The organism is Shewanella violacea DSS12, from assembly GCF_000091325.1.
GTDB lineage: Bacteria > Pseudomonadota > Gammaproteobacteria > Enterobacterales > Shewanellaceae > Shewanella > Shewanella violacea.
Genome location: NC_014012.1, coordinates 4037007 through 4094677, shown reverse-complemented (window position 1 = coordinate 4094677; position 57671 = coordinate 4037007). Strand labels below are relative to the sequence as shown.

Here is a 57671-nt window from a genome sequence, read left to right as displayed (position 1 = left end):
TTTTTCATTAAGCCTCTCACCAATTATGCTCGAAAGCTAAACTTAGCCTCCAAGCACCCCATCCAATACCAAATGATCTTAAAATAAAGTGTGATCAGCTTCGCTGCAAAGCTAGGTTATATGCTTAATTGCTGGATTTGTGTTGAGCAAGATCAAAATAAACGATAAAAGTATGTGTTTAGCTGTTAATGGTCTTTGAGAGAAGGCTAATATTTTGTTAGTCTCACGACTTATAGCGTAATAAACCATATAGATTAGGCGTCACATGAAAAAAACATTACTAGCATCGGCTTTATCTGCCGTCATATTTGCCCCTTCAGTAGCGGCCATCGAAATTTATAAAGATGACAAGAACGCAGTGGAGATTGGTGGATTCGTTGATGCTCGTGTCATCAACACCCAAGGAGCGACAGAAGTCGTGAACGGAGCTTCACGCATTAACTTTGGTTTCACTCGCGAAATGAGTGATGGTTGGAAAGCATTCACTAAGCTGGAGTGGGGTGTTAATCCATTCGGTAACAGTGAGATTGTGTATAGCAGTGAAAGTAATTTCGAGTCTAAGAGCGGAGACTTTTTAAATAATCGTCTTGGTTATGTCGGTATTGGTCACGACAAATACGGTACATTAAGCATAGGTAAACAGTGGGGCGCTTGGTATGACGTCGTTTATAACACCAACTATGGCTTCGTCTGGGATGGTAACGCCGCAGGTGTCTATACCTATAACAAGGCCGATGGTGCAGTAAATGGTACGGGTCGTGGCGATAAAGTCGTTCAATACCGTAATAGTTTTGGTGATGTGAGTTTCGCAATTCAAGCTCAACTTAAGCATGACACCTTCTATACCTGTGAGCCAGCAATGGGCCTGGGCACAGATTGTGAAGCACGTTGGAATGCTAGTGAAGAGTCCCAAGAGGTGAATTATGATTACACCTACGGTGGTTCTATCACATATCAGGCAACAGATATGCTTACATTAACCGCAGGTATTAATCGCGGTGAGTTTGACGTGAGTTTTCATACCGGTGATAAAATTACTGCAACCGATCTTATTTATGGGGTTGGTGCTACCTGGGGCGGCTTCGATACTGAAGGTTTCTATGCCGCTGCCAACTTCAATAAGAATGAAAACCACGATACAGATAACTTAGGCCGTCTTATCAAGGACTCTTACGGTATCGAGTCTTTGTTCTCATATAAATATGATAACGGTCTACGTACATTCATCTCTTATAACGTCTTAGATGCGGGTAGCGATTATGTTATTCAGCCAAATAGCGCAGATCCTAAGGATGTATTTAAGCGTCAGTTCGTTGTAGTTGGCCTGCACTATGTTTGGGATTCGAGCACGGTTCTGTATGTCGAAGCACGTAAAGATTACAGCAACTTTACCAGTGCAGATAAGGAACAAGAGGCTAGAATGTCTATTTCAGAAGATGATGGCGTAGCCATAGGTATCAGATACACTCTGTAGATACGTATCTTGTGAATCCACAAGTTAACCTGGGCTTGTAAGCCTATCAAAAATGCCGAAAATGTTTGTCACATTTTCGGCATTTTTATATCTGTAGAATATCTATAAAGGGCTTGGAATTAGTTGCTTGGAATTAGTTGCTTGAAATTCGATTCTTCTTTTTTGGCCGGCCTTGTTGCCATAGGTATATGCCTGATATCGCCATGATGATCAACGACAGGGCCACCAGATCCATAAACCAAGGCCCCAGTGAGCCGAAGAAGCGCCCGCTGTGTACATCTAGCAGGACACGTTCCCAGGTGAGATGACTAGAGCGTGCCAGTAAGGAGATAGCAGCCGCTTCAGTTTGAGCTGTATCAGTCTGAAGGGGGACAGCCCAGGGAATCGGGGAAAATGGCATGGCCTTGGTCCACTCGATAAGCTGGTCATCTGCCATAAAATAGCCGTCTTGGGCTTTTAACCAGATTTGACCGTCGTAACCAATTTCCTGTATGTCTCTGGGTAAGCCCATGGAGGCATCTTGCTTCTCCATAAGATCGCCATCTTGGGACAAGATATAGAGATGGCCTGTGTCTACGGCTATAAGCATATTGTCTAAGGCGAGCATACCCTTAATTTCAGAGTCGGCTTCCACAGCCTGCTTATGTTGGACCCAGACTAAGTTATCTGAACTGGCAAGGCTGAGTGGCTGGGTTTGGTAGATGGCAAGTTTGCTCGGTGGAGTGATGCCATAATAGTCCAGTAGCCAAGCTTGCTGAACGGGGGCAGAATCTATAGATAGATGATTGCTATGATTGATCACAACTCCGGTAATGGCCATCAGCATGATGAACAGGGCGCAGAATATACCGAGTCGGCGGTGCCAAGGCCGAAGCTGTTTGGCTAACTTTTTTCCTAGCCCTTGGCTGCGGATTTTATGTGGTGAATAGGTTCGCGTGTTGTGATGCTTTTGAGTCATTCTTATTGTCTTAATCGTTTGTCCTGCCTCCAGCACCACAGTTAAGTGTCAGGCTTAACTTTTCGTGACGTGGGCATCTAACCATAATGCTATGCGGGATAATTTAGTTAACGCTCTGACCGACAGGGTTGCACCTGTGATGCCATCTATATGCTGATCTAGCTTTAGATCGTTCTTTAGTTTGGCCGATTTAAACTGATCAGTAAAGAAATCATGCCTGACTTCATCGCCTCGGCTCTCTCTATAAACCAGCACCTTAGTTTGGGCAATGGCCTGATCTTTAATATGAATGGCGACGGTTATGGGAGACTCTTTACCTATTTCTTCTAAAATCCAAATAGTTTCAGACTCTTGCTGCCAATACCTTAAGCGCATCTTCTTGAATCTATGGGATAAGATCTCTTCGATGACAGCTTGTGCCTCATCGTCAATCCAGAAAACTTTAGCCTTGGGAGCCGGAGCATTGAAGGCCTGGCTGATGAAGTCTTGAGGTTCTTGATAAACCCCACGAGCTAGAGTCGATTGACTGAAGGCTAAGTTAAAAATGAATGTGCAAGCTAAGATGCAAAGAGGGGTCAACTTCATAATAGACTCGGATGCGCAAAGAGGTGGAATGGCGAGTTGGCTAGTTAAATATAGATGAGTGCCCGATAAAGGGCACTCATTATTGTGCTCATTGACTAATGAGTGCTTAGCTTAGTGCTAATTAGAACTGGTAGCCAACACCTAGGTTGAAGCCATCAGAATCTTTAGCGCCGCCAACTTTCTCGTAGTCAGCCTTGAATACGACGTTTTCGTGTAACCAGTAGTTCACACCGACATTAGTCTGAGTGATCTCAGTGTCGTTGCTGTTACCAGCTTCGTTGTCATACTCGTTGTAACGGGCGAAGATGCCGAAGCTTTCGTTGAAGCGGTAGCCTGGCTCTATGTACCAACCATTTTGCTCATCACGACCTAACATTTCAGCTTCATTACCGTCGATATCCCACTGAGCATACAGGGCTTTAACAGTAAAGTTTTGAATGCTGTAGATAACATGGGCTGTAAGTAGGGTTGCTGAAGCAGTGTCAACACTGCCAGCGCCTTGAGTCAAGTCAGCCTGATATTGGGCTGTAGCCGCTAGCTCTAGACCAGGAACAGCTGTGTATTTTACGCGTGCTGTGTAGGCTAGATCGGAAGCATTTGCCTTAGATACTTTTTGGCGACCGCTGCGAATGTTGTAGGCTTTGCTGCCTTCAGTTGCAACTTCAAGACCACTAGTTATAGTACCGTCGAATGCTAGGCCTGGAGCGGCTTTAACATTAAGTGCAGCACCAGCTTCCCACCAAGTTGCAGGGATGATGTTCTTCTCAACAGGGTTACGCTCAACACCGTAGAAGCTTGTTGGCTCGTGAGTCTCGTTGATGATACCCACTGGCATTAGGAATAGACCCGCTTTACCGGTTAGCATCTCGTTGAAATCATGCTCGATGTAAGCCTGCTCTAGTTCTACTTCACCTTTCTTGCCGTCACCGGAAATAGAGTGTTCAACTTCAAGCTCTGAGAAGAAGCGTGTGCTTTCGCTGAACTCATGGCCGACGAAAAGCACGAAACGGTGGAAGTCGACAGTCTGCTTATCTTTACCAGTAGCGTTATTAGTGATGTTGTTATAGTGAAGTTCACCATAACCACCAAGAGTAGTTGCACTCTTAGACTCGGCTGTCGCTTCTACTACGTCAGCTGTCTTTTCGACGCGCTTCTCTGTGGCATCGAGACGCTTTTCAAGATCTTTTAGTACTTTCTGTTGTTGTTCAATGACTTTACGTAGCTCTTGAGTCTCATCAGATGCAAATGCAGTCTGAGAGGCTAAAATGCCGAACAAAGCGCTAGCTATTATGGTTTTTTTCATCATCATTCTCTTCCCTATGTTATTCAAGGGTTATTAAGTTTGGGTGGATTCTATTTAACTGGTTTCAATAATGCAAATTATTATCATTTGCTTTTCAATGTGCATCAGTAGATGTAACAAGTTAATAGCTGGTGTTTGCAGGGGGAGAATTTTCTATGGAGTATATTTGTCTTTAAAATTAGTCTGATAAAAATAATAGAGGCAGGAAAGGTGAGCCAATGGCTCACCTTTTTTTTAAGTGTAAATTTTTATCGATTTCGGCATTGAATATCGATATTCACACAATTATCGTATATATACGAATCGTGTCTAATATATATCCATTATAAATCATATGGATATAGACCAATCAATGTGATTAAAATTTGTAGGAGTAACCGATTGTGACTGTCATCGGCTTACCCGCAAAGTTTGAACCGTGGATCTTGGTGGTCACATACTCAGTGTCGAATAGGTTTTCTGCGGTTAGGTACACCTCTTGTACATCAGAGATGAAATAACGTCCCGATAGGTCGACTATGGTTCTGGCTTCGATAAGGTTTTCTTGCGCTATCTCGTCTTGGCCGGCGACGGTTCTTACCTCATCGGTATAACGTGCCGCCAATGTCAGCTGCCAGCTGTCGGCTTTGACGCCAGCCGATGCAAATAACATGTTTTCAGGCAGGTATGGTAGTTTGTCACCTTTAACAACATCCCCCCATGGCTTGAAATCCGATTCGAAATTATTAGCAAATTCGGCGCTGGTGTAGGTGTAGGCGAGTTTCACTGGAAAGTGGATGTCACCATCTTTGTTGAAGTTATAGGCCAAGCTAAATTCTAGCCCTTTAACATCGACTTCACCGCCGTTGTATTGATCACCTATGTTATCGTCGTCACAGCCTTGTGCTGCTGTGCAGTTACCGTGCATGTTACTGTAATCACTATAGAAGAAGATGGCTTCAGAAGTTAGTGCACCAAGGTTATAGCGAGCACCCGCTTCATAGTTCCAGCTTTCTTCCTCCTGGCGATCGGCGTTGCCCGGTGCGGCAGGTGCAAAGCCTTTCTGCACCCCGGCTAAGACTAACCATTCGCTGTTAGCTGGTAGGTTGCAGACAGAGATGGCAACCAGGCCGAGAAGCTGTTACTGATATCTTTGTTTGGTTCACCATCTCGGCCAGTATTTGATTTACCCCAGTCGATACGTCTGGTTGTGACGTCTTCATAACGCAGGCCCGCAGTGATGTTGAAGTCGCCGAATTGAATCTTATCTTGAACGTATAGGGCTAAGGCTTTGGCGCTATCGACGCGGTTGGAGTCGGTACCAGGTACGCCAGCTTGGGTCAAAATCATGACCTGATCTGAACCCATAGAATAGGTATCTAGCCACTGGTATCTATCCATCTCGTCTTCATGGTAGCGGGCACCGAAAGACAAGTCATGGTTATCTAAGTACCAGTTCAGTTCTGTTTGAACTCCTTGAGAGATGTAGGCACGGTTATTGGCCTTAACGTCGACTTCAAGATCGCCTGATGTTGGATCCTTGTCGAAATCTGCCGCTTTTTGAGTCCCTTCACTACTGATGCTTTTGCCATCGACCTTACTGGTCTTATACCAGTTACGCTTAAAGTCGTTATGGTAAACCGTAGTTCCTAAGGTCAGGTTATCGCTGAAGTCTATGATGTGATTAATCTGGATCTGGGTGTGCTCAGTGTCCATCACATCTTTTTGTGATGCCGAGTAACGGCTATATGGGTTAGCCGCAAAATCTGCATCTGTGAGTCCCATATAGGTCTCATTTGAGGTTTCATCTGCATGTTTAAGCTTAACTTCCACTACTTGGTCAAATTTTGCATCTTCAGCCGAGCGAATACTGATCTTAGCCATGGCATCATTTTTCTTAAACCCGCTATCACCACTGACACCATTGATATCTCTGAAGCCATCGGCCTGATAGCGATAGATATCTATAACACCACCGACACGCTCACCTTGACCGCCTGCATAGGCATGCAGCTTACCGAAACCATCTTGGCCGGCGGCCATATCCAGTTTACCGGCTAAATTCTCTTCGGGGATCTGACGTGAAATCAGGTTGATCACGCCGCCTGTGGTGCGCGGCCCATATTTAACTGTCGAGCTGCCTTTAAGGATCTCGATAGATTCCATTCTGCCAGAAGTTGGGAAGTAGTAAGCGGCAGGAGAGGCGTAGGGGGCTGGAGCTGCAAGCACACCATCTTCCATTATGGTGATCTTCTCACTGCGGTTTTGACCCGTGCCGCGCATACCTATATTTGGTCTTAAACCGTAGCCGTCTTCCTCCTGTATATACACGCCAGGAACGCTAGCGAGTGTGCGCATGATGTCTGAATACTTGAAGGCATCTAATTGGGCCTCGTCGATGAGATGGGCGCTACCCGGCACAGTATTGAGTGGGTTATTCTTACCGAAGATGCTGATCTGCTCTATAGGAGTTATAGTCGAAATCTCTTTGGCTTCTTGTGCAAAAGCCGGAGCGGATAGGGCGGTAAGTAAAGCGGTCGAAATTAGACTCAAAGACAAGGTTTTAGGCTGCAGCATAAATACTCCATTGCGCAATACAGAATAAAGCCACCGATTAACTGGTATTAGTAATCTAAGTGGGAGTTATTCTCATTTATACGAGCATCCTAATACTTGTTCATTAAAATTAACTTAAAGGTGAAGGTGTTTACATTAGTTGGCAGGATTCAAACTACCGCCAAACAAGTTCATCACCGATATTGAATCTGTGTAACCTGATCATAAGTTGATTTAAGTCATCGGTTGAGTGTTTTTCCAGATCTGATATAAAATGTAGCGCTATTTTGTATATCAACTGATTTATAGAGTGAATATGTTCTTAACACCTTATTTTAAAAAAGAAAATCAAACCATTACAGTACTTGCCGAGCAGGCCAGTGATTTCGCCAAAGGCGTGGCTCAGGACTTTAATCCTATCCACAGCGTGGGGGCTAAGCGTTTCTGTGTGCCGGGGGATCTTCTTTTTTCATTGGTGTTAGTTGAGTATGGCTTGAGCCAGAGGATGACGTTTACCTTTGCTGGCATGGTCGGAGCCGGCGTTAAACTGCAATTTCCCGAAACAGCAGCAGAGCAGCTTGAGATCCGTGATGATAAGGACAAGTTGTACCTGAAAGTTGAACGTCAGGGAGATGTGAGAGATTGTCAGACTCAGATAGAGTCCTTTATTCGCAGTTATGTTGCTTTCTCTGGCCACAACTTTACTCATGTTCTAGTGCCTATGATGGAACAGCATCAGATGATGATTAATCCGGCGCGCCCTTTAGTTATCTATGAGAGCATGTCTTTCGATTTGACGACCCTAGATTTCGAACAGGTGACCCTGTCATTAGTTGGCCAAGAGCTAAAGGTTGACGGTAAGCGTGGAGATGTGACCCTTAAGTTTGAATTGCACTCAGGTGAGCAGCTTGTTGGTACCGGCATTAAGACCTTAGTGATGAGCGGCCTACGTCCCTATGATGCTGAGCTAGTCAAAGGCATGGTCGGCAATTACGAAAGCTACCGTACTGACTTTGAACAAGCTTAATCTTTAGTTATAACTAGTTTAGCTATCACTTTTTAAGTCATAATATTCGAGTGCGGGTATCCAGTATCCGCACTTTTTATTCAATAAGCTTTCAATTCAATAATCCTGAGTTTAATAAGATTTCTATTGGATAAACCTGCTGTGCAATAGTCTTCTATTTTATAACCCATGAGTTCAATAAGTCATCATGGCTTGCTAACTTGAGAACTAAAGAGCTTGGTTCAACTTGTGGATGATAAAAGTGTGATCAGCCTGCTTGTTTGCTTTATGCCATTAATGCATGCTGTGCCACCGCTGAAATAGCCGATGATAAAATCGCTATTTTGGCAATCCGTTCGGATGAAGGTAGCAGGAGAGTGGGGAATCGCCCCCACACCGACGAGGCAAGTTTAGCTTATTGAAAAATAGCTGAACCACTCTTTCAGGTGCCAATTATGATTGGCGTGGACTGTTACTGGACGAGCCTCTGGAGAGATCGCAACTCGCTTAGATTTTATCGAGTCATTATGCGGCGCCGAAGACGAAAGTGCCTAAGTGAGCTATTCACTTAGGCGCGAAACGCTCAGGCAAAAAGGACAGAGGAGAGGATGACTGCACAGCCAGATCGTTTTTCTCTATATAGGTTTAATCAGTTAATCGCCGATTACATTCCTATATTGCGTTTTCCTGCGGCGAGTTACAGCCATTTCTTGTTCACTTCCGTTTATCCGTTTTTTATGATAATCGAGAACTGTAATGAACTTTGAATCACTTCTAGTTGAAATTAATGCCCTGGTTTGGGGGCCTATTACCTTATGTTTATTGGTTGGTACCGGTTTATACCTCACCATCAGACTGAAACTTATTCAGGTTTTCCATCTACCTCTTGCCTTGAAACTTCTGTTTAAGCCTGCCAGTGGCAAGGGAGATCTCTCCTCATTCGCAGCACTTTGTACCGCGTTATCAGCCACTATCGGTACTGGCAATATTGTTGGTGTGGCAACAGCGATTAAGATTGGTGGCCCTGGAGCCTTGTTTTGGATGTGGCTAGCGGCATTTTTTGGAATGGCAACCAAGTATGCCGAATGTATGTTAGCGGTTAAATACCGCATCACAGATGCAAGAGGCCAGATTGCTGGCGGACCTATGTACTACATAGAGCGGGGACTCGGTTTAGGTTGGATGGCGAAACTATTTGCCATATTTGGTGTGGGAGTCGCTTTTCTAGGTATAGGGACCTTTGCTCAAGTTAATGCCATTTGCGATGCCATGACCATAGCCTTTCAAGTGCCAACTTGGCTAACTGCACTTGTACTGACATTCTTGGTGGCTGCGGTCACTTTAGGTGGTGTTAAGCGTATAGCGAGTGTCGCTCAAAAATTAGTCCCTAGCATGGCTTTAGCCTATGTGATTGCTTGTATTTGGATTTTATCTCGCTTTAGTGAGCAGATATTTCCTGCGTTGCATTTAATTATTGAGTCAGCCTTTACGCCTGTTTCAGCTGCTGGTGGTTTCCTGGGGGCTACGGTTGCACAAGCTTTGCAGATAGGCCTTTCCCGTGGTGTGTTTTCGAATGAAGCGGGTCTAGGCAGTGCGCCCATCGCCGCCGCTGCAGCTAAGACAAATGAGCCCGTAGAGCAGGGACTAGTCAGTATGACCGGGACCTTTTTTGATACTATCATCATCTGTACTATGACGGGGTTAGTATTGATTATTACCGGTGTTTGGAGTGGTGACAGTGCCGGTGCTGCAATGACAAGTGCTGCATTTTCCAGTGGTGGCTCGGATATTTTAGGTCTGTATGTGGTGACGATAGCGCTAGTGTGTTTTGCGTTTACGACTATCTTGGGCTGGCACTATTATGGTGAGCGTTGTTGGTATTACCTTGTGGGGGAGAAAGGCCATAGAGCCTATCAGGGGATCTTCTTAAGTTTGATAGCCCTAGGGGCATTTATTAAGCTGGATGTTATCTGGCTGCTTGCGGATACTGTTAACGGCTTAATGGTGATACCTAACTTGATAGCCATTATTGGGCTTAGGCATATAGTCTATGGTGAGACCATGAGTTATTTTGCTAAGCGAGATGCTCAGTCTCTTGTCTAGTTGAAGCCAAGGTTTTGGCAGTAAAGCTAAGATGATGCTTGGCTGTCAGACCTTAGGTCTTCCCTGGTTATTTTTAAAGATTAATTGCGTTTTACTTAGGCTTTTTTTGCCACAAACTAGCGTATGATCCCGCTTCTAAATACTGGCACGGTTTTCGGGAGCCTCTTGGATTGCCAAGCATGCCAGTTTGCTTTATTTTAGACTCTCAAAAATTGAAACTTAATAGATTAGATTAGCCAGTTTATACCCAATACAAACGGGTTTTGTGGTGATCTGTTGCCGTGATTAGCGGCAATGTTTGGATAAGGAAAAAGATGTCAAGCTTGAATCGAATTGTGCTGATAAATACGCACCTACCTGGCGTAGTTGAACTCGTCCTCGATGGACACACCAATATTTGTGGTACCAATGCCTCGGGCAAGACCACGTTACAGCGTTTAGTGCCTGTTTTTTATGGTGAGTATCCGAGTCGCGTCGTACCTTCTACACGAGACAGCTTTGAGCGTTGGTATCTGCCCCATGACACTAGCTTCATTATCTACGAGTATAAGCGCCCCGACGGCCAGCTCAATCAAGCAGTATTAGCATCGGCCGGCGACGGCAAAGGGGTCAACTATCGTTTTATCGCCAAGGGATTTGAGCTCGAAGATTATGTTAAGTCTAGAGACGGCGACAGTGTGATATGTCATACCATGGCCGAACTCGGCCGTGAGATGAAGCGTGCCGGCGTAGCTACCACTAATTTGCTTAATACCCGAGAGTTTCGCGCGATAATCCAAAATGATCGAGGCCTTCAGAGCACAGGCAGTAATCGCACTGAGCTAAGAAACTATGCGCGCCAATTCTCTCTATGTGAGTCAGAATATTCCCTGCGTCATATCGAAAAGCTCGCCAAGGCGGTTCATTCGAAAGAGGGCAAGATGGAGACGATCAAATCTATGATCGCCGCTATTTTGGAAGAAGATGGTGTCAATCCGCCCAGTTCAGGCTTGAACCCCCAAAGGGTTGAAACTTGGATCCGTGACAGTCAGTTGATCCAAGGATTCGAGCAGATCCGTCCGGAATTCGAGAAGTTGGAACAGGAGTTTAACCAGTTACTCAGTGCTGAGCAGAGGCTGGCAAGTCTTAAGCGTGGCTATAGTAAAGATGAAACTGTTGAAGTTGAACGCCAAGAACATCATCAAGATCAATCTAAGGCCATCAACGCCGATCTTAGAAAACTCGATGAAGAGTGGAAAGAGCAAAGAGATGAGCTTAATTTAGATCTCTCGGCGGCGAAAGGTGATGTGGCTAAGTGCGAATATGAGCTAGATGCCATAGAAGATCAGCATGGTGGCTTCTTAGATGCGGATATCGAACAGGCAAAACTAGATCTCGAGCAGTTACCGAATTGGCGAGGCAGCTTAGAAAACCTGACCGAGCGCCATAAACTTCAGACTGAGAAACATCAGGATATTGAAGCCGCCTATAATGCTCGCCGTAGTAAGATTGGCGAAGGCTTAAATAGAGAACTTGAAAATCTCCACCAAGATCAAGATAAGCAACGTGAAGCCAGAGATACTCAGAAGGAGAAGGCTCGAGGTGATCTCGAGGCGCTTGGAGGACTGTGGCGTGAACAGATGGAGTCTGGACGAGCTAAGTTCAGCGAGCAAGAGTATCAGCTTAAACTGTCGACTGCAGAGCTAAAGGTTCGTGTCGATAGCGTGACCTATAACGATGAGGAAAAGCTGTCACTGGCTATCTTCGACGAGCGTATCAGCCTGGTGAACGAAGACCAGGAGCTTTGTAATGCTAAGGTCGACAGGTTCACGATTGAAGAGCGTAAATTACGTGCTAAGCGAGATCAGGCTAATGATAGTCTGAGAATGGCGGGAATTCGAGTCACAGAGCGCCAAACCGAGCTCGATGAATTGCATCATATCCTGTTCCCTCAATCTCATACCTTACTGGAGTTTTTACGTAAGGAAGTGGGCGATTGGGAAAATACCTTAGGTAAGGTGATAGCACCTGAATTGCTGCATCGTAGCGATCTTCATCCCTCAAAATTAGCCGATAACCTGGCATCACTCTATGGCATAGCACTGGATCTTAAAGCCATAGAAACGCCTGAATATGCCGCGTCTGAGCAAGAACTCCGCAGTAAACATGCCAAGGCTGAGAATAGCCTATTAAGAGCAAAGGAGCTGCAGGGGGAAGCGGAAGATCAGCTAGTCGCCATCAACGGTGAGCTTGATAGCTTAAATCGAGAACTCACCTTTGCTCGTACAGCCTATAAGAATAGTCGTGACGATTTGCGACGCTTATTCGATGAGAAGCGTAGCGAGCAGGACAAGATCAACAAGGCGCTATCGGATCGCAAGTCGGATTCTCTGAAGCAGTTGAGCCGTTTAGATAGTGAGTTAAAGCAGCTTAAACACCAACATCAAGAGTGGCTGGAAGAGCAGAAAGAGCAAGCACTCGAAGATAGAATGGAGAAGAATGCCTATTGGCAGGAAGTTGTCGGTGCCTTAGATAATCAGCTGAACCAGATAAAGATCAATATTCAGCACAGAAGGGATCACGCCAAGAGTGAGCAGAAAGCCTGCGAGCAGTGGTATAAGAATGAACTTAAGTCTCGTGGTGTCGACGAAGATAAGATACTCGCCCTCAAGCAAGAGATTAGAGGCTTAGAGTCGAGCATAAGCAAGGCAGAACAGCATCGTAGTGAGGTACTCAGATACGATGACTGGTATCAACATACCTGGCTTAAACGTAAGCCTAAGTTGCAGACTGAACTGAGCACAGTGAAGCATGCAACATCGGAACTTGAGCAGCAACTTAAGTCTAAATCCAATGAGATCAAGACTAGAAGACAAGAGTTGGACGGTCAGCGTAAGCAGTCCGATGCCATTCAGGTGGAAGCCTCTGAGAACTTGACTAAGCTGCGCAGCGTTATGCGTAAACTCAGTGAGTTAAAGTTGCCAAACAATAAGGACGATGCTCAGGGAGGCTTGACCGAGCGTTTACGTCAGGGCGAAGAGCTACTGCTCAAACGCGACAACCTGCTGGGTTCGGTGAAGCAGTATGTGGAGCATTTCGATTCGGTTATCGCCAGTAAGTCAGGTTCCAGCCTGTCCGAGACCTGGGAGCGAGCTCGTGAAGAGTCTAGTTTCCTCAATGATAAAGGCATACGCCTGATTGATTATCGTAAGCTGGTGCCTCAACTCGAGCAGTTGCTTAATGTGATGGTACCTCAGTCGATCACAGCACTCAGGGAGCAGGGGCGTATCTTCGGTGTCGATCTGACTGCCTATTATGACGTGCTTGCCGATATCGATCGCCGCATTGCATCCCAGAGTGCGCGGATTACCCGTGAAGTTGGTGAAGAGCTATTCCTCGATGGTGTCTCTGAATCTGCGGTTAAGATACGTTCAAGGATCAGCGAACTAGAGTTTTGGCCTGAGCTTGAGATGTTTGTTCAGGCATTCCGTAAATGGAAGGCTGACGGTTTCAGTGAGCTCCCCGATGAGCATTACACTAACAGTATGCGTCGTGCGTTAGATATTATCGGTCGTTCGGCTCTCTCTGGTGGGATATCTAAACTACTGGAAATTGAGTTAACCCTGAAAGAGGGCAATAGTGATCTGATTATTCGCACCGATCGTCAACTCAATGAATCGTCGAGTCATGGTATGGCTTACCTTATTCTGTGTAAGTTCCTGTTGGCCTTTACTCGCCTATTACGTGGGCGCGCAGATGTCACCATACATTGGCCTATAGATGAGTTGGGCACCTTACATCACGGCAACGTGAAGAAGATTTTTGATGCCTGTGAGAACAATAATATCTCGGTATTGGGCGCATTCCCGAACCCTGAGTCTGAAGTATTGAACTTGTTTGCCAATCGCTACATCATCAATAAACAGACCAAGAAGCTCCAAGTGGTGAAACCTCAGGTCAACCCTATTGCCGATAAGCTGAGACAACGTAATGCCAGTATAAGGGAGGCCGTGTAATGAACGATAATACTGAAACTGCAATTGTGGGTACTGGCGCCATCATAGAACGCCTGTTAAAAGGTGAGTTTATCTGTCGAACTACAGATGAAGATGGTTGGCGAGCCTTGAAGAGTGCCGACACTAGAGAGCGGGTGGAAGATTATCTCAATCAGATTAATCGTACTATAGGTTCGGCTGGTGAAGGAGAAGTCTTCTTCTGTGGTTATCTGCAATTAGGCGAGGTCGAACGCAAGGTTATTTCTTCTCAGTTTAAAGATATCTGTAATGCGCTAGTCCCTTTAGTGGAGTGGCTGGTCTTAGTGCAAGAGGCCAGTGGTCAGGATGCTCCTCTGTCTGAAGGGGCGGCGGTACGTTTAAATGAGTTGATGATACGCATTGAAGACACGCCGGCTTTTCGTGAACAGCTAGCCAAGATAAGCCACTATCGTCTGTTTGGTTCCACTAGTAGTAACGTGGATGCCCAGATTAAACTGGTGTTTAAGCGTTTGGTGGATTTGGGCTACCTGGCTCGTCCCAATAAAGAGAAGCAGATATTCATTGCCACAGGTAAGCTGGATTATCTTTATGAGGTGATTCGTTTTATCGACGAGACCGAAGGTTTGAGCTTAGAGGCACAAGCCGAAACAGCAACCCAGAGGGATCTTGTCTGATGAACAATAGAAGCCCAGACAGAACGACTCTGAGGGACGTGGTTTAATATGAGCAATAACTTACATCAGTCTGGGGTTAGGCTGCTCAAGCAGCTGAGCCGTCATGCCGATCTCATCATGGATGTATATCTGTCGGGATCTGTGCGTGAGGACGAGGACAACTCCGCCGCGATTGAGAAGCTCAGTCAAAGCGAGATCTTGTGGCGTCCGGAGCCAGATCAAGAACTGCGTTTAAAGCGCTCGGTGCGAGCCCTGCTCGAAGAGGCGCTCAGTGACGAGCGTAATCGTCAGATCGATGCCAATGTAGGCTCCTCACTGGCAACGATTAAGACCTTGGCTGAGCACTATAAAGAAGCCCGCCAGAATGCGAATTACAGTGCCACAGAAGCTTATTTGGCAGACCTTAGCGAGCATGTATACAGCTTCGCCGAGGGACTCAAATATTCCATACGTGTACTCTGGGGTCGAATTAATAATGAATTTGGCTATGTGGGTACCATTAATGCCAAAATTCGCGAAAATGAGTTGGCACAGAGCCAAGTGACTGAGCTGTTGAACGGACTGGAGATGTTCCAGTTTAGTGAATTAGGTGAGATTGCCGGCGACATTCGTGAGTTGAGAAAACTCTTAGTCACCACGCTACAAGAGACCCTGAGTAGTTGTACTCAGGAGCTGAGTGTGGTGCAGGGACGTTTACTCGAGTTACTCGGGCGTTTCCGTCAGATTAGAGGCCGTACTCGTCTGCTTAAAGGCTGGTTACTCTATACCGATCTTCATCCGGATTATCGACCGGACGATCATGTCAGCCACAAACAACTGCCAAGCTTATTTAATCGCGCCGAAGCAATATTGGCCCCGGCCGCAGTGGATGTGAATAATACCGGCTATGAACCTGAGCTGTTAGATATAGTATCTCGCTTGAAGGCCATCACCAGACTTCCAACAGATACTAGTCATCTGAGTCATGACGTTTCTATGTCTCTGGTCGAGGCTGAAGATTTTGATATCCCGGATAACCCGTTGAAGTTGGCCGTGGATCAGTATTTCTGTAGCATTATCGATACGGGACGCAGTCAGTCGGCACTTGAGTATCTTGACGAGCATGGCCTAACTTGGGATAGAGAAAGCTGGTTGTATCAGGTGATATGTGGTTATGAAGGTTTACCTGAAGAGCATAGAGCTTACTTTGAGCTAGATCCTATAGGTGAGCCAGACCCTACTTATACTGGTAACTTCGTCATCCGCGACGTCGAGCTAGGTTTCGCATAGTCATCGTCATAGGCATGGTTAGGATTTAGTGCTGCGGGACATTAGTGCTAATCGACTTAGCTGGATATAGGTGAACCTGATCCTGATACTGGATACCAGTAATTTAGTCATCAGCGACGTCGAGCTAGGTTTTGCATAAACTTCTAGCCTGAAAAAATATCATTAGCGAATATTAGCCGTTATAGCAGATGCTTTAACGGCTTTTCTTTGAGCTAAATTTGGATGTTTACCTAGTACACTAAAGTAATCAGTCTTTATCTCTGTTTTGATTTTCTTTTTTAGTTTTAAAATCGATCATCTAGTTCCGGATCGGTTTTTCCTACTGTCACAGTGTGGGTGTTATTTTGTTTTGTGTTACCCGTTTGATAATGATGTAGATATTGGCATCTTAGTGCCCACCTCGTTCTCCTTTTAAACTCAACAATAATGACCCAAGCTCACTTATTGCTGCATTGCGGTTTCAATTGTGATCATAAATCTGATTGAAATTGTGTCCGCCATGATTCACTATCGGTTTTCACAAGCGGGATACAATCCCTGAGTATAAGCATCGACCTAGGTGCAAACTAATAAAAGCATACATAAAAGATATGCTAAATCGAAGGCAGGTATATGACTAAATCACTTTCATCACGGATCTTTATCGGTCTGTTTACCGGATTAGTTTTCGGTTCCATCATTCAATATTTACTCGGGGATATTAGTTTCTTCTCCGGCACTGTGGTCGAGATATCTTCTGGCGTGGGCACCATGTTCGTCAATATGATCATGATGCTCGTCGTCCCTTTGGTGTTCGTCAGCATAGTATGCGGTGTGCTAGAACTTAAGGACCTGAAAAGTTTCGGCCGTCTGGGCGGTAAAACATTCGCTTTCTATATTATCAATACCTTGGTTGCTATTTTTGCCGCTTTAGCCGTAGCACTCTTGATCCAACCCGGTCTAGGTGTCGACATGTCCGGTGGCACAGGTGCAACAATAACCGCCACTGAATTGCCAAACTTAGTCCAATTGGTGGTCAATATTGTCCCTAATAACCCGGTTGCCGCATTTAGTTCGGGCAACATGTTGCAAGTGATCTTTATTGCCTTGCTGGTGGGGGGGGTGCTGAAATCTTTAGGTAATGGAGTTCCCTTGCTGGTTCAGGGATTTCAGGAAGGTAACAAGCTGATGATGAAGCTGATCACTGTGGTGATGCAGCTAGCTCCAATTGGTGTTTTTGCCTTAATGCTTAAACTCGGTGCAAGCTTAGAGGCAGAAATTTTTCTCAGTGTTGCCGAGTATTTGGTCGTCATCTTAGGCTTATTATTGCTATGGATTTTTGTGGTTTATCCTATGGCCGTTGGTGCATTCACCTCGGTTTCGGCGAAAGAATTCCGTGCTAAGACCCAAGAGCAGATCTTGTTCTCACTGTCTACGGCGAGTTCAAATGCAACCATTCCTGTGACTATGCGCACATTGACTGAGAAGTTAGGTGTTAAACGATCCATCGCTGGTTTTGGTGTGCCCCTAGGCGCCACCATGAACATGGGCGGCGTGTCTATCTATATCACCATAGCGATCTTCTTCGTGGCTAACGCATTCGGTGCGCCAATTGCTATGGAGCAACTGCCTGCACTCTTATTCAGTATCTTTCTTCTTTCTGTGGGTGCTGGCGGCGTTCCAGGTGGCGGTATGGTGATGATAGGTGTGCTAATCCACCAGATGGGCTTGCCAGTTGAAGCCTTTGCCATTGTCGCCGCGTTAGACCGCTTAATCGATATGGTGCTAACATCGTGTAACGTTGTGGGTGATGCGGCTGTATTGACCATAGTCGATGCGACCGAGAAGGGCGATGAAACAGTCGAGCAAGCCTCGGAAGCTATAACGAAACAGAGCTAGTCTTAGGCCTCTGTCACGGTCTAAAAACAGATGATTTTATTAAAGCCAGTAGCTAACTTCTACTGGCTTTTTTATTAGCCTAAATTTGTCCAAGAGCGGCAGGAAATGAGTCTGCCCGTGAACACACGAGTCATAAGATACGTGATACCCGTGAGTATACTGGCTAAGCCAATAGCCTTACCTATAGGTAGAGGTATTAGATTTAGCTAAATCTAATCTCGTAAACAAGATGATAAAAATAGCCCATAAAAAAAGCCGCTTATAGCGACTTTTTTTATATTATTTCGATGCTCGATGCTCGATGCTCGATGCTCGATGCTCGATGCTAGGTCTAAACCTCAGGCTCTTCGCTGTAATCGATATCATGATACTCAAGACAAGTATCAACTTCGTTGGCCGAACCTAAGATAACGGCTACGCGTTGATGAATTTCACTTGGCTCGATATCCATGATGGTTTCATAACCAGTAGAAGCCTTGCCGCCAGCTTGTTCGACTAAGAATGCCATAGGGTTAGCTTCATACATCAATCTAAGCTTGTATGGCTTCTCTGGGTTCTTGTTGTCGGTAGGGTAAGTGAAGATGCCACCGCGTGACAGTACGCGATGCACGTCGCCGACCATGGCTGCTATCCAGCGCATGTTGAAGGCTTTCTCTCTCGGCCCTATGGTGCCAAGTAAAAGATCGGCAATATAGGTTTGCATAGGTGCTTCCCAGAAACGCTGGTTAGACATGTTGATGGCAAACTCAGCCGTGTCTTTACTGATAGACATAGCTTCTGTAGTTAACAGGTATTCGTTAGTTTCTGGGTTTAAGGTAAATAACTGAACACCTTGACCTGTGGTGAGAGCCAACATAGTCGAAGGACCATATAAGACATAACCGGCAGCGACTTGCTTGCGGCCCGCTTGCAGGAAGCTTTGCTCTGTTAGTTCACCTTCTGGGGCGGGTAGAATCGAGAAGATAGTACCCACTAGCGAGTTAATGTCGATATTAGATGAGCCATCCAATGGATCGAAACAAACCAGATAGTCACCCTTAGCACCAACTTCAACGATAAAGTCTTCCTCTTCTGATGCCAGGCCACGGACTGTATTGTCCTTATCCAGCGCATCTTTGAGCATATCGTTGGTAATAACATCCAGCTTCTTCTGGGTTTCACCCTGAACATTTTCCTGCTCTGTGGTGCCGAGTACACCGGCAAGAGCGCCGTGACGAACGGCATGGCTTATCTCTTTAGAGGTGTTCGCTAAGGTGTGAATAAGCTGAGTCAGAGAGGCATTGATGCCTTGTGATGTCAGATTTTGGGCCAAGGTCTGCATGTTATTTCCTATACAAGTTCGAGCTGAGCTCGAGTTTGAGGTCGGGTCAAAAGTGAGTTTTCTTATTGGCGCGATCATACCTGAGATTGAACTTTTTTTCAGCGTCCTATGGTGGCAAATTATAACTTCGGCGGCGTGTTTTAGTTTTTGCTGACTTTAGTGCACAATGTCAGCGATATTTATGTCGTTTGTTAATGATATCAATCTCATTAGCCGACATGCAGTAATTACCTTCAGATCCAGGACATAATAATGACAATAAAATGGATGACATCAGCTCTATTGGCGGTTCCTATGATTTTATCAAATACAGGCTGTTCGACTGCAGCAAATACCCTTACTAGTACAGACTTGAATACAGCCAAAGCCGCTGTAACAGGCGGTACCATGCCACTGAGTATTGAAAGGCTCTACGCTTCACCTGCATTGGCAGGCACCAGTCCCAGGGGACTTAAGCTTTCTCCAGACGGTAAAAGAGTGACCTATCTCGCCGGGCGTAAAGACGATCAGTATTTCTATGATTTATGGCAGATGGATGTGGCCAGCGGTAAACAATCCATTCTGCTGAATGCGGATAAACTCACCATAGGCGAGCTTTCTGATGAAGAGAAAGCCAGACGTGAGCGTCAACGCATTTATGGTAAGGGGATCATGGAATACTTCTGGTCTGACGATAGCCAGGCCTTACTCATTCCTGCTTCTGGTGTGCTGTATTATTTCTCCCTTGATGATGGCAGCGTCAACTTGTTACCTACGGGAGAAGGCTTTGTCACCGACGCTCGTTTATCTCCAAAGGGGAATTATGTCTCTTTTGTACGAGAGCAAAATCTATTCGTATTAGATCTTAAAACCAGCAAGCTAACTGCCATGACTACAGATGGCGGCGGGGCGATAAAAAATGCCATGGCCGAGTTTGTTGCTCAGGAAGAGATGGGCCGCATGACTGGCTATTGGTGGTCTCCCGATGAGACGGCCATCGCCTATACTCGTATCGATGAGTCTGGCGTTGAGTTGGTGACCCGCAATGAGATCTATGCCGATGGCATCAAGTTAACCGAGCAAAGATACCCCTATGCAGGCAAGAATAATGTCACGATTAAATTAGCCGTGGTGACTCTCGCCGACCAGAAAAAAAGCTGGATTGACCTTGGTAAAGAACAAGACATTTATCTACCGAGAGTTAGCTGGTTACCCGACAGCAAGCGCTTGTCTTATCAATGGCAGAGCCGAGATCAGCAAAGCTTAGATCTCAGAGTGGTATCCCTTGCCCAAATAGATAAGTCGATAACCTTGGTAGAAGAGCGCAGCGATGCCTGGGTGAATCTCAATAATGATCTGCATTTCTTAAAGCAGCAAGAGAGCTTCATTTGGGCCTCGGAGCGTGATGGCTTCAACCACCTGTACTTGATTGGACTGGATGGCAAGGTGAAGAAACAGCTGACATCGGGAGACTGGACCGTGGATGAAGTCGAGCTGGTGGATGAGAAAACCGGTTGGATCTACTTTAGCGGCCGCAAGACTCTAGTGACGGAGAAACATCTTTACCGCGTGCCTTTAAACGGTGGCGAAGTCGAGAGTATTAGTCAGCGGAGCGGGATGCATTCTCCTGTATTTGCCGAGAATGAAGCCGTCTATCTGGACTACTTTAGCAGCTTGTCCCAACCGCCTCAGATTAGCCTACATGGTGATAAGGGCCAACGATTAGCTTGGGTCGAGCAGAACGAGGTGGATAAGACTCACCCTCTATATCCTTTCTTCGGATTGTGGCAGTTACCTGAGTTTGGTCAGGTCAAAGCGGAAGATGGCCAAGCGCTGCAGTATCGTTTGTTTAAACCGACAAATTTTAGCGCCGACAAGAAATATCCTGTGGTCGTTCGAGTCTACGGTGGCCCCCACGCTCAGTTGGTGGTTAACAGTTGGAGCGATCAAGATTACTTTACTCAGTATTTACTCCAGCAAGGTTATATCGTGTTCCAGCTCGATAACCGGGGCTCGGCTCACCGTGGCACTCAATTTGAGCATGTGATCTATCAGCACTTAGGTGAAGCGGAAGTTAATGACCAGAAAGCTGGTGTCGATTACCTGCGTACACTTGCCTATGTTGATAGCGCTAACATAGCCTTGTATGGCCATAGCTACGGCGGTTATATGGCTCTGATGGGCATATTTAAGGCGCCAGATTACTTTAAGGCTGCCATCTCTGGCGCCCCTGTGACAGATTGGGCCCTATATGACACCCATTACACCGAACGTTATCTGGGTCATCCACAACAGAACGCCGAAGGCTATGAGGCCAGCAGCGTACTGCCATATGTGAAAGGCTATCAATCTGGCTTGCTGATGTATCACGGTATGGCCGATGACAATGTGTTGTTTGAGAACAGTACTAAGGTGTATAAGGCGTTGCAGGATGAAGGTAAGCTATTTCAGATGATAGATTATCCAGGTTCTAAGCATTCGATGCGCGGCGAAAAAGTCAGAACGCATTTGTATCGCTCATTGGCCGATTTTCTTGAGAGAGAATTGAAATAAACCACGAGTCTGCGAGTGGTAAGCGATAAGTTTTAAGCGATAAGCGATAAGCGATAAGTGGTGAGTTTTAAGTGATAAGTTGTAAGTAAGAGCAGAGGCTTGAAGGATTCCAGCGCTGGGTCTTTAGTCTTGAGGGCTTACAGCTTAAAACTCGAAGCTTTCTTAGCCCTGTCTTGGGGCTTACAGCTTAAAACTCGAAGCTTTCTTAGCCCTGTGTTGGGTCTTACAGCTTAAAACTCGAAGCTTTCTTAGCTTCTAAAAACTTTCTTCGCCTTTAGAAGCTTCCCAGCCTTATTCCAGACACAAACCCCCTCTTTGGCCATCCGTGGCCACCGGGGATAACTACATCCATGTACAAAAAAACCAGCCTAGGCTGGTTTTTTTATTTGAATCGGCTTAGATTTAAGCTTCTTCTAAGCTACCGCAGAAACGATAACCTTCACCGTGAATCGTGGCGATGATTTCAGGCGTATCAGGCAAGCTTTCGAAGTGCTTACGGATACGACGAATCGTTACGTCAACGGTACGGTCATGTGGCTTAAGCTCGCGGCCTGTCATCTTCATTAGAAGGTCGGCACGACTAAGGATCTTACCTGGGTTCTCAACAAAGTGCAGCATAGCGCGGAATTCACTACGTGGCAGCTTGTATGGCTCACCTTGTGGGCTAACCAAAGAACGGCTGTTGATTTCAAGGCTCCAACCGTTGAAACGGTAGAACTCAACACTGCTCTTATCTTCGGCTTCAGCACCTGTGCTATTAACGCGAGTCAATAGGTTGCGAGCACGAATAGTTAGTTCACGTGGGTTGAATGGCTTAGTGATGTAGTCATCAGCACCAATTTCAAGTCCCAAAATCTTATCAACTTCGTTATCACGGCCCGTAAGGAAGATTAGACCAATATTGTTTATTTCACGAAGTTCACGTGCTAATAAAAGACCGTTTTTGCCTGGAAGATTGATATCCATAACGACCAAATTTATTTTATTTTCCTGCATGGCTTTATGCATTTCTGCGCCATCATTGGCTTCAGTTACCACATATCCTTCAGCTTCAAAAATACTTCTTAGCGTGTTACGGGTAACGGCTTCATCTTCAACAATCAGAATGTGCGGGTTTTGCATAATAATTTACCTAATTTGTTCAAATCGGTTCTAACTATGAGAGCGTGTCATTAGTGCTAAATACGCTCGAACTTGTCATGTTGACTCTGTACTGATCTACGGTAGGTGCTTTCAAATTGGCTGAAACAGCAACACACTTCCTTGATGAGTAAAGTATGCGAATCTCAATAAATGGGAACGCGAACTGTAATCACTTCGATTATTAACAGTAGAGTTAGTTCCCTCTATTAATAAATATTCATGAAGTTAAAACGAGAAATTAAGCGCCGGTCGAATTTATACAGAAACCTGCTTGGCTATAAGTTCTCTGTCAGTTCCACTTGTAACGAAATGCATCCTATAAAATAGAAGATGCTGAACCTACCGATTGAGTCTATTGTACTCGTTTTAGGCATTTGTTAACAAATGAAATGTTAACAAAATTACTCGTGGATTTGACCTTGGTCACACTTATCCTTATAACTCATTGAAAAATAAGGAAGTTGAAAAAGTGCCATTTAGTGATCTTGATCATGCCTTTATGAAGATATACTAAATTTGCTATAATAATTTCAATTAAATTGAAAGGAACTGGTCTAGATGATTGACTCGAACAAGCGACTCTTGAACAAGAAACTGTGGCAGCACTACCAAGAGACTAAGTTTCTATTTACCCAAACCTTATCTTCTCAGTTATCTTTTGCCATTATTACGGCCCACAATCCCCAGGGGCAGATCCTTACCTCTTGCCAAAACCGCCTGTTAGATCGACAACTTTTACTGGCTATAGAGCAATTTAACAGACCCTATCGTGCAGTTGTGGGGGCATCTAAAGATGGCACCCATATGGAAAAAAGTTGGGCGGTCGCCATAGATAAGCTGAGCGCAGCACATCTGGGATTGAAATTTAAGCAGAACGCCATCTACTTCGTTGATAATAACCAGTTAGCCTTAGTTCCTTGCTTGTTCTCTAAAGCCGAGTATCGAAAAGAGATCATTATCGGTAACTTCTCTGAGCGGGTTAACTTGGTGAGTGAGTTACCAGATTAAGGTTATTAGCTTAAATCTTCTGTATTAGTTGAGATTCTCCATTGCTTGGTTAGCCAAAATTTGATAGCTTTGCCCTTCCTTGTTCTTTTTTTATTCATGCTGACTGAGAGCAAGGTACAGAAGAGGAGCGCTAACTAGGTAGTAAGTCTGAAGAGTCCAAGCTCTGATGATGACTTATGAGGGAGATTTGCGCCGAGATATTTGAGTATTTGGAATTACTCTATGTCGGTCTAATGGGCTGAATCCCTTAGGTTGTCACCTGTTTATTGGTGGAGAGCTTCTGGTGGTGATCTCTGTTTCCCGTCTCTGGGGTGCGTAATCTTTGCACCAGGCTCTTCGAACTAAATCAGTTCGGAGTCTAATCATGTTTGTTTTATATTCTTATTTATTTTCAAATGAATCTTATCTGTGTCTGCATTTCGTGGAGGCAGTGTAATGTCCCTTATTGTCGCTAAGTTTGGCGGAACCTCACTTGCGGATTATGCCGCCATGAGTCGTTGTGCCGATATCATTCTCGCTAACCCTGATACCCGTGTTGTGGTGGTGAGTGCTTCCAGTGGTGTCACCAATCTGTTAGTCGAACTGACCCACAAAAATATAGCTGAAGAGCGAAGAATACAGCTCATTAAGCAGATAGCTCACATTCAATTTAAAATCTTAGATTCCTTGGGTAACCCACAAGAGGTTGCCGCTAGACTGGATTCTGTATTGAGCCGTATCTCTGTACTGAGTGAAGAGCTGGGTCAAAATAGAAATAAGCCAAGTATGGATGAGCTGCTTGCTCAAGGTGAACAATGTTCATCGGCCTTGTTTGCCGCTGTCTTGAGAGAGAAAGGGGAGGCTGCCAGTGCATTCGATGTGCGTCAGGTGATGCGAACTGATAGTCACTTTGGTCGCGCCGAACCACAAATTGAGACTATTTCTCAGTTAACTGCAGAATTTCTAGTTCCACTCCTATCTTCCCAGCGCATCGTGACTCAGGGATTTATAGGTGCAGATGATACAGGAGCAACCACGACTCTGGGCCGTGGAGGCAGCGATTATTCAGCGGCCTTATTGGCCGAGGCTTTAAAGGCGACTGCAGTTGAGATCTGGACCGATGTGGCCGGCATCTATACTACAGACCCTCGCATTGCGCCTAAAGCTAGCCCTATCGCTGAGATTAGCTTCAATGAAGCCGCCGAGATGGCGACATTTGGTGCAAAGGTGTTGCATCCTGCCACTATTCTTCCTGCCGTTAGACAAAAAATTCAAGTCTTTGTCGGTTCTAGCCGTGAGCCTGAGCTAGGTGGCACCTGGATCCGCCACCAAGTTGAAGATACTCCAGTTTATCGGGCGGTGACTGTGCGCCGGGATCAAACTTTGCTCAATCTGCACAGTCTGCAGATGCTCCACGCTCAAGGTTTTCTGGCCGAGACCTTTGCGACTTTAGCCAGACACAAGATCAGTGTCGACTTGATCACGACTTCCGAGGTGAATGTGTCACTGACCTTAGATAAGACGGGATCTGACTCTGGCGGAAATGGCTTACTCAGTGAGTCTCTGTTGCAGGAGTTATCACAGCACTGCCATGTACGAGTCGAAGAAGGTCTGGCACTGGTGGCGATAGTCGGCAATAAGATTGCATCGACTCCAGGTGTGTGTCGCCGAGTTTTTGAAGTGCTTGAACCCCATAATGTGCGCATGATTTGTCAGGGAGCTAGCCCCCATAACCTGTGCGTTTTAGTCGCCGAATCAGAAGCTGCCTTGGTGGTTAGGGCGCTGCATCAGAATTTATTTGAGTAATCAAAAACCTAGCTTGTCGGTTTTAGCATCGAGAGGCTAGGAAGTGAAGGATACAATATGAGTTTTACCCAATCATCATTGAAGATAGGTGAGTTAGCCACAGGCCAAGATCTCACCATCCCCATATTTAGCCATGAGTGCGAAAGCGCTACGGCTCCCAGCGTCTATATCCAAGCGAATGTACATGGCGCCGAGGTGCAGGGCAATGCGGTCATCTATCAGTTGATGAAATTACTGGAGCAATACACCCTATGTGGCGATATCACCCTGGTGCCTCTGGCTAATCCTCTGGGGATTAATCAAAAAAGCGGTGAGTTCACCTTAGGTCGCTTCGACCCTATTACTGGTGTGAATTGGAATAGGGAATATCTAGAGCATAATGTCGATGTGGCGGCTTGGTATAAGGCGAATGACTCTCTGAGTGATGCTGACTTGATTACTCAATACAAGGCCGTGTTGGTTGAAGCTTGCTATACACGTTTAGACAGTGAGTGGGGCATAACAACCGGGCACCAGCAGGCGATTAACTTGCAAGTAATGGCGCATCAAGCTGATATTGTGCTAGATCTCCACACTGGGCCTAAGTCTTGTAAGCATCTTTATTGTCCCGAGTATGATGCTCAGGCGGCATCCTTCTTCTCCATCCCTTATACCTTGTTGATTCCCAATGATTTTGGCGGAGCCATGGACGAGTCTGTTTTCTGCCCTTGGTGGAAACTCGCCGAGCATATGAAATCAGTGGGAAGGGATTTGCAGGTACCAGTCTCTGCCTTTACCTTAGAGCTAGGATCTCAAGAGAAGATTAATCTCGAAGATGCTCTAATCGATGCTAAAGGTATTTTGGCTTATCTGAGCGAGCGCGGTGTTATCGAGCAGAAGCTTGTTCCGGCCACGATGAAAAGATACGCCTGTTATTTGAAAGACTATAAGAAGTACCATTCGCCTCTAGGTGGCATGGTCGAGTATCTGGCTGAGGTTGGCCAACCATTGGCAGCCACAGAGCCATTAGCAAATATTCTGCGACTCGATCTTTATGGGACAGATAGGGCCTTAACTCCACTCAATCTTAATCAAGCTTGTGTACCTATCCTGCACTTCGCCTCGGCATCTGTTTATCAAGGCACTGAGCTTTATAAGGTGATGACCAAGGTGTTTGAGATATAGATATTTTAGAGATAGTGGATTGAGAGACTAGCGACTTTTAGAAGTGGAATAACGGATGAAAAGAAGGGAGCCTATTTGGCTCCCTTATTATTTACAGCTTATTAAACTAAGGTATTAACGCTTACGACGACGTAGGCCTGCAAATGGAAGCAGCAGCATAGTTAACCAACCTAATGAACCACCAGAGTTATCAGGTGCATTCGATACAGTTAAAGTTACTTCACCAGCTTTACTATCAATAACGCCATCACTTGCAACGACTTCGAAGGTGTAAGTGCCAGATGTTGCAGCGGTCACTTTAATGTTCTCGTCTGTGCTATTGAAAGAGACTGTGTCACCTGAAGTTTGTGTCCAAGTAAATGTGAGATCGTCCCCATCAACATCTTTAGCGTTTGATGCTATCGTTATTGGAGTATTAACAATAGAGCTTGCTGCTGATGGTGATACTGTCGGTGCATCATTGATGTTGTTTACCGTGACAGTGACTTTTGCTGGTGTGGAAGTATTTCCGGCAGCATCTTCCGATGAGTAAGTGAAACTATCTTCACCGAAGAAGTCTTTATTCGGTGTGTAGACTGCTGCACCATCTTCTGCAAGTGTAACTTTACCATTCTCAGGTTCAGTCACTAGCATGACTTTCCCTAAAGCCCCATCGGCAGATACATGAATAAGACGTTGAGCATTTGCCGTTATACCGTCACCTGTGATAGATACTCTGGCCACTTTTTTCTCTGGCACAGTGTCGTTATCCAGAACATTAAGTTCGACATCTTTTTCTTCGTCTGTTTTAACTGTGTCCATCTGGCCATAGTTAAAGCTTGTCGCTTTTACCATGTAGTCGACTTTGACACTACCTGGTGCGGTTGATTGAAGCATAACTGCATCACCGCTAGTGACAGATTCTCCTTGGCTGTTGTGGTGGAATGTTGTACCTACTGAACCACCAATATTCTCGGCTCCAATAGTGACAGCCGCAGGCATATTCGGTATATCTAAATAGTTAAATATAACTTGTTCTTCTTCACCTGCTTTAATCCAGATACTGAAGCTGTATTTTGTATTGGTGTCATCAGCGTACAATTGTGCATCTTTCCACTCTAATGCTAACCAAACTGTATCATTTGCCCCGTTAAATACTCCCATAGCCATTTGTCCACCACCAGTATCGGTACCGGATGTATCGGCGAGATCAAAATCAGACCAGAAGGGGGCTAAGATATTATTTGGATTAGCACTGTCTGGTAGCTCTTTATTAGCATAAGTTCCAGATGTTGAACCGCCTCCAACAATGGCTATACCATTATCACCCATGGTGATGCTGTCATAGCTAACGCCATTATATTTAAAGCTAGGCAGTGAAGAGAAGGTGATTGCTGTTTCATCACAACCTGCTTCACAAATTTCAGGGGTTACGCCTAAGTCAGCGATAAGACTTGGAAATCCACCAACATCTTTTGTTGAAGACATCTGAGGAAGATCTAGAGTACCAACCCAAGTGATGCGACCAAGATCCAAATTAACATCGAAACCATTTTGTTGAGCACCAGTTAAATTAGGCGTTATGTCGGTCGATGTGATCTTTGTTCCTTGCGGAGCATAGGCTGTGATGGTCACAGTTTTTTCAAAAATAGAGTTATTAACGATAGCTTTTATAGGAAATTCATCACTAGCCTTAATATCTGCTTTGGTTGTAATCGCTGAAATCAATGAAGAGTCACTAGACTCTCTGGCCATGATTGCCACAGGTAAGTGAGCATCTTGCTTACCTTGATCACTTTTTATCATTACATTACCGAAGATCCAAGAACCATACTCGGTGAAAGTAGAATCAACCGTAACAGTGAACTCAGCAGAAGCTCCGGCTTCTAGTTCAAGAGTCGATGGAGAAACACTAATTCCTGCACTATCGGCCGATGCTGAAAGTGTCCAAGATGTTGCTTCATCGCTCTTGTTATATACAGTTCGAGTGAAGGTACATGGGCCCACACATGAGTCTGAGGCTACTGATGGCTTATCAAATGTCAAAACAGCCTTAGCTGCTGCATCGAGATCCATACGACCTGCGCCCATAACAAATGGCGATGCCTGGGTTTCAGCATCATCATCAAGTATGTCGCTCATATGCGCGGTAGATGTCAGAGCTGTTTTAATATCATTAGCACTCCACTCTGGATGCAGTTGTTTCATAAGAGCTGCTGCTCCAGCAACATGGGGGCTAGCCATACTTGTTCCTGTCATAGTGGCAAAGTCAGTGCCATCTTCGTCAGGTGATGTAGCCGAGAGAATATCTGTACCAGGAGCTGCGAGATCTGGTTTTAGGATATTTTGATTACCATTAGGGCCACGTGAGCTAGACGCATTAATCAAGTCAGCAAGTGCATTGCTCGTTATACGCTTAACTTTTGCACCTATGGTTCCAGTAGTATTATCACCAAGGCCTTCCAGTACTGCGGCACCATCAGCGTTGGAGATCATCACACCAGGTAAAGTCGCATCAGGCATATACATGCTGATAGGCGCACCAGGTTTGTTGTTATAAACCACTATAGCTTTTGCACCAGCAGCTTCTGCGTTAGCGGCTTTAACCGAAAACGCACATGCACCACGAGAAATGAGTGCAATACTATCTTTAAAAGAATCTGCTGGGAATGCAGAACAAGCTTCGGTATTTTCAGCATCGATATTAACCGCTGCGATAACGGGTAAAGTAATATCCTCAGTTTGTATTTCATTATTAGCTTCAATAGCAAGCAGCTCATTGCCACCGGCTGTAAAACCATTGGCGAAGAATCGGCCTGTAGTACTGTTCGCGACAGTGATGCCAGATTCTATACAGCCTGGACAACCTATGGTTTGTGCGCCATTGCCATCGTTACCAGCTGCAGTGACGACTACAACGCCAGCGGCTTCAGCAGCTTCAAACATGGTTTTGTATGGGCTGTTAGCTGGGTCGCCGCCTGCACCACCACCCCAAGAGTTATTGATGACGTCTGCGCCATCATTAACCGCATGCTCTAAGGCCTCCATCAGCATTATGTTTGAACCGCTGCCACCAGAACAATCGTCTTTGGTGAACAGTGCCTTATAGACCATTAGATAGGCTGCAGGTGCGACACCTGATAATTCAACTTCGATGTCTTTAAATGTAGTGGTGATCTTATTACCGACAGAGGTTCCAGCGACGTGAGAACCATGGCCCCCATAACCTAGAGGGCTCAAATGTTCATCGGCACAAACTTTGAAAGTGGGTTGTGACCAACGTGCAACAATTAGCTTATCATTACAAAAAGTGGTATCGACACTTGAACAGTAATCATTGGTTGGCATATTAGCGGTAGGCTTAGTAAAGCCTTCACCGGAAAACATCGGATTTTCAGGACGAATACCTGTATCAATAATAGCTACTCGAACATCTTTACCCGCATTCTCTATTCCTGAAACCGCTTCCCACATGGCGACACTATTGATGACCTCGTGGGATGCATCCATGTTGATTTCATACATGGTCTCAGGATAAACAGATTTAACACCTGGCATCGCTGTTAATTGCTCAAGGGTTAGGCCTTGACCAACTAGAGTTACCCCGTTAAATAGTGTCTTGAAATTACGCTCAACTTTAGCATTAGGGGCAATTTTTGACAGAGAGGATTTAAAGGCTTGTTGCTGACTCTGTAGATGATTGGCGTAACTTATAGCTGGTGCCGATTGAGTATCAACACGTTGACCTTTTTTTGATGCTGTTGCAGTAAGATTTTTGACACCGCCTTGGTATTTAGCGATTGCCGGTGATTCTAGTTCAACAATAAATCGTTGTGGCGATGAAATAGCTGAATGAGAAAATTGGGATTTTTTATAATGATCAACAGAGGTGATTTCTGGAGAAAATTGATTAGCAGTAAATTCACTACTTGCCATGGCGGCACTTGAGATCAGTGCTGCCGTAATTGCTATCGATAGTTTTGTTTTCACGACTTCTTCCTGTCAATTTAAGGCACAATGCTTGCGTACTGTGCAAATTTTATAATTATACTTTTATTGTTTTGTTGCCTACTTGTTGAGGCTATGTATCTTTTAACACAAAAGTACTACATTATTAATCCTGACAGGGAAAAAAGTCGTAATTTTCATTTTATTTGGACGTAAACTAGTCGAAATAACTTATTTATATTAGTTCTATGGTTTAACCGCCCTAGTTATGGGGTTTTGTAAGCTGATTAATGTTTCGGTAGATTGGATTTCATCGATAGATTGAATACGATTTATGAGTACATGTTGCAAACCGTCGATAGATTGGCACATAACCTTTACAAATACACTGTAGTTGCCTGTGGTGTAATAGGCTTCAACCACTTCTTCTAGTTCATTGAGCTTAGATATTGCAGCTGGGTAATCGCCGGCACTCTTTAGATTAATTCCAATAAAGCAGCAAACATCATAGCCCAGGGCCTTGGGATTTACAGTTATCTGAGCACCTGTGATGATCCCTGCTTGCTTCATTTTTTCGACGCGAACGTGAATGGTACCTGCGCTGACGTTGAAACGTTTAGCGAGTTCTGCAAATGGCGTTCTGGCCTCTTTCATCAATGCAGATAATATTTGGTTATCTAGGGCATCTCTTTGGAATGATGTTTCCATAGTGAAATTCTTAAAGTCATAAGTAATGATAAGTAACTTACCCTTAATTATGATGAAATTCTATAAATAAGCAGAAATGGATATCAGATCAGTAAGGTGATTTTCTGGTGTGATTACCAAGCATGCATGGTAATTAAGTTAAATAAGCCATTTACCACTGAAATGCGTAGGATAAAAGTCATAGCTAGGGGGGAACCCCCTATAAAAGTGCTTCAAATATCTAACGGCTATTGATCGTTTTCAGCAGACATGAAAGGAACTTCGGAGCTAAAAGTGAGTTCTTTACCTGAATATGGTTGCTTGATAGTGAGCTTATGGGCGTGGAGTAATAAGCGGCTGGCTAAACGTTTAGCTAGAGGGTCTGCATAGAAATTATCACCGAGTATAGGATGACCTATGGCCATCATATGGACTCTTAGTTGATGAGACCGGCCCGTAATTGGGGTGAGTTTAACTAATGTAGAGCGTTTAGCTTTACTAATCACTTCGAAATGAGTCAAGGAGGATTTACCTACTTCATGGTCTACTTTCTGCTTAGGTCGATTGGGCCAGTCACAGATTAAGGGCAGATCTACACTACCTGTATGTTCTTTTATATACCCGGCAACTCGCGCGTAATATGTCTTCTTGGTTTCTCTATCTCTGAACTGCCTTTTTAACTCTTTTTCAGCATTTCTCCTAAGCGCGACAACGATGACACCCGATGTAGCCATATCCAATCTGTGAACTATTTGGGCATTTGGATGCTCAGCTAAGACACGACTATAAACACTATCTCTATGTTCAGGCGCTCTGCCAGGTACAGAAAGTAGTCCAGAAGGTTTATTTATCACCAAAATATCTTTATCTTGATAGATAATTTCAAGCCAAGGATCGGTTGGTGGAGAGTAGATAAAGTCTGACATTGGAAGCGCCTAGGTGAGAAAACCTGGCAAAGATAACTGTTAGCGGATGGGCTATACAAGGGAAAAGTTTAGATTGAAAGAATTTCTTTCAATTCTCCTTATGCAAGCATTGTTTGATTTATGTTGATTTCGCTTATTTATGTTACGCTAGTTAATCGAATGCTAATATAAGTATGTTGTTAAAATAATTGATTAATTTACTGGTACTTAATGATAACTCAACCTAAATATCGTTTAGCTGATAGGGTAATTGATCCTAGTCAATGCACGATTATAAAAGATGGCTGCTTGCTCAAAGTTGAGCTCAGAGCCATGCAGGTACTGCTGTGTTTAACTAAGCATGCTGGTGAGCCTGTTAGCAGGGATATGTTGCTTGAAGAAGTATGGTCTGGAGGAGAAGTCTCAGACAATGCAATCAATAGGATTATAGGCCTGCTACGAAATCAGCTAGGAGATAATGCCAAGTCTCCCAGTTTCATTAAGACGTTACCCAAAGTGGGTTATGTACTCATTGCCGAAATCACATTAGTTAAAGAAGTCACAAAAGAGGAAAAATTTACAGAAGAAGTGATTGCTGGCAGTCATATAGATGAGAGAGATACTAAAACGGTTAAAAGAAAACTGTTCTCCATTCTTTATGAACACTCAGGTAAGTTTGTTTTACTCTTTATTAGTTTAGTTTCATTATCCTCTTGGTCTGCATATCAATACCTATCTAGTGACATGCTTGATATTTCTCATTCACAAAATACTGAATTAAAACGCTTAACTTTTTTGGATGGACAAGAGTTTAGTCCTGTCCTGTCACCAGACGGCAAGTATTTAGCCTTTTCCCAGCGTGATTTAGGTGAGAAGAATTGGCGTATTGGAATGATGGAGATCGAGAGTCGTTTGGTTGTGTACTTAGAAGACCCCATGGACAGCCAAGGTTATCCAGCTTTTAGCCCTGATGGTTCTCGAATTGCGTACTTGTCATATAATAATGATGGTGGTTGCAAAATAAATGTTGTAGATAAACATAGTAGAACATTTGGAAAGATACAGAAGATCACTGATTGTAAAAGAAAATTGCAGTCTACTAGTATTGCTTGGAATCCTTCAGGACAAAGCTTGTTCTATATAGACGAAGATCAGCAACATGACTACCATACGGAAAAGAAAGTCTTCTCTGTTAGTTTAAATGGCAACAATAAGCAGCAGATCACTCAGCCTTATTCAATTGGCAGGGGAGACTACTCCATTAGCCTCTCTCCAGATGGCAAATATTTAGCAATGGTAAGAAATGTTCGCTGGTATCAGACTCAGGTTATTTTACTTTCATTAGAGACTGGTATCTGGCAGGACCTTTTCACGGTAGATCTTCTTTTACATACAGTAGCTTGGGCTAGAGATAGTCGCTCTTTGATTTATCGTTCAATGACAGGAAATTTGGCTAGATATGATCTAGAGAGCAGCTCACACACTCAACTGACTAATATAATGCAATCGATAGTATCTCCTATTTCAAATCAAAATGGTGAAATTGTCGCTGTGTTAGGGGAGTTTTTCAAGACTGAGATATGGCGTTTTGAAAGTAATTTTGAGAATGAATCTAAAAAAATAAAAGGAAAAGATAAAAAAAATCTCGAAAATAAGGTCAATAAAGTAACCAAATATATATTTTCTAACGGAATGAACTATACCGCTTCTACTAACTTAGATGGCTCAAAAGTAGCATTCGTTTCAAACCGGACAGGTGTTCCTGAACTTTGGTTGAAAAGTGGTGATGAAGATGGAATAGAAGTAAAGCTAACAAGCTTCGATGAGATTATTAGTATCAAGGATATTAGTTTCTCTACTAGTGGTAGATATATATTGGGTCGGTTGAATGATAGCCCATTTATTTATGACATCACTAATAAAAAAATAGAGCATATTGATTTGAAGGTTAATGACAATATATATAACGTTTCTTGGGGGCCCAGTAGTAGCTCGATTGTGGTGACTCTAGATACATTAGGTTTGTCTTCACTAGAGCTTATCGATATCAATACTGGCGAACTTATTCAATCATTAGCAGAGGGCGGAGAGTATGGGAAATATTCTAGTAATGGAATGTTTTTCTTTACTAAACGTTCAGGGGGTGGGTTGTGGACATTAATTGGCGGTGAGGAATCGCTATTTCTAGAAGATTTTACCATCACAAGCAACCTATCTTGGACAATTGTTGATAAGTATATATATAACTTAATCGCTACTGGAGGGGAGTATAAATTAGTACGTATTAACATTGGAACTGGTGAGAGAGTCTATATGGATATCTATATGGAAAACCTGAGCGGATACTCTATATCGGTTGATAAATTTGGAGCGATTTTCATGCTTGTGTCCGATCCTCAAAATGTTGATGTTATTAAACTTGATTATGATTAGTTTTCTGTAAGCTATTGATTATTATGCGGGTCACTTTTTCATCATCTTATTATTATGGTCTTACCCCTATCAAAAGAAGTAGTTTTGTTGTCAGGCAGGTTAATCCAGTAAATATTTAGTTAACTCGATTTTTGATTAAACTTTACCCTGGGTTTCATCTTGAAAATAATCTATCGGAATATTTTTATTAGTACACTTTAGCCATAACCTGAGTATCTGGTCCATACGTGGGTTATAAAAAGGGGTTAGAGAACTGGTAATATATTATATTCGGTTGTGATGATTGTTTAGGTTGGCTATATGCACTGGTATTAACCTGCCTACTATTATTGTTTTATCAAATTAAGTGGTGTTCTGTTTTTGTTGGTAGCCATTTGTTTGTTACTTTTTAAAATAACTGAAATTTAAATTAACGTTGTATTTTTGCATCTAGTATATCGTCATAGGGATTATTTAAAATGAAGAGTAAATTCATAATATCAAATTTAATTAATGCAGCTTTGCTCTGTGTTGTTTGTGGGTCGGTATATGCTACGCAACACAAGATTGATGAAGGGTCCACTGTAATTAATGGGCCTAAAGTTGATGTTTTAGAACAAAAGGTCAACTCGAAAAAAGGTAATGACGATGTCATTGTAGTGCCTATGGGGCAATGTGAACCTATGCCATTCTGCCAACAACAAAATAAATAGTTAAGGTTGTAGTTAATTAATTTGAAGTGAAGTTTTGTCGATTTGATGCGATAAAGTCATATTTTTAATTAGTGGTTCTAAAAATACGCATGATACCGATAACATAACTACGTATGTTTGCGTAATTATAAGAGTCACTAGTTATTGATATAGTCATCTCCCCCTTTTAGACATAGGTGTTTTCATTTTGATTACACCTTTTTTTTCGTTTTTATAAGGGGGCTTCTCAGATAGTACAAAATTACAAAGAGTACAAGGGAGTAAAAACAAAAAAGTTAATGTAATCATCTCCTCTTTAAGAGAAACTGTTGCCGTTAACGTGCATTAATGAAAACGTCCAAATCACAAATGAAAGTAGTGAGTGAATCAAGGCGTATACGGCTTGGTCTAAACGTTCCATTCCCCTAGCTTGCCATATCAAGTGTCCGTGAACTAATACAACCATGGGAAACAATACTAATACAGGATAGAAGCTGACCGCGTGACTGAGTGAGAAATGCGTATCACTGTATAGAAGTTGGCTCAAGAGAGCCCACAATACCATGAGCCCGGTGAGCATGGGCGGAACAATATGCCGAGACTGTTCTGAGTTAAGTACCATATTCTATCTTCCTTGTAATATTGAGCCTATTTTTCAGATTTATTTACTGACTCAACTTCAATTCTAGATTAGCAACTGGGTTTGCGGGCGATTAACTGAGCCTTGTAACTCAGGTTTAAACCATTCATGACTTCTCCCTCAAAATAATGTAGCACAGACCATTTTTCAAATTCACTTTTAAGTTCATTGGATTTTAAGAGAAATTTTGGGTTTTTCGGTCGACCAATTTGAGCTTGCTTTTGAATGAATGTCTCATAAATAATCAAGCCACCAGGTTTTACTGCGGCTGCAATCTGTGAGAAAAGAGGGCGGTGCAGGTAATTGAACACTAAGACTAGGTCATACTTGTTTGACTCTAGCTCTGGCGCCGATCCATCTTCCAAATCCCATGTCAGATAGGTGTGATCTGTTGGCTTAGAGTCGGAGTGAGGTTCTGAAGGTACATTTAGATTCGCCATGGACTTATCTATAAAGGTGACTTTATGGCCCTTATCGGCAAACCAGAGACCATTACGGCCACTTCCACAGGCAAGATCTAATACTTCACCCATGTCTAGCTGGTCGATCACTTGGTTTTCGGTGATTAATCTAGACGCAGCCTCTAGCTTTAGCTTCTTTTCTTGCATCGATTCTTGGTCCATATATTTTTGATAAATGCCTTAAACCTGTCGGCAATATGAGGCGACACAGAGGGCATTTTTGATTAGCTGTCTAGGCTAGCCGTTAACGAAAGAAATGAAAAGGGCTTCAAGTCCTCATTTTTACTGGGTTAATAAGCTTTGTAATAAGCTATTTATAATAGGCTTTATAATCGGTTTTCATCATAGGATAAGTCTGCGCCAACCCCTGATTATTTAGCGATAACATCAGCAGAGTAACGGGTGTTAAGGCCATGGCATTGATCATAAATTATTTGCCGAAGATGCAGAAGAATACTATTTCCTGTACCTGTACCTGTACCTGTACCTGTACCTGTACCTGTACCTGTACCTGTACCTGTACCTGTACCTGTACCTGTACCTGTACCTGTACCTGTACCTGTACCTGTACCTGTACCTGTACCAGCTTCCTACTGAAGGACCACAAGTTTATCAGTAAGTGTAGGCTGTGAAGCCAGGCAACATGGGGGGATTCTATGATTGCTTTACTCTATCAGGGCGTCGAAGTTAGCCGATTTAAAAACTTACACAGCTAAATGAAACCAGATGTACCTTAATGTTAAAACAAGAGGTAAACTTTCATTATTGAATTTTTTAGGCAAATAAAATGAAGATAGGTTTTTTTAGTGCCAAGCACTATGACATGGAGTACTTCGATAAGACCAATGAGGCTTTTGGTGCTTGCATCGAGTATTTTGATTATCGACTGTGTATGAAGTCAGTTAAGTTGGCCCATGGTTTCGAGGCTATCTGTGCATTTGTAAATGACTCTCTGTGTGAGGAGGTGTTAGTCGAGCTGGCTAAGAATGGCACTAAGATAATCGTCATGCGCTGTGCAGGTTTCAATAATGTGGACCTAATTGCGGCAAAGAGATTAGGCCTTAAAGTGGTTAATGTGCCAGCTTATTCTCCTGAGTCAGTGGCAGAGCACACCATAGCCTTGATGTTGACACTTAACCGTAAGGTGCATAAGGCTTATCAGCGAACTCGAGATGCCAATTTTTCTTTAGAGGGATTAGTTGGCTTCAACATGCATGGTCGAACTGTTGGTGTGATAGGCACTGGCAAGATAGGCTTAGCGACAATTAATGTCTTGCTTGGATTTGGCTGTAAAGTCATAGCTTATGACCCATACCCAAATCAGTCTGTGCTAGACCTAGGTGTAGACTATGTGTCTCTCGATGAGATGTATCCTGTCTGTGACATCATAACGCTGCATTGTCCTCTCACCGATGATAATCATCACCTATTATGTAAATCTAGTTTCAATAAGATGAAAGCGGGTGTCATGGTGATCAATACCAGTCGAGGTGGCTTGCTCGATGCCTGCGATGCCATGGAAGCGTTAAAGAAAGGGCAGATTGGTGCTCTAGGCTTAGATGTATATGAAAATGAGAAGGAGCTATTTTTTGAAGATAAATCCAATGAGATCATTCAGGACGATATCTTCAGGAGATTATCGGCTTGTCATAATGTCATCTTCACCGGGCATCAGGCTTTCCTAACCGCCGAAGCTCTGGGAGCTATCGCCTTGACCAGTCTCACCAATGTGCGTCAGTTACTCGATGGGGAACCTTGTCCCAACGAACTATTTTAAGTCCGGATAACTATTTTTAGTCCAGATAACCATTTTAAGCTTCAATAGTATTAATGGCACATGACAGCCATGTTTATTGGCTGGTCAATTGAGCAAATGATAGCAAGAGGAAACTAACACCATGATGGTCAAACAAGAAGTTCATGATATTCCAACCAGTACAGGTTTGATGCGAACTTATCTTTATCGCCCGAAAGAGGATGGGGTGTTTGCTACTATTATTTTTTATTCAGAAATTTTTCAGCAAACGGCCCCTATAGCCAGAGCCGCGACTATCTTGGCTGGCCATGGCTTCGTGGTACTAGTGCCTGAGGTTTTTCATGAGCTGAATCCTATCGGTACAGTTCTAGCTTATGATGATGCAGGTAAAGATAAAGGTAATGAAGATAAGTTTGCTAAGCCGCTAGAGTCCCATGACTCAGATGTTGAAGCTCTGGTTCGTTTTGCCAGAAGTCAGGAGTTTTGTACCAGTCAGGTTGGCAGCATGGGGGTCTGTATCGGCGGGCATCTAGCCTACCGCGCCGCACTTAACCCGGATGTCTCGGCGGCATTCTGTCTCTATGCAACAGATATCCACTCCAACACGCTTCCTTGCCAGCCTGGCAATGACTCCCTGAGCCGTACCCAAGGTATTCAAGGTGAACTGGTTATGGTGTGGGGCAAGCAAGATCCCCATGTATCCGGCGAAGGACGTAAGCTTATCTACGCTAAACTGGAAGCCACGAAGAGAAGTTTCACCTGGCTGGAAGTCAATGCCGAACACGCCTTCATGCGCGATGGTGCAGATAGATATGATCCAGCACTTGCCATGGAGATGTATGGTCAAGCAGTCGATTTCTTTCATCGTTTCTTAAGATAGTTCCACCTAAAACCTTCTTGTTCATTCGATACCAGCGTTAACTGGCACTTCATCTCATGTTTATAGGGGAAGTGTCGGCTTGAGCGCTTTCCTTTCATGTCTCGCAATTAGTATAATGCTCGGCCAATCCCTCTCCAAATCACAAATCAATGCAAGACGAACAAGTCCTCTACGAAAGCCAAGATGAGTACGGTCCACTCATTGTTTTAGACGATAAGCATATGCGGGTACTTTCATTCGGCGATAACGATGAGCAGAGTAAGATACTCAAGTCTGAGCCTCATATTCCTCAGCATACTTATATTCAGGCCATGCTGTTAGTCCTGCTCTTTATCAAGCCAAAGAGAGTCATCATCTTAGGTTTAGGCGGTGGCGGCTTAATCCATGCACTGCGTAAATTCGATACTGGCATTAAAGTGACTGCGGTGGAGCTAAGAGCTCAAGTCATTGAGTTAGCTAGACGTTACTTTCAACTGCCAATCGGTAAAAAACTGTCGGTCATCCATCAAGATGCCAATTTGTTTCTCGAGCAAGGGGATCATAAGAAGGCCGATGTTATTTTTGGCGATATCTATGGTGCAGATGGTGTCGATGAGAATCAGTTATCAGAGGCTTTTATTGCCAATGCAGCTGGTTTGATTAAAGCCGATGGCTATCTGGTATTAAACTGTTGGAAGGAACATAGCCAAAACCGTGTGTTATTGGGTCACCTGCAAAAGCATTTTTGCGAGGTGAGGGCATGTCTGACCGGAGGCGGTAACTGGGTGGTCTTCGCTGGGAAAGTCAAAAGAGAGATCAGTAGCGCTGGATTAAAGTCTAAGGCTCACTCTTTGTCGCAGCAGCTCGACTTTACCTTAGGGCGCTCCCTGACACGATTTAACCTGTGGGAGTAGCCTAATTATACGTGGCTTATTCATAGGTCTAACTCCTATATTGGATCTCATAATCTAATGGTTCTGGAAAAACGATTAGGATGATAGCTTTTATCCGTTATCTTTAATTTGTCTGCTTGGTTAATATCATCACATCGAAAACGAACTGACGAATCATTTGAACGTCAGGACAAAGATTTTATTACCATTTACGGAGCATTCAATGAATCAATCTATCATCAATACTGAAATCAAGCCTTTCTCTGCAACCGCTTTCCATAAGGGCGAGTTTGTACCAGTTACTGAGAAAGACCTATTGGGCAAGTGGTCAGTAGTATTCTTCTACCCAGCCGATTTCACTTTCGTCTGTCCAACTGAACTTGGTGACATGGCAGACCATTACGCTAAGCTGCAAGAGATGGGCGTTGAAGTTTACTCAGTATCTACCGATACTCACTTCACCCATAAGGCATGGCACGATACTTCAGATACTATCAAGAAGATTCAGTACCCAATGATAGGTGACCCAACTGGTACCATTACACGTAACTTCGGTGTGATGATTGAAGAAGATGGTCTGGCACTACGTGGCACATTCGTTATCAACCCTGAAGGTCAAATCAAGGTTAGCGAAGTTCATGACCTAGGAATAGGCCGTAGCGCTGCTGAACTGGTTCGTAAGATCCAAGCCGCTCAATATGTAGCGACTCACGACGGTGAAGTATGTCCAGCTGCATGGCAGCCAGGTGCAGATACCCTAGCACCATCTCTAGACCTAGTCGGTAAAATCTAAACTGACTTAAATCCGGTAGCTTAGTCTTATCTTCTAGGCTACCAGGACTTAAGTGAAAGCTCGCTTAAGCCTAGTTTTATCTCCTTTGCTGATTCGATCCGCCCCCTTTCAGGCTCGGATTAGCAAATTCTTAATTTTTATAAAACCAATTATTTATAAAACCAACTTTTATAAAACAAATTCTATTTCTCTAGGAGTCATCATGCTGGATACGAATCTTAAAAATCAACTGAAAACCTATCTGCAAAACCTCAAGCGTCCAGTTGAACTTGTCGTGTCTGCAGATGATAGCCCTAAGGCACTGGAACTTAAGTCACTGGCCCAAGATATCGATAGTTTGTCTGAATTAATCTCAGTGTCAGAAGTTCAAGGTGAACGTATGCCATCGATGAAGGTGACAAGTGCCGAAACTGATACAAGTATAACGTTCGCTGGTTTGCCCATGGGCCATGAATTTACCTCGTTAATATTGGCCTTGTTACATACTGGCGGTCACCCACTCAAGTTAGATGATAGTGTCATCGCTCAGATAAAGGCGTTACCCGGCGAATATCATTTTGAGACCTATGTTTCTCTAAGCTGCCAAAATTGCCCCGATGTGGTTCAGGCTTTGAATATGATGGCTGCAGTTAATCCTAAAATTACCAATGTGATGATAGACGGTGCTCTATTTCAGACCGAAGTTTTCGATCGAGATATTCTAGCTGTGCCTTCGGTATATCTTAATGGCAAATTATTTTCCCAGGGACGCATCAGTTTAGCTGAGGTTTTAAATAAGTTAGACACGGGAGCTGCGGGTCGTCAGGCCGAGCAATTGGCTCAAAAAGATGTGTTCGACATGTTAGTGGTTGGCGGCGGTCCCGCTGGTGCTTCTGCTGCTATCTACTCGGCGAGAAAAGGCCTAAATACAGGTGTAGTTGCCGATAAGTTTGGTGGCCAAGTGGCTGAAACCGTAGCAATCGAGAATTTTATATCAGTCAAGGCGACTGAGGGACCTAAGCTGGTGGCTAATCTTGAGTCCCATGTACGTGAGTACGATGTCGACGTGATGGACAATCAACTCGGTGTTAAGTTGACTCCAAGCCAAGGACCCAATCCTTATCATGAATTACTGCTTGAAAATGGTGCGACATTAAAAAGTCAGACCTTACTACTGGCTACCGGTGCGCGCTGGCGTGAGATGAATGTTCCCGGCGAGCAAGAGTATCGAGGTAAGGGTGTAGCTTATTGTCCACATTGTGATGGCCCCTTGTTCAAAGGCAAGCGTGTCGCTGTGATCGGCGGTGGTAACTCAGGTATCGAAGCGGCAATCGACTTGGCCAATATCGTTGAGCATGTGACCGTACTGGAATTTGATATTCAACTTAGAGCCGATGATGTGCTGCAGCGCAAGGCTGCCTCTATGAATAATATCACCATAATCACTCAAGCCATGACCACCCAAGTACTGGGTGATGGGTCAAGAGTCAATGGGCTTAACTACACAGATAGAGCCACGGGTGAGCAACATAGTGTTGAGCTAGCCGGTATCTTCGTGCAGATTGGCTTGGTGCCTAACACTGAATGGCTTAAAGGTGTGGTAGATCTAACGCCTAGAGGCGAGATCATTGTCGATGAGCGTGGTCAAACATCGGTTCCTGGCATATTTGCTGCGGGGGATGTGACCAACACTCCTTATAAACAGATAATCATCGCCATGGGCAGTGGCGCGACAGCCTCATTAGGGGCCTTCGATTACTTAATTCGACATAGCGTACCCGAGCAAGCTAACGCCGCTTAACAGCCTAATTTACATCTAGTCTTAATGAAAACAGCCAGTGTTAAATACTGGCTGTTGTTTTTTTACCGCTTATAATCTTATTATGTAAAGGCTATAAGCTCATATCTGAGCCTAACTTAACACAAGACGAGGTTTCTATATGGACTTAGTTATGCCCTCATCCAAAACGGAATTAGAGAAAGAGATCCATATATATTTGTTCAAAGGTGCTATCTGGGCGGGATTAGTCTCAGTACTCATCTTGGCCGCCATCTTATTCAATATCATGATCGGGGAATCTCCTGTACTCGCCTTAAATATTGCTATCTTGTACATGTCCCCCCTGTTATGCACCTTTGTTTTTGCGGCTGTTATCATGAAAATGTATTCGGCCGATGAGATTTCTAACCGGGTATTGCTGGTTTACCTTGTGCTACTAGAAGCGAGTTGGCTGTTTCTGATCTTGATGATTTTTGATAGTTATAATGAACTGTTTCTCGGAGACGCGGCTCTTAGCGGGGTCGAGTCACTCATGGATATCTTAGTGCTTACCTTCGCCATCGCCCTCTTTCCCGATAGAAGAGTCATGTTGATGGGGGTGTTGCCTTTTATGTTACTTAGCATAGTTCTTCGAGTGAATGAAATACCAGATAATTATCTGTTTCCTCTGACTAAGTTTGTCTGTTTTCTTGCCATCATAATCACGGGGCAAAAGGTATTGTTCACTTGGTTTGAGAGAGCCATAGTGCGTGATGTAGAGAAGCAGCATCTGTTGAAGTACTTTAGGCAAGTGGCGTTAATCGATGGCCTAACAAACATCAGTAATCGTCGTCATTTTGATGAGGTTTTGTCGCAAGAGATTAGAGCCGCCGAGCGTAATAAGCATCCCCTAAGTGTGATCTTAATTGATGTGGATTACTTTAAAAAACTCAATGACAGTCTAGGTCATCAAGTGGGAGACGAATGTTTAATTGAGCTAGCGAAAGTACTGATGAGCATAGCTAATCGTCCCAGAGATCTTGCGGCCCGTTATGGTGGTGAGGAGTTTGTTATTTTACTACCGGATACAGACCTAAATGGGAGTCAATTAATTGCTGGGAAATTAAAGTTGGCCTTGTCCGAGGCAAGACTCATTCATCCTGATTCTGCGGTGAGCGATTTAGTTACTGTATCTCAAGGGGTATGTTTGTGGCAGCAAGGGATGAGACCAGAGGATTTAATGGGATGTGCCGACAAATTACTCTATCAAGCAAAATCAACCGGTAGGGATAGGTTTATTACAAGCTAAGCCTAACTTGTTAGTGATAGTTCGTACAATACCTGCCTGGTATTGAACTCTATTCAGCAATGGATAATATGCATTAAGGCCATCAATACCCAAATAGCTAAGGCTAGCTATGTTCAGTGGGCTGAGGTCTTGCTGATATGAGGGCACTTAGTTATCAAGGGCTGATATGAAGGCACTTAGTTATCAAGGTTCCAGTCTCAAAGTTGAAGTGCCTAGGTTAGATCGATATTAAACCTCAATATTGATCTTGTGGCCGCTATTTCCTATTGGTGAAGCTTGTGGGGCAGGGCTGGCAGCTTCAATCAGTAGAAGTGCAATCTCTCCTTCGGCTTTTTGCTGATTCTTAGCGAGCTGAGCTACTTTAACTATCATGCCCCCACTGCTTAACTGTGGCTCGAGATTTGTCGTGCCTAAAGATATTGCCATCGATATGCCTCGCCTTTGGTTTAGGATTTATGATCAATAAAGAAGTATCGGCTTACTTAGCCGAATGTTGAACATTATTTTATCTTTATTTGGTCGATATATATCCGTATTTAAGCCTTAGCCCCAAAAGCACTAAGCATTAATCACTAAGCCATAGTGTCCTGAGCGTATAGGTCCTAGATTGCTATCTCTAAGTTAGATGTTCTTATTCGTTATAGCCGCACTTGACTGAATAGCATCACACCAACTTATGCTGACATATCTTATATCCTTGTTACTGGCCGTTAAGATACGACTTATGATAGGTGCCGGGTAATGTGCATGGGTTAGGTATTCTTTTATTCTATCTATGCGGCGTTTTGCCAGCCACATATTGTACTTGCGAGCATCATCGCTTTTTGGATGCTTTAATATCTGAAACTCGAGGACTAAATAGCCTGGGTTATCTGATGCATTTTCAATTAATTTATCCAACTGCTTAGTATATTGGCTGGGAAAGTAAGAGCTGTTTTTAGCATAAGGGATGTCAGTGATATGTATATTTTGTTCACACTGTGCTATTGCACTTCCAGCAAACAGTAAACAGATGATAGATATGATTGCTTTCATTTATAACTCCTTTGAAGCAATGTCCAGTTGACCTTCTGGTGACAATAATATTTATGGTCTAGATGGATAATTTTAGGTGCAAATTTATGTCAATGTAAGAGAAAAATCAATCCATTGATTCTTGATGTTTTTCAAAATAGCGTGTTTTTTGAACACAGGTCTAAAGTGCCATAATTATAGCTGTGGGCCGAAACCCTTGCCACTTCTCGCTAATGGGTTTAAAAACATGTTATTGGCATGTAGCAGCAAGCGTACTCAGTATTAAAAAAAATTATAATTTACCGTCTTAATCATGTGCTTTAGCCGAGTTAGGCCTCTTTTTATGAATAAAAGTCGATTTATTTTCTATATGTAAGTATATTGTGCACAATATAACACTGTGGTTTTGCTAACATGCCTAACGTAAAAGATACCAATCCTCTCTCGCTGGATAATCAAGTTTGTTTCTCTTTGTATAGTGCCACCAATGCTATGGTGAGAGCGTATCGCCCGCTATTGAATGAACTGGACCTTACCTATCCTCAGTATTTAGCCATGTTGGTATTGTGGCAACATCAAGGCATTAGCGTGAAAACCTTAGGGGACAAACTGCATCTGGACTCAGGTACATTGACCCCCTTACTTAAGCGTTTAGAGGTGAAGGGCTTAGTGACTCGAGGTCGCAGTGAGAAAGATGAGAGGATCAGAGTGCTGGAAATCACTCAAGCTGGTAAGACATTAGAAGTACAGGCGGCAAAAATCCCCGACTTGATGCGATGCAAGTTAGGCGGCGATCCACAAGTATTTAGTGAGTTAAAACGTCTATGTGATCAAGCCTATCAATTACTCGATTCAGCCAAGTAAACGACTCTCACCTCTAGATAATTCAGGCCTAAACCTTAGTTAAATAATTGTGTTATCTTGGTTTTATTCGAGTAATGAGAGTAGGCCATGGATACAATCGATCTAGTGATAATTGGAGGTGGGATCAATGGGGCTGGCATTGCTCAATGCGCATCTGCCGCAGGTTACAGCGTCTTATTACTCGAGAAGGGCGCCATCGGCGGACAAACCTCGGCTAATTCCAGTAAGTTAATTCATGGCGGCCTGCGTTACTTAGAAACCGGACAGATATCTCTGGTCAGAAACTCCTTATCTGAACGCCGAGCCTTGCTTCGTTTGGCCCCCCATCTAGTGAAAGCCGTGCCTTTCTATATCCCTGTCTATGACACGAGTCAGCGCAACCAATGGGCGATACGTGCCGGATTAACAGCATATTCAGTACTGAGCGAGTTGGATCCTCTAGGGCGTTTCACTAGTCTGCCGGCGGTGGAGTGGTCAAACATTGCCGGATTAAAACTGCAGGGACTTAAAGCCGTGTTCAGGTATTGGGATGCGCAGACCGATGATAAAGCACTGACCCAAGCTGTGATGAGAAGCGCTCAAAACCTGGGAGCACAAGTTCTCACCCATGCTGAATGTGACGCGATAGTCCACACCCCAGATTATTGTGACGTGAGTTATCTTCATCAGGATAATTTGGTGATACAAAGAGCGTCTTGTGTTATCAATGCAGCCGGTCCTTGGGTCAATGATGTGATAGATAGCTTAGCCCCTCCCATGGCAAAAGAGAGTGTCGATCTGGTACAGGGATCTCATCTTCTATTGGACATTCCAGCTCTCGAAGGGATCTTGTATCTGGAGTCTTGCTTCGATAATAGGGTGGTGTTTGTGATGCCCTGGAAGGGAAAAACCTTACTCGGGACCACAGAAACACTCTTGCAGGAGCTAGATGGCAAACCTGAGTCGACGCGAGAAGAGATCTATTACCTGCTTGGGATATATAAACATTACTTTCCGGCCCTGGGGAGTGTTGAGCAGCTGGAAGGCTTAATCATAGACACTTTTTGTGGGGTAAGAGTGCTGCCTAAGCGCGATGGAAGTTCATTTCATCGCCCAAGAGAGATATTACTCAAAACCAGTGTGACCCACCCCAGGTTGATGACGCTTTATGGTGGTAAGCTAACTACCTATCGAACCACTTCTAAAGAGGTGGTTCAGTGGGTGGAGTCAAAATTAGGCAAAAGAATGTCCATCGCAGATCTTGATACTCTTGCTATCTTGTGATTTCGAGGATGTTCGCAAGCTCACTTTGAGAGCGCCAATAATTTAGCTGCGAGCAAAGCTTGTTCTCGCTTCCTCGCTTCCTCGTTGTCTCGATTACCTCGTCATCTTCTTCACAAAAACAACCACGAACAGGGCTATGGTGAAACTGCCTGTGAAGGCTTCTATTGCCGCTATGGCTCGTGAAAAACCAATAGGGGTAAAGTCGCCATAACCTAAGGTGGTAAAGGTCACCACCGAATAATAGATACAGTTAAAAAATAGAAAAAGGTTGGTACTGAAGTCGTTGTCCATGTCGAATACGTGCACATTACTGTCGTAACTCAAGCCAGTGAAAAGGTACAGCATGGCACAGACTAAGATCAGCCCCATAGAGAAGCCGATAACGCGCATCGGTGCCTCTCCGTAGCCACAAAAGATATCGATTGTCTTAGACACCAAGCGCTTGAAACTGTATTTGGGCATTTGATGACGGCGCATGGTGAGCTCTTTACGAATATACTCACCTGACATGGCAAATAAACCTTCGCGTTCGGCGGCTTTTCTCAGGTCTCGGTAGATCTCTTCGGCTTGTTCGAAGTAGTCTCTGGCGATCTCCTTCTCACCCACTTTTTCGGCTTCTAGTGCGAGCTTCTCTTGCTTTATTTTTTTGCCTATTGAGACATTCTCTATCTTGGCGCCATTCCACTTGATGCCAAGCAGGTTAGTGCCGGTTAAATTGGCGCAGTGTAAGTTGGATTCCCTAAGATCGGCTTTCATCAGGCTGGCATTATGCAGATTTAGGTTGAATAGGTGAGCCTCTTGCAGATCGGCACGGTAGAGTTCAGCATTGGTCATATCGAAGCCGGTCTTCTGGTGATGACGAACCAGATCGATTCCATGGAGCTTGGCACGTTTTAGGCTAATCCCTCTGAGCATGCCTCCACTACGAGCAAATTGTTCTAAATTGGCTATATCTTCCGGTTTATCCTTGATGATTTTGGTGTCATGCCAATAGCACAATCCTGAAGCTTGGGCAGGTTCTGAACAGGAATAACCTTCATCTTCGTGGTAGCAACATGTTGGGGTTTTATCTGTCATGATGAAAGTATAGACAGGAGATTTCTGCTTTGTATTAAGCTGAGAGATTAAATATCTGATAGAGCATGAGTTTAGGAGATGTTTTTATTTTGGCGTTAATTCAGATTTTTTATTCCTGTGTGTTACCAGCTCACAGAGTCAGTGGCTAAAGCCATTAACTAACAATTTTAAGCAAATAAAGCTTGAAATAAGCGCAATTCATCTCCTCGTCCCACTAGTGGTATTCACCCGATTAAGTTAAAATGATCGGCTTGCACTTGCTGCCCAATCTATTTTGAGTTGAAGAGATATGTTTGAAGTAAATCCGGTAAAATTTAAAATCAAAGATCTTGCAGAACGTACTCTTAGCCTTCGGGGGTTTCTTTGACTACGATGCTAAGAAAGAGCGTCTAGAAGAAGTTAGCCGAGAGCTTGAGAATAGCGATGTTTGGAATGACCCGGATAATGCCCAAGCCTTAGGTAAAGAGCGTGCAGCATTAGAATTAATCGTTAAGACCATAGATGATATGGATACGGGCCTCGAAGATGTCGAAGGCCTGCTTGATCTCGCTATCGAAGAGGGTGATGAAGATACCTTTAACGATGCAAGTGCCGAGCTCGATGACTTAGAGAAACGCCTAGAAGATCTTGAGTTTCGCCGCATGTTCTCCGGCCCTCATGATATTGCCAATAGTTATTTGGATATTCAGTCTGGCTCAGGTGGAACCGAGGCTCAGGATTGGGCCAACATGGTACTGCGCATGTATCTGCGCTGGGGCGAGGCTCACGATTATAAGCCTGAACTTATCGAAGTTACTGCGGGCGATGTTGCCGGCATTAAGGGCGCAACCATCAAGTTTAACGGTGAGTATGCATTTGGCTCCTTGAGAACCGAAACTGGTGTTCATCGTCTGGTGCGTAAATCACCTTTCGATTCATCGGGTAAGCGTCATACCTCATTCTGTTCGGTATTTGTCTATCCTGAAATAGATGACTCCATCGAGATCGATATCAATCCATCGGATCTGCGAATCGATACTTATCGCGCCTCAGGCGCCGGTGGTCAACACATTAACAAGACCGAATCTGCGATCCGTATTACTCACGTGCCCACCAATACTGTGGTGCAGTGTCAGAATGACAGATCTCAACATAAGAACCGAGACGCTGCCATGAAACAGCTGAAGGCTAAGTTGTTTGAGCTCGAGATGCTTAAACAAAATCAAGAGAAGCAGGCAGCGGAAGATGCCAAGTCCGATATCGGTTGGGGCAGCCAGATCCGCTCTTACGTGCTCGATGATGCACGTATTAAAGATCTGCGCACCGGGGTTGAGAGTCGAAATACCCAGACCGTCTTAGATGGCGGTCTCGACATGTTTATCCAAGCCAGTCTTAAATCTGGTTTGTAACACTTACGAATTTTTACTGACTTTATGTATATGGGCTCTGGTTACCTGAGCCCATTGAACTAATTTATTTTAACGTGTGATCTGTAACATTTACGAGAGAAGAAGATGACTGAACAAGTACAAGACGAAAACAAGTTAATTGCAGAGCGTCGTGCCAAGCTTGAGCACATACGCGCTAACTGCCCTGCAAATGGTCACCCAAACAACTTCGATCGTAAACACAAAGCGGCAGATATTCAGGCTGAATATGGTCAGTATACCAAGATAGATCTTGAAGGCATGGCGATCCAACGTAGTATCGCCGGTCGTATCATGGCTAAGCGTGGTCCATTCCTAGTTATCCAGGACGTTAGCGGACGCATCCAGGCTTACGCGGGTAAAGACGTTCAGAAAGATCTTAAAGCCAAGTTTCAGGGCTTAGATATCGGTGACATTATTGGTGTTACCGGTCAGCTACACCTGTCTGGCAAGGGCGACCTCTATGTGAACATGGAAGATTACCAATTGCTGACTAAAGCATTGCGTCCACTTCCTGAGAAGTTTCATGGCCTGACGGATCAAGAGACAAGATATCGCCAGCGTTATGTTGATCTAATCGTCAACGAAGAGTCACGTAATGCTTTCATCATGCGTTCTAAAGTCGTTTCAGCTATCCGTAACTTCATGATCAAGAAAGAGTTCATGGAAGTTGAAACCCCTATGATGCACACCATCCCAGGTGGTGCTACGGCGCGTCCGTTTATCACTCACCACAACGCACTGGATATCGAGATGTATCTACGTGTGGCACCTGAGCTTTATCTTAAGCGCTTGGTTGTCGGTGGCTTCGAGCGTGTATTCGAGATCAACCGTAACTTCCGTAACGAAGGTCTATCTCCTCGCCATAACCCAGAATTCACTATGATGGAATTCTATATGGCCTATGCAGATTATAAAGATCTGATGGACTTGACCGAAGAGATGCTTAGCTCTATTGCTACTGAGCTTTGTGGTTCTCCAAAGCTTCCATACGGCGAGCACACGGTAGATTTTGGCGGCCCATATGCGCGTTTGAGCATGTTGGATGCCATTAAGAAGTACTGCCCTGACAATGAAACTATTCAGTCTATGACCTATGAAGAGGTTAAAGACGTCGAGTTTATGCGTAACTTGGCTAAGAGCATCGGCATGAAAATCGAGAAGTTCTGGACCTGTGGTCAGCTACTCGAAGAGATCTTCGGTGAAACTGCCGAGCCTCATTTGATGCAGCCTACCTTCATCACAGGTTATCCTGCAGATATTTCGCCATTGGCACGTCGTAACGATGAAAACCATTTCATCACCGACCGTTTCGAATTCTTCATCGGTGGCCGTGAAGTCGCTAACGGCTTCTCTGAGCTTAACGATGCTGAAGATCAAGACCAACGTTTCAAGGCTCAGGTTGCCGCGAAAGATGCTGGTGATGACGAAGCCATGTTCTATGATGCAGATTATATCAGAGCCCTCGAGCACGGCTTGCCACCTACTGCCGGTCAAGGCATCGGCATAGATCGTTTGGTGATGTTGTTTACCAACACGCATACGATTCGTGACGTGATCTTGTTCCCAGCCATGCGCCCTCAAGCTCAAGGCTAAGCTTTGATTAAGAGAGGGCTGAGGATTGACTTGGGTGTTGTTTACCAATACCCAGCTCATATGTATCCGAGACGTGATCTTGTTCCCGGTTATGGGTCCTCAAGCTCAAGGCTAAGCTTTTAAAAAAAGTGAATTTTTAATGAAAGCAGCTGAGTTAAATACTCAGCTGCTTTTTTTTGCTTGAATTTCCAGCTTAATTTTTCAGCTTAATTTGTAAGATCAGTCTTGCAGAAATTAGTGCTAGTTTAAGCGTGTGATTTTGTCGGATTAAAAGAGGGATGAATGATAAATATTTTGTGTTTCGGCGATTCGAATACTTGGGGTTATGCCCCTGTCACTGGTATGCGATATCCCTGGGATATAAGGTGGACTGGTGCGCTGCAAGATAAACTCGGTAGTGGCTATCGGATCATAGAGGAGGGGCTTAACGGTCGAACATCTGGCTTTGATGAACCTGAGCGAGACTTTAGAAACGCAGCTCAGTATTTTCCCATGCTGCTTGAGTGCCACAGACCCCTAGAACTTGTGGTGATAATGCTTGGCACCAATGATCTCAAATCAGTGTTTAATTTGAATGCTCAAGAGATAGCCCTAAGTGTTAAGGGGTTATGTGAGATGGTATTGAATAATGACTATAAGGAAAATGCCAATACTCGAGTCTTGTTGGTGTCTCCTACTCATGTGGTAAAACCGCGGATAGAAGATGATCTGGTGTTTCTTGGTGCCCGAGACAAGTCTGTTAAATTTGCGTTGGAATACCAGAAAGTGGCCGATGCCTTAGGTATCTTCTACTTGGATGCCAGTGAAATTATTACAACGACCGATGCCGATGGATTGCATTGGACGGCGCAGCAGCATCAAGATTTTTCTGCGGTACTTAGGGACAAGATATTGAGCATTTTTTCCAATTGATGCCATTTCAGCTATCACTGTTGACCCTGGATGTAATTTTTTGCCCTGAAGTTTAGTCATTATTGCTAACCCCCATATTATGATCCTTAGATAAGCTTAGATTTTGATTGCTATTGATTAGGCTATAATTACAAGTCACAAGCATTAAGACTGTGTAGCTAAGGCATAATCTTGGACGCTGAACTGGCAAAAGTAGTAGAACTGCAAAATATCATGTGGATATTGATTGCCACGGGTAGTGTATTGTTTATGCAGGCAGGGTTCTGTTTTCTGGAAGCTGGCTCGGTTCGGTCTAAGAATAGTATTAATGTTGCGGTAAAAAACTTCTGTGATTTCTGTCTAAGCTCTGGTGTTTTCTGGCTTGCCGGTTTTGGCATCATGTATAGCAGCGCCGGACAGATGTTCAACCCTGATTACTTCTTTATTGCCATTACCGACTCGCCTAAATTACTCGCCTTCTTCGTTTTTCAACTGGTTTTTTGTGGTACTGCATCGACGATTATGTCGGGAGCTGTTGCTGAGCGCACCACCTTTGCCGGTTATCTGGTGATCGCCTTTTTCGTCTCAGGTGTGCTCTATCCACTTTTTGGCCGATGGGCGTGGAATGGACATTTTGAAGGGCTCAACTTAGGTTGGCTTAATCAATTAGGCTTTGTCGACTTTGCCGGCTCGAGTGTGGTGCACTCTCTCGGTGGTTGGGCCTCACTGGCAGCCGTAATGGTGATAGGCCCACGCCTCGGCAGGTTCAGTGAAGCTAACCAGCCCATTCAGGGGCATAACATTCCCATGGCAACTGTGGGTACCATCATTCTCTGGTTCGGTTGGTTCGGCTTCAATGGCGGCAGTAGTCTCAAGTTTGATGACACCATTCCCATGATTATCCTCAACACCAATCTGGCCGCAAGTTTTGGTGCCATCTCTGTACTCATATTAACCTGGTTAAAACAGCAGAAACCCGATGTGCTTCATGTACTCAATGGGGCATTAGCTGGCTTGGTGAGTATTACAGCCAGCTGTAATGCCGTCTTACCTCAGCAGGCGGTGTTAATCGGGATAAGTGGTGGTGCTATTTATCTTGCTAGCACTAAGGTTCTGGAACATTTTAAGATAGATGACGTGGTTAAAGCGGCCCCTGTTCATGGTGTCTGCGGCGCATGGGGAACCTTATGTGTTGCGTTATTTGGTAATGCCGAGGTGCTCAATACTGGATTGAGTTTCACCGGCCAACTAGGGGTTCAACTCTTAGGGATACTGGTCTGTTTTATTTGGGCATTTTTTCCTATGTATCTTTTCTTAACCTTGGTCCAAAGATTCATCCCCATAAGGGTCAAAGCTGAGGATGAGATAATAGGGCTTAATACTTCAGAGCATAATGCTAACACCGAAGTGCTGGATCTATTACGTGCTATGGAGAGACAGAAAAATGAAAGTGATTTTGGCATGAGTGTCCATGAGGAGCCCCATACCGAAGTCGGCCAGATAGCCAGAGAATATAACCGCGTCCTCTGTGTAGCTCACGGTGAAATGGAAAACACCAATAGAGCCAATGTCGAGTTAATGGCGTCATTGAGAGAGCTTCAGCTGGCCCAGACTCAGCTAGTTGAGTCTGAGAAAATGGCATCTCTGGGAGGGTTAGTGGCGGGAATAGCTCATGAAATCAATACGCCTCTAGGGGTCAGCGTGACCGCAACTTCCTATCTGGAACGAGAACTTAAGATCTTAGAGTCTCAATATAAGGCGGGAGAGCTGACTAGCGAAGATGTCGAGCAATTTATCCAGGGAGCGAGTGAAGGTACAGGCATCATATTGATCAATCTAACCCGGGCTACCGAGTTAATTAAAAGCTTTAAGAAGGTTGCTGTAGATCAATCATCGGATAAGTGCCGCGAGTTTGACTTGAGAGAATATATCGATGAAGTGCTCTTCAGCCTTCAACCTAAATTTCGAACTAATAAACACAGTATTGAGGTTTCTTGCCCCGAAGGAATCGTTATCTTCAGTCATCCTGGAGCCTTAGCTCAAATATTGACCTGCTTTTTAATGAATAGTCTGCATCATGGATTTGAGGAGGGAGACTTAGGTGAGGTTCATATAGAGGCGAGACAGGCTGGCGGAAATGTGGACTTAGTTTATCGTGATAATGGCCAAGGAATTGATTCTGATAGCTTACCGCGAATTTTTGAACCCTTCTATACCACCAAACGAGGCAAGGGCGGCAGTGGACTTGGACTGCATATCGTCTTTAATCTGGTGACCCAAACCTTAGGCGGCACCATTACTTGTCGCAGTGAGCAGGGTGAGGGCACTGAGTTTACTATCAAGTTTCCCGTCAAGCTTGAATCGTCCTAGAAGTCCTAGAATAAGTCTTTAAAGTTGCCTTAGAATTAGTTTTTAAAATCTCCCCAAGATGCACTTGTATTAGCCTTATGGGGTTGAGTCTAGGCTCCTCGCCTTTTGCTGTTTACTCGTCGACTGAGAATGCCAAGTATTGTCAGGTATAAGGGCCTTCGGAGTAATGACCCTTATGGGGAAAATATCTACCCAGAGAGGCATTTTTATTATTTCTCCTTTCTAAAAATAAGAGCCTAAGAAATCAGTGTGGCTTGAAGGTCTTGTGCCTGTGATTAAGCTCATTAGTTACTTAGCCTCAGCATTTGCTACAGGTTTGCGCTAGCTCGCAAATTTAGTCTTCAGTACACAAATCTAATTGAGAGTCATTGTTATTTGCATTAATATCTCGGCGCGTTTTTATTAATTATAATAATTATCTACGAGGTTGAAATGGGCCCTACGTCCAAGTTGAAATACCCAGTTTTATTTACGGCGATGAGTTTAGCTCTCTCTGCGAGCGCGCTAGTATCGGCAGAGGAGGCTGAAAGTAAGCAAGTTAAAGTCGAAGAGCCTGAAATGGAAGTGATGACTATTAGCGCGCGAGGCTTAATCTCTTATGTTAGCGCCTCGGCAGCTAAAAGTAATATGCCGATCATAGAAACCCCCTCTTCGATATCGATACTGACTGAGAAACGCATAAGCGATCTTGGTGCCGAAAATATTCAAGATGCCATCGGTTATGTTGCCGGTGTCTATAATGGCCCATATGGTGTTGATACCCGCGGAGATTGGGCGCAAATTCGAGCTGTGTCACCCCTGCAATATCAAGATGGCTTGCAGATGATGTTTGGTAATTACAATAATGTACGCACCAACCCTTATATGCTGCAGCAGATTGAGATTCTAAAGGGTCCATCTTCGGTGCTTTATGGTCAAGGCTCTACCGGCGGCATCATTAACATGGTGACCAAACGCCCCCAAGCGGAGCACAAAGGTGAAATTTGGGCCCAGTCTGGTAACTATGATCGCCAACAGTTAGCGGCAGATGTGACTGGTTCGATGAATGAAGATGAGTCAGTACTCTATCGTCTAACAGGTCTTTATCGTGATAGTGGTACGCAAACTGATTATGTAGACGATGACAGTTATATTATTGCACCAGCCATCACTTGGTACGCCACAGATACGACCAAGTTAACCTTACTTGCTAACCTGCAGAAGAATAAATCAGGCTCTAGTACTCAATTTTTCCCCCATGTAGGCACATTACTGCCTGCGCCTAACGGTCAGATCCCCAGTGAGCGTTTCATCAGTGAGCCGGGCTGGGATAAATATGATACCGAGCAACGCTCAGTCACCTTCCTGCTAGAGCAGGAGCTTAACGATTATATGTCCCTGTATTGGAGCAGTCGTTATGTAGACAGTGAATCAAGCTATCATACTATGTATGCTTGGCCGCCAAAATTTGAGGATGATAATCGCTCCATTCTACGATCTATCCTTATGACAGATTCAACTGCCGAAGCCTTAACCTCAGATTTACGTCTGCAGGCTGAGTTTGATACCGGCTCCCTGGAGCATAATTTAACCTTTGGCATCGATTATCAAGATGTTGATACAGACACTGACCGCCTCTATCTTGAGGGGGCTGGTGGCATGCTTGACTTGTACGATCCTGTTTACGGCATGATCACAGATCTTCCAACGGATGCGGATATTCCTGATACACCAGGCGAGAACAACAAGCAGTTGGGGATTTACCTGCAGGATTCAATTAAGTTTGGCAAACTTATCGTCAGTGGCGCCTTGCGTCATGACTGGGTAGAGGCCAACACTGTCAGTGCTGGTAAGCAAAAGGAGACTGCGACCACAGGTCGTTTAGGTCTGCTTTATAGCTTCGATTCAGGCATAGCACCCTATGTTAGTTATTCACAATCATTCCAACCTATATATGGTTCGAACGAGGTGGGCACGCCATTTAAGCCCCAGGAAGGGGAGCAGTATGAGGTCGGTGTTAAGTACCAGCCTGTAGGTACAGAGCATCTATTTACCGCGTCGATGTTCGATATCACAGACAAGAACCGTAAGCAGCCAGTAGGACCTAATCTAACCATGCAACTAGGAGAGGTTAAGATCAAGGGCTTAGAGCTAGAAGCTCAGCTGGAGTGGGATGAGGTCGATGTTTATGCCAGCTATGCCTACACAGACTCAGAGCAGCACAGCACAATACCGGGTCTGGATGGTGCTAAGCTTTCTGCCGTGCCTGAGAATATGTTGTCGACTTGGGTGACTTACCGTCCTGAAGCCTTCTTGCCTGGATTTAAGGCTGGCCTAGGTTTCCGTTATGTTGGTGAAACATCAGATGGTAGTGCCGATGTGTTTGTTCATGGCTATCAAGTGCATAAGGCATTAAATACCGAGTCGTACCATATAGTTGACTTGATGATAGGTTATGAATTTAATGATTTCGACCTGAGTTTAAATGTCGATAATCTTGAAGATAAAACGGTAATCACTAGCTGTCTGGTCCGTGGCGACTGCTTCTATGGTCAGCGCAGAACCATAACGGCGAATGTGAAATATAAGTTTTAATCTCGAGTGAGTGTTTATATCGATTATGGCTAAAACTATTGACGCTATTTAACTCGTTTGTCGTTTAGCTTGGGTCACAAGCAAGTGTCCCAGCTTGGTATTCAGGTTAAGGCGCTATTCGTCAGTAAACAGATACACTAGGGCGCTGCTTCTATAAGGGGCGCCCTAGTGCTTCTCATGGTAAAAGTTGGAGCCGATCGCCTGTTAAGCGACTTTCTGGTCAACTCTTAGCTACGGATTTGGATTTTGGCTTAGCTGCTTGCCTTAGCTAATAGTGATAGAGAGCCAACTTCATTGAATGGCTCCATGTCTGGGAACTCTGATTCTAGCTAGATTATCCGGACGTATTAGCTCAGATTATAGCTATAAAACACTTACTATTTGAGTAAGCTCGAAGACCTCACCTGGCTGCATGTCTGATAAGTGTATATTGCCGATGCGTACTCGGACTAGCCTCATGGTGGGGAATCCTGCGGCAGCTGTCATCTTACGGATTTGGCGGTTCTTGCCTTCGCTAATGGTGATAGAGACCCAGCTGAGGGGGCCATGTCTTGGGTCTCTCACTCTACGTCCATTATCAGGAAGATTAGGTTCTCCATCGAGCTTAACGACCTTGCAAGGTAAGGTGAGGTACTTCTCTCCCTTGATGCCTATCTCAACCCCTTGTTGAAGGCGGATTATCGCTTCGTCATCGATAATTCCATCGACCTGAACATAGTATTCCTTCTCGACTTTTTTACTTCGTACTCGGTGACTGACCATGCCATCGGTTGTCAGTAATAACAGACCTTCGGAGTCATGATCTAAACGGCCGATCGCCATGATGCCTACC

41 protein-coding genes, 1 pseudogene and 3 riboswitches (1 of these 45 only partly in view) are annotated in these 57671 nt (G+C 44.2%); of the genes and pseudogenes, 27 read left to right on the top strand and 15 right to left on the bottom strand.

The genetic code is table 11. From position 1 onward, the window contains the following. The first annotated feature begins 265 nt into the window (after window positions 1-265). A complete protein-coding gene (locus SVI_RS17045; RefSeq protein ID WP_013052877.1) occupies window positions 266-1474 on the top strand; it encodes a porin in 1209 nt (402 codons plus the stop codon). Window positions 1475-1607: 133 nt separating this feature from the next. On the opposite strand, the gene SVI_RS17040 is transcribed toward SVI_RS17045, so the two are convergent. The 4 genes and pseudogenes from SVI_RS17040 to SVI_RS17025 all read right to left on the bottom strand — a co-directional run bounded on the left by SVI_RS17040 (window position 1608) and on the right by SVI_RS17025 (window position 6876). Further along, window positions 1608-2432: a PepSY-associated TM helix domain-containing protein gene (locus SVI_RS17040; RefSeq protein WP_041420061.1), complete on the bottom strand. Its 825-nt coding sequence runs from the start codon at window positions 2430-2432 to the stop codon at window positions 1608-1610. Window positions 2433-2486: 54 nt separating this feature from the next. Continuing rightward, the gene (locus SVI_RS17035; protein ID WP_013052875.1) at window positions 2487-3017 is read right to left on the bottom strand and encodes an FMN-binding protein; all 531 of its coding nucleotides are present in this window, start codon (window positions 3015-3017) and stop codon (window positions 2487-2489) included. Between the two features lie 121 nt (window positions 3018-3138). Next, entirely contained in the window at window positions 3139-4326 is a 1188-nt protein-coding gene (locus SVI_RS17030; RefSeq protein WP_013052874.1) for a porin, read from the bottom strand. A gap of 352 nt (window positions 4327-4678) precedes the next feature. Then, window positions 4679-6876 (bottom strand): annotated as a pseudogene (locus SVI_RS17025) (TonB-dependent receptor family protein). A gap of 295 nt (window positions 6877-7171) precedes the next feature. On the opposite strand from SVI_RS17025, the gene SVI_RS17020 reads away from it, so the two are divergent. From SVI_RS17020 to SVI_RS16995, 6 genes are all read left to right on the top strand, one after another. Beyond that, window positions 7172-7882, top strand: coding sequence for a DUF3581 domain-containing protein (locus tag SVI_RS17020; RefSeq protein ID WP_013052871.1), 711 nt, complete (start codon window positions 7172-7174; stop codon window positions 7880-7882). 339 nt (window positions 7883-8221) lie between these two features. Further along, a riboswitch (glycine riboswitch) is annotated at window positions 8222-8333 on the top strand. 5 nt (window positions 8334-8338) lie between these two features. Beyond that, window positions 8339-8471, top strand: a riboswitch (glycine riboswitch). 146 nt (window positions 8472-8617) lie between these two features. After that, the gene (locus tag SVI_RS17015; protein ID WP_013052869.1) at window positions 8618-9964 is read left to right on the top strand and encodes an alanine/glycine:cation symporter family protein; all 1347 of its coding nucleotides are present in this window, start codon (window positions 8618-8620) and stop codon (window positions 9962-9964) included. Between the two features lie 314 nt (window positions 9965-10278). Beyond that, entirely contained in the window at window positions 10279-13959 is a 3681-nt protein-coding gene (locus tag SVI_RS17010; protein WP_041420060.1) for an ATP-binding protein, read from the top strand. After that, window positions 13959-14612: a hypothetical protein gene (locus tag SVI_RS17005; protein WP_013052867.1), complete on the top strand. Its 654-nt coding sequence runs from the start codon at window positions 13959-13961 to the stop codon at window positions 14610-14612. Before SVI_RS17010 ends, SVI_RS17005 begins: the two co-directional genes overlap by 1 nt. A gap of 48 nt (window positions 14613-14660) precedes the next feature. Beyond that, on the top strand, window positions 14661-15881 hold the full coding sequence (locus tag SVI_RS17000; RefSeq protein ID WP_013052866.1) for a hypothetical protein: 1221 nt from the start codon (window positions 14661-14663) through the stop codon (window positions 15879-15881). A gap of 612 nt (window positions 15882-16493) precedes the next feature. After that, entirely contained in the window at window positions 16494-17759 is a 1266-nt protein-coding gene (locus tag SVI_RS16995; RefSeq protein ID WP_013052865.1) for a dicarboxylate/amino acid:cation symporter, read from the top strand. Window positions 17760-18090: 331 nt separating this feature from the next. Here SVI_RS16995 and SVI_RS16990 read toward each other — a convergent pair whose 3' ends face one another. Beyond that, window positions 18091-19080, bottom strand: a complete 990-nt coding sequence (locus SVI_RS16990) for a class 1 fructose-bisphosphatase (protein WP_041420059.1) — start codon at window positions 19078-19080, stop codon at window positions 18091-18093. A 252-nt stretch (window positions 19081-19332) separates the two neighbouring features. Between SVI_RS16990 and SVI_RS16985 the strand changes: the two genes are divergently transcribed. After that, window positions 19333-21612, top strand: a complete 2280-nt coding sequence (locus SVI_RS16985) for a S9 family peptidase (protein WP_041420058.1) — start codon at window positions 19333-19335, stop codon at window positions 21610-21612. Between the two features lie 402 nt (window positions 21613-22014). On the opposite strand, the gene arcA is transcribed toward SVI_RS16985, so the two are convergent. Further along, window positions 22015-22734, bottom strand: coding sequence for a two-component system response regulator ArcA (gene arcA / locus SVI_RS16980; RefSeq protein WP_013052861.1), 720 nt, complete (start codon window positions 22732-22734; stop codon window positions 22015-22017). 579 nt (window positions 22735-23313) lie between these two features. Between arcA and SVI_RS16975 the strand changes: the two genes are divergently transcribed. The 3 genes from SVI_RS16975 (at window position 23314) to SVI_RS16965 (ending at window position 26712) form a co-directional block, all read left to right on the top strand. Continuing rightward, entirely contained in the window at window positions 23314-23763 is a 450-nt protein-coding gene (locus SVI_RS16975) for a DUF3293 domain-containing protein (RefSeq protein ID WP_013052860.1), read from the top strand. 112 nt (window positions 23764-23875) lie between these two features. Beyond that, a riboswitch (Lysine riboswitch) is annotated at window positions 23876-24051 on the top strand. Window positions 24052-24198: 147 nt separating this feature from the next. Beyond that, entirely contained in the window at window positions 24199-25548 is a 1350-nt protein-coding gene (gene lysC, locus SVI_RS16970; protein ID WP_041420057.1) for a lysine-sensitive aspartokinase 3, read from the top strand. A 57-nt stretch (window positions 25549-25605) separates the two neighbouring features. After that, the gene (locus SVI_RS16965) at window positions 25606-26712 is read left to right on the top strand and encodes a succinylglutamate desuccinylase/aspartoacylase family protein (RefSeq protein WP_013052858.1); all 1107 of its coding nucleotides are present in this window, start codon (window positions 25606-25608) and stop codon (window positions 26710-26712) included. 114 nt (window positions 26713-26826) lie between these two features. On the opposite strand, the gene SVI_RS16960 is transcribed toward SVI_RS16965, so the two are convergent. From SVI_RS16960 to rluA, 3 genes are all read right to left on the bottom strand, one after another. Further along, entirely contained in the window at window positions 26827-30681 is a 3855-nt protein-coding gene (locus SVI_RS16960) for a S8 family serine peptidase (RefSeq protein WP_013052857.1), read from the bottom strand. 204 nt (window positions 30682-30885) lie between these two features. Beyond that, entirely contained in the window at window positions 30886-31347 is a 462-nt protein-coding gene (gene asnC / locus SVI_RS16955) for a transcriptional regulator AsnC (RefSeq protein ID WP_013052856.1), read from the bottom strand. Window positions 31348-31574: 227 nt separating this feature from the next. Further along, the gene (gene rluA / locus SVI_RS16950; protein WP_013052855.1) at window positions 31575-32252 is read right to left on the bottom strand and encodes a bifunctional tRNA pseudouridine(32) synthase/23S rRNA pseudouridine(746) synthase RluA; all 678 of its coding nucleotides are present in this window, start codon (window positions 32250-32252) and stop codon (window positions 31575-31577) included. Window positions 32253-32462: 210 nt separating this feature from the next. On the opposite strand from rluA, the gene SVI_RS16945 reads away from it, so the two are divergent. Together SVI_RS16945 and SVI_RS16940 are read left to right on the top strand one after the other, a co-directional pair. After that, a complete protein-coding gene (locus tag SVI_RS16945) occupies window positions 32463-34664 on the top strand; it encodes a winged helix-turn-helix domain-containing protein (protein ID WP_013052854.1) in 2202 nt (733 codons plus the stop codon). A 458-nt stretch (window positions 34665-35122) separates the two neighbouring features. Further along, entirely contained in the window at window positions 35123-35356 is a 234-nt protein-coding gene (locus SVI_RS16940) for a hypothetical protein (RefSeq protein WP_041420056.1), read from the top strand. A 295-nt stretch (window positions 35357-35651) separates the two neighbouring features. Here SVI_RS16940 and SVI_RS16935 read toward each other — a convergent pair whose 3' ends face one another. Further along, on the bottom strand, window positions 35652-35957 hold the full coding sequence (locus SVI_RS16935; RefSeq protein WP_013052852.1) for a hypothetical protein: 306 nt from the start codon (window positions 35955-35957) through the stop codon (window positions 35652-35654). Window positions 35958-36025: 68 nt separating this feature from the next. After that, complete coding sequence (locus SVI_RS16930; protein WP_013052851.1) at window positions 36026-36583, bottom strand: class I SAM-dependent methyltransferase; 558 nt, start codon at window positions 36581-36583, stop codon at window positions 36026-36028. A gap of 266 nt (window positions 36584-36849) precedes the next feature. Between SVI_RS16930 and SVI_RS21600 the strand changes: the two genes are divergently transcribed. From SVI_RS21600 to SVI_RS16900, 7 genes are all read left to right on the top strand, one after another. Beyond that, window positions 36850-37068: a hypothetical protein gene (locus tag SVI_RS21600; protein WP_157608722.1), complete on the top strand. Its 219-nt coding sequence runs from the start codon at window positions 36850-36852 to the stop codon at window positions 37066-37068. Window positions 37069-37223: 155 nt separating this feature from the next. Further along, a complete protein-coding gene (locus SVI_RS16925) occupies window positions 37224-38213 on the top strand; it encodes a 2-hydroxyacid dehydrogenase (protein ID WP_013052849.1) in 990 nt (329 codons plus the stop codon). Window positions 38214-38334: 121 nt separating this feature from the next. Continuing rightward, on the top strand, window positions 38335-39072 hold the full coding sequence (locus SVI_RS16920) for a dienelactone hydrolase family protein (protein WP_013052848.1): 738 nt from the start codon (window positions 38335-38337) through the stop codon (window positions 39070-39072). A gap of 149 nt (window positions 39073-39221) precedes the next feature. Further along, entirely contained in the window at window positions 39222-39965 is a 744-nt protein-coding gene (locus tag SVI_RS16915) for a spermidine synthase (RefSeq protein WP_013052847.1), read from the top strand. Between the two features lie 202 nt (window positions 39966-40167). Next, complete coding sequence (ahpC, locus tag SVI_RS16910) at window positions 40168-40737, top strand: alkyl hydroperoxide reductase subunit C (RefSeq protein ID WP_041420055.1); 570 nt, start codon at window positions 40168-40170, stop codon at window positions 40735-40737. Between the two features lie 202 nt (window positions 40738-40939). After that, on the top strand, window positions 40940-42517 hold the full coding sequence (gene ahpF / locus SVI_RS16905) for an alkyl hydroperoxide reductase subunit F (protein ID WP_013052845.1): 1578 nt from the start codon (window positions 40940-40942) through the stop codon (window positions 42515-42517). A gap of 151 nt (window positions 42518-42668) precedes the next feature. Next, window positions 42669-43784 carry a GGDEF domain-containing protein gene (locus tag SVI_RS16900; RefSeq protein ID WP_013052844.1) on the top strand — a complete coding sequence of 372 codons (1116 nt, stop codon included), beginning with the start codon at window positions 42669-42671 and terminating at the stop codon, window positions 43782-43784. A 228-nt stretch (window positions 43785-44012) separates the two neighbouring features. On the opposite strand, the gene SVI_RS16895 is transcribed toward SVI_RS16900, so the two are convergent. Further along, window positions 44013-44210, bottom strand: coding sequence for a hypothetical protein (locus SVI_RS16895; RefSeq protein ID WP_013052843.1), 198 nt, complete (start codon window positions 44208-44210; stop codon window positions 44013-44015). A 195-nt stretch (window positions 44211-44405) separates the two neighbouring features. After that, the gene (locus SVI_RS16890) at window positions 44406-44819 is read right to left on the bottom strand and encodes an OmpA family protein (protein ID WP_013052842.1); all 414 of its coding nucleotides are present in this window, start codon (window positions 44817-44819) and stop codon (window positions 44406-44408) included. Window positions 44820-45212: 393 nt separating this feature from the next. On the opposite strand from SVI_RS16890, the gene SVI_RS16885 reads away from it, so the two are divergent. Both SVI_RS16885 and SVI_RS16880 read left to right on the top strand, forming a co-directional pair. Then, a complete protein-coding gene (locus tag SVI_RS16885; RefSeq protein WP_013052841.1) occupies window positions 45213-45662 on the top strand; it encodes a MarR family winged helix-turn-helix transcriptional regulator in 450 nt (149 codons plus the stop codon). Window positions 45663-45749: 87 nt separating this feature from the next. After that, a complete protein-coding gene (locus tag SVI_RS16880) occupies window positions 45750-46925 on the top strand; it encodes an FAD-dependent oxidoreductase (protein WP_013052840.1) in 1176 nt (391 codons plus the stop codon). A 93-nt stretch (window positions 46926-47018) separates the two neighbouring features. On the opposite strand, the gene SVI_RS16875 is transcribed toward SVI_RS16880, so the two are convergent. Continuing rightward, entirely contained in the window at window positions 47019-48002 is a 984-nt protein-coding gene (locus SVI_RS16875) for an ion channel (RefSeq protein ID WP_013052839.1), read from the bottom strand. A 289-nt stretch (window positions 48003-48291) separates the two neighbouring features. On the opposite strand from SVI_RS16875, the gene prfB reads away from it, so the two are divergent. The 5 genes from prfB to SVI_RS16850 all read left to right on the top strand — a co-directional run bounded on the left by prfB (window position 48292) and on the right by SVI_RS16850 (window position 56839). Beyond that, window positions 48292-49390 (top strand): peptide chain release factor 2 gene (gene prfB, locus SVI_RS16870; protein WP_172634444.1). Its coding sequence is split into 2 segments (ribosomal slippage): window positions 48292-48366 and window positions 48368-49390, totalling 1098 coding nucleotides; the frame shifts between segments, so codons are not numbered across the junction. Between the two features lie 105 nt (window positions 49391-49495). After that, entirely contained in the window at window positions 49496-51004 is a 1509-nt protein-coding gene (lysS, locus tag SVI_RS16865; protein WP_013052837.1) for a lysine--tRNA ligase, read from the top strand. 282 nt (window positions 51005-51286) lie between these two features. Beyond that, the gene (locus tag SVI_RS16860) at window positions 51287-51916 is read left to right on the top strand and encodes an SGNH/GDSL hydrolase family protein (protein ID WP_013052836.1); all 630 of its coding nucleotides are present in this window, start codon (window positions 51287-51289) and stop codon (window positions 51914-51916) included. Window positions 51917-52087: 171 nt separating this feature from the next. Further along, window positions 52088-54265, top strand: a complete 2178-nt coding sequence (gene amt / locus SVI_RS16855; RefSeq protein ID WP_013052835.1) for an ammonium transporter — start codon at window positions 52088-52090, stop codon at window positions 54263-54265. A 432-nt stretch (window positions 54266-54697) separates the two neighbouring features. Beyond that, complete coding sequence (locus tag SVI_RS16850; protein WP_013052834.1) at window positions 54698-56839, top strand: TonB-dependent siderophore receptor; 2142 nt, start codon at window positions 54698-54700, stop codon at window positions 56837-56839. Between the two features lie 363 nt (window positions 56840-57202). On the opposite strand, the gene SVI_RS16845 is transcribed toward SVI_RS16850, so the two are convergent. Then, window positions 57203-57671, bottom strand: the 3' portion of a protein-coding gene (locus tag SVI_RS16845; protein WP_013052833.1) for a pseudouridine synthase. The gene runs 164 nt beyond the window's last position; only the last 469 of its 633 coding nucleotides appear in the window; its start codon lies beyond the right edge, outside the window; it ends in the stop codon at window positions 57203-57205.

What these genes read in the sequence shown, in the direction of transcription:
- SVI_RS16940 (WP_041420056.1), top strand. Translation starts at nt 35,123, where the DNA reads ATGAAGAGTAAATTCATAATATCAAATTTAATTAATGCAGCTTTGCTC.
- rluA (WP_013052855.1), bottom strand. Translation starts at nt 32,252, where the DNA reads ATGTCAGACTTTATCTACTCTCCACCAACCGATCCTTGGCTTGAAATT.
- SVI_RS17005 (WP_013052867.1), top strand. Translation starts at nt 13,959, where the DNA reads ATGAACGATAATACTGAAACTGCAATTGTGGGTACTGGCGCCATCATA.
- SVI_RS16885 (WP_013052841.1), top strand. Translation starts at nt 45,213, where the DNA reads ATGCCTAACGTAAAAGATACCAATCCTCTCTCGCTGGATAATCAAGTT.
- SVI_RS16850 (WP_013052834.1), top strand. Translation starts at nt 54,698, where the DNA reads ATGGGCCCTACGTCCAAGTTGAAATACCCAGTTTTATTTACGGCGATG.
- SVI_RS16900 (WP_013052844.1), top strand. Translation starts at nt 42,669, where the DNA reads ATGCCCTCATCCAAAACGGAATTAGAGAAAGAGATCCATATATATTTG.
- SVI_RS17045 (WP_013052877.1), top strand. Translation starts at nt 266, where the DNA reads ATGAAAAAAACATTACTAGCATCGGCTTTATCTGCCGTCATATTTGCC.
- lysC (WP_041420057.1), top strand. Translation starts at nt 24,199, where the DNA reads ATGTCCCTTATTGTCGCTAAGTTTGGCGGAACCTCACTTGCGGATTAT.
- SVI_RS16975 (WP_013052860.1), top strand. Translation starts at nt 23,314, where the DNA reads ATGATTGACTCGAACAAGCGACTCTTGAACAAGAAACTGTGGCAGCAC.
- lysS (WP_013052837.1), top strand. Translation starts at nt 49,496, where the DNA reads ATGACTGAACAAGTACAAGACGAAAACAAGTTAATTGCAGAGCGTCGT.
- SVI_RS16930 (WP_013052851.1), bottom strand. Translation starts at nt 36,583, where the DNA reads ATGCAAGAAAAGAAGCTAAAGCTAGAGGCTGCGTCTAGATTAATCACC.
- asnC (WP_013052856.1), bottom strand. Translation starts at nt 31,347, where the DNA reads ATGGAAACATCATTCCAAAGAGATGCCCTAGATAACCAAATATTATCT.
- SVI_RS16985 (WP_041420058.1), top strand. Translation starts at nt 19,333, where the DNA reads ATGACAATAAAATGGATGACATCAGCTCTATTGGCGGTTCCTATGATT.
- SVI_RS17035 (WP_013052875.1), bottom strand. Translation starts at nt 3,017, where the DNA reads ATGAAGTTGACCCCTCTTTGCATCTTAGCTTGCACATTCATTTTTAAC.
- SVI_RS16895 (WP_013052843.1), bottom strand. Translation starts at nt 44,210, where the DNA reads ATGGCAATATCTTTAGGCACGACAAATCTCGAGCCACAGTTAAGCAGT.
- SVI_RS16915 (WP_013052847.1), top strand. Translation starts at nt 39,222, where the DNA reads ATGCAAGACGAACAAGTCCTCTACGAAAGCCAAGATGAGTACGGTCCA.
- SVI_RS17030 (WP_013052874.1), bottom strand. Translation starts at nt 4,326, where the DNA reads ATGATGATGAAAAAAACCATAATAGCTAGCGCTTTGTTCGGCATTTTA.
- SVI_RS16890 (WP_013052842.1), bottom strand. Translation starts at nt 44,819, where the DNA reads ATGAAAGCAATCATATCTATCATCTGTTTACTGTTTGCTGGAAGTGCA.
- SVI_RS16925 (WP_013052849.1), top strand. Translation starts at nt 37,224, where the DNA reads ATGAAGATAGGTTTTTTTAGTGCCAAGCACTATGACATGGAGTACTTC.
- SVI_RS16880 (WP_013052840.1), top strand. Translation starts at nt 45,750, where the DNA reads ATGGATACAATCGATCTAGTGATAATTGGAGGTGGGATCAATGGGGCT.
- SVI_RS16875 (WP_013052839.1), bottom strand. Translation starts at nt 48,002, where the DNA reads ATGACAGATAAAACCCCAACATGTTGCTACCACGAAGATGAAGGTTAT.
- SVI_RS17020 (WP_013052871.1), top strand. Translation starts at nt 7,172, where the DNA reads ATGTTCTTAACACCTTATTTTAAAAAAGAAAATCAAACCATTACAGTA.
- SVI_RS17015 (WP_013052869.1), top strand. Translation starts at nt 8,618, where the DNA reads ATGAACTTTGAATCACTTCTAGTTGAAATTAATGCCCTGGTTTGGGGG.
- SVI_RS16990 (WP_041420059.1), bottom strand. Translation starts at nt 19,080, where the DNA reads ATGCAGACCTTGGCCCAAAATCTGACATCACAAGGCATCAATGCCTCT.
- SVI_RS16965 (WP_013052858.1), top strand. Translation starts at nt 25,606, where the DNA reads ATGAGTTTTACCCAATCATCATTGAAGATAGGTGAGTTAGCCACAGGC.
- ahpF (WP_013052845.1), top strand. Translation starts at nt 40,940, where the DNA reads ATGCTGGATACGAATCTTAAAAATCAACTGAAAACCTATCTGCAAAAC.
- SVI_RS16945 (WP_013052854.1), top strand. Translation starts at nt 32,463, where the DNA reads ATGATAACTCAACCTAAATATCGTTTAGCTGATAGGGTAATTGATCCT.
- ahpC (WP_041420055.1), top strand. Translation starts at nt 40,168, where the DNA reads ATGAATCAATCTATCATCAATACTGAAATCAAGCCTTTCTCTGCAACC.
- SVI_RS21600 (WP_157608722.1), top strand. Translation starts at nt 36,850, where the DNA reads ATGGCATTGATCATAAATTATTTGCCGAAGATGCAGAAGAATACTATT.
- SVI_RS16935 (WP_013052852.1), bottom strand. Translation starts at nt 35,957, where the DNA reads ATGGTACTTAACTCAGAACAGTCTCGGCATATTGTTCCGCCCATGCTC.
- SVI_RS17010 (WP_041420060.1), top strand. Translation starts at nt 10,279, where the DNA reads ATGTCAAGCTTGAATCGAATTGTGCTGATAAATACGCACCTACCTGGC.
- SVI_RS16920 (WP_013052848.1), top strand. Translation starts at nt 38,335, where the DNA reads ATGATGGTCAAACAAGAAGTTCATGATATTCCAACCAGTACAGGTTTG.
- SVI_RS17040 (WP_041420061.1), bottom strand. Translation starts at nt 2,432, where the DNA reads ATGACTCAAAAGCATCACAACACGCGAACCTATTCACCACATAAAATC.
- arcA (WP_013052861.1), bottom strand. Translation starts at nt 22,734, where the DNA reads ATGCAAAACCCGCACATTCTGATTGTTGAAGATGAAGCCGTTACCCGT.
- SVI_RS16860 (WP_013052836.1), top strand. Translation starts at nt 51,287, where the DNA reads ATGATAAATATTTTGTGTTTCGGCGATTCGAATACTTGGGGTTATGCC.
- SVI_RS16995 (WP_013052865.1), top strand. Translation starts at nt 16,494, where the DNA reads ATGACTAAATCACTTTCATCACGGATCTTTATCGGTCTGTTTACCGGA.
- SVI_RS17000 (WP_013052866.1), top strand. Translation starts at nt 14,661, where the DNA reads ATGAGCAATAACTTACATCAGTCTGGGGTTAGGCTGCTCAAGCAGCTG.